Annotated in this window: 55 protein-coding genes (2 of these 55 cut by a window edge); 13 read left to right on the top strand and 42 right to left on the bottom strand. The window is 66.1% G+C overall.

Annotated elements, in window-relative coordinates:
- On the top strand, positions 1-440 hold the final stretch of the coding sequence (locus AC10V3_RS21995) for an NAD(P)/FAD-dependent oxidoreductase (protein WP_490924017.1). Its footprint begins 769 nt before the window's first position; the window shows 440 of its 1,209 coding nt (coding positions 770-1,209); the start codon falls outside the window, past its left edge; it ends in the stop codon at positions 438-440.
- Between the two features lie 534 nt (positions 441-974).
- Positions 975-1,892 (top strand): Bug family tripartite tricarboxylate transporter substrate binding protein, encoded by a 918-nt coding sequence (locus tag AC10V3_RS21990; RefSeq protein ID WP_051369993.1) that lies wholly within the window; start codon positions 975-977, stop codon positions 1,890-1,892.
- Between the two features lie 218 nt (positions 1,893-2,110).
- Here the strand turns inward: AC10V3_RS21990 and AC10V3_RS21985 are convergent, their stop codons facing one another.
- On the bottom strand, positions 2,111-2,491 hold the full coding sequence (locus tag AC10V3_RS21985; RefSeq protein ID WP_041681665.1) for a hypothetical protein: 381 nt from the start codon (positions 2,489-2,491) through the stop codon (positions 2,111-2,113).
- Positions 2,492-3,179: 688 nt separating this feature from the next.
- On the opposite strand from AC10V3_RS21985, the gene AC10V3_RS21980 reads away from it, so the two are divergent.
- Positions 3,180-3,746 carry a YbhB/YbcL family Raf kinase inhibitor-like protein gene (locus AC10V3_RS21980; RefSeq protein ID WP_022537494.1) on the top strand — a complete coding sequence of 189 codons (567 nt, stop codon included), beginning with the start codon at positions 3,180-3,182 and terminating at the stop codon, positions 3,744-3,746.
- Between the two features lie 237 nt (positions 3,747-3,983).
- Here AC10V3_RS21980 and AC10V3_RS21975 read toward each other — a convergent pair whose 3' ends face one another.
- The 3 genes from AC10V3_RS21975 to AC10V3_RS21965 form a co-directional block, all read right to left on the bottom strand.
- Positions 3,984-4,361 (bottom strand): hypothetical protein, encoded by a 378-nt coding sequence (locus tag AC10V3_RS21975; protein WP_022537493.1) that lies wholly within the window; start codon positions 4,359-4,361, stop codon positions 3,984-3,986.
- Between the two features lie 324 nt (positions 4,362-4,685).
- Positions 4,686-5,693 (bottom strand): bestrophin family protein, encoded by a 1,008-nt coding sequence (locus tag AC10V3_RS21970; RefSeq protein ID WP_490924016.1) that lies wholly within the window; start codon positions 5,691-5,693, stop codon positions 4,686-4,688.
- A gap of 71 nt (positions 5,694-5,764) precedes the next feature.
- On the bottom strand, positions 5,765-6,205 hold the full coding sequence (locus AC10V3_RS21965) for a MerR family transcriptional regulator (protein ID WP_022537491.1): 441 nt from the start codon (positions 6,203-6,205) through the stop codon (positions 5,765-5,767).
- A gap of 152 nt (positions 6,206-6,357) precedes the next feature.
- Here AC10V3_RS21965 and AC10V3_RS21960 point away from each other — a divergent pair, with 152 nt between their 5' ends.
- The 4 genes from AC10V3_RS21960 to AC10V3_RS21945 all read left to right on the top strand — a co-directional run bounded on the left by AC10V3_RS21960 (position 6,358) and on the right by AC10V3_RS21945 (position 8,736).
- Positions 6,358-6,594 carry a GDCCVxC domain-containing (seleno)protein gene (locus AC10V3_RS21960; protein WP_349607052.1) on the top strand — a complete coding sequence of 79 codons (237 nt, stop codon included), beginning with the start codon at positions 6,358-6,360 and terminating at the stop codon, positions 6,592-6,594.
- Positions 6,595-6,847: 253 nt separating this feature from the next.
- Complete coding sequence (locus AC10V3_RS21955; RefSeq protein ID WP_022537490.1) at positions 6,848-7,072, top strand: DUF2188 domain-containing protein; 225 nt, start codon at positions 6,848-6,850, stop codon at positions 7,070-7,072.
- 345 nt (positions 7,073-7,417) lie between these two features.
- Positions 7,418-7,945 (top strand): DUF3455 domain-containing protein, encoded by a 528-nt coding sequence (locus AC10V3_RS21950; RefSeq protein WP_022537489.1) that lies wholly within the window; start codon positions 7,418-7,420, stop codon positions 7,943-7,945.
- Between the two features lie 305 nt (positions 7,946-8,250).
- Positions 8,251-8,736 carry a hypothetical protein gene (locus AC10V3_RS21945; RefSeq protein ID WP_022537488.1) on the top strand — a complete coding sequence of 162 codons (486 nt, stop codon included), beginning with the start codon at positions 8,251-8,253 and terminating at the stop codon, positions 8,734-8,736.
- A gap of 308 nt (positions 8,737-9,044) precedes the next feature.
- Here AC10V3_RS21945 and flgL read toward each other — a convergent pair whose 3' ends face one another.
- From flgL to flgB, 12 genes are all read right to left on the bottom strand, one after another.
- Positions 9,045-10,271: a flagellar hook-associated protein FlgL gene (flgL, locus tag AC10V3_RS21940; RefSeq protein ID WP_022537487.1), complete on the bottom strand. Its 1,227-nt coding sequence runs from the start codon at positions 10,269-10,271 to the stop codon at positions 9,045-9,047.
- A 37-nt stretch (positions 10,272-10,308) separates the two neighbouring features.
- Positions 10,309-12,231, bottom strand: a complete 1,923-nt coding sequence (flgK, locus tag AC10V3_RS21935) for a flagellar hook-associated protein FlgK (protein WP_022537486.1) — start codon at positions 12,229-12,231, stop codon at positions 10,309-10,311.
- A gap of 237 nt (positions 12,232-12,468) precedes the next feature.
- Entirely contained in the window at positions 12,469-13,860 is a 1,392-nt protein-coding gene (locus AC10V3_RS21930; protein WP_022535542.1) for an IS4 family transposase, read from the bottom strand.
- A gap of 154 nt (positions 13,861-14,014) precedes the next feature.
- Entirely contained in the window at positions 14,015-15,055 is a 1,041-nt protein-coding gene (flgJ, locus tag AC10V3_RS21925) for a flagellar assembly peptidoglycan hydrolase FlgJ (protein WP_022537484.1), read from the bottom strand.
- A gap of 1 nt (position 15,056) precedes the next feature.
- Positions 15,057-16,202 carry a flagellar basal body P-ring protein FlgI gene (locus tag AC10V3_RS21920; RefSeq protein WP_022537483.1) on the bottom strand — a complete coding sequence of 382 codons (1,146 nt, stop codon included), beginning with the start codon at positions 16,200-16,202 and terminating at the stop codon, positions 15,057-15,059.
- 7 nt (positions 16,203-16,209) lie between these two features.
- Positions 16,210-16,908: a flagellar basal body L-ring protein FlgH gene (flgH, locus tag AC10V3_RS21915; protein WP_022537482.1), complete on the bottom strand. Its 699-nt coding sequence runs from the start codon at positions 16,906-16,908 to the stop codon at positions 16,210-16,212.
- A gap of 11 nt (positions 16,909-16,919) precedes the next feature.
- Positions 16,920-17,705, bottom strand: coding sequence for a flagellar basal-body rod protein FlgG (gene flgG / locus AC10V3_RS21910; protein WP_022537481.1), 786 nt, complete (start codon positions 17,703-17,705; stop codon positions 16,920-16,922).
- Positions 17,706-17,772: 67 nt separating this feature from the next.
- Complete coding sequence (gene flgF, locus AC10V3_RS21905) at positions 17,773-18,516, bottom strand: flagellar basal-body rod protein FlgF (RefSeq protein WP_022537480.1); 744 nt, start codon at positions 18,514-18,516, stop codon at positions 17,773-17,775.
- A gap of 26 nt (positions 18,517-18,542) precedes the next feature.
- Positions 18,543-19,793: a flagellar hook protein FlgE gene (gene flgE / locus AC10V3_RS21900; protein WP_490924015.1), complete on the bottom strand. Its 1,251-nt coding sequence runs from the start codon at positions 19,791-19,793 to the stop codon at positions 18,543-18,545.
- Between the two features lie 68 nt (positions 19,794-19,861).
- A complete protein-coding gene (gene flgD / locus AC10V3_RS21895; RefSeq protein ID WP_022537478.1) occupies positions 19,862-20,527 on the bottom strand; it encodes a flagellar hook assembly protein FlgD in 666 nt (221 codons plus the stop codon).
- Between the two features lie 61 nt (positions 20,528-20,588).
- Positions 20,589-20,996: a flagellar basal body rod protein FlgC gene (gene flgC / locus AC10V3_RS21890; RefSeq protein WP_022537477.1), complete on the bottom strand. Its 408-nt coding sequence runs from the start codon at positions 20,994-20,996 to the stop codon at positions 20,589-20,591.
- Positions 20,997-21,019: 23 nt separating this feature from the next.
- The gene (gene flgB / locus AC10V3_RS21885) at positions 21,020-21,427 is read right to left on the bottom strand and encodes a flagellar basal body rod protein FlgB (RefSeq protein WP_022537476.1); all 408 of its coding nucleotides are present in this window, start codon (positions 21,425-21,427) and stop codon (positions 21,020-21,022) included.
- A 330-nt stretch (positions 21,428-21,757) separates the two neighbouring features.
- Here flgB and flgA point away from each other — a divergent pair, with 330 nt between their 5' ends.
- From flgA to AC10V3_RS21865, 4 genes are all read left to right on the top strand, one after another.
- The gene (flgA, locus tag AC10V3_RS21880; RefSeq protein WP_051369991.1) at positions 21,758-22,495 is read left to right on the top strand and encodes a flagellar basal body P-ring formation chaperone FlgA; all 738 of its coding nucleotides are present in this window, start codon (positions 21,758-21,760) and stop codon (positions 22,493-22,495) included.
- A 162-nt stretch (positions 22,496-22,657) separates the two neighbouring features.
- Positions 22,658-22,966 (top strand): flagellar biosynthesis anti-sigma factor FlgM, encoded by a 309-nt coding sequence (flgM, locus tag AC10V3_RS21875; protein ID WP_022537474.1) that lies wholly within the window; start codon positions 22,658-22,660, stop codon positions 22,964-22,966.
- Positions 22,967-23,134: 168 nt separating this feature from the next.
- Complete coding sequence (locus AC10V3_RS21870; RefSeq protein ID WP_490924014.1) at positions 23,135-23,596, top strand: flagella synthesis protein FlgN; 462 nt, start codon at positions 23,135-23,137, stop codon at positions 23,594-23,596.
- A 161-nt stretch (positions 23,597-23,757) separates the two neighbouring features.
- Complete coding sequence (locus AC10V3_RS21865) at positions 23,758-25,149, top strand: IS4 family transposase (RefSeq protein WP_022535542.1); 1,392 nt, start codon at positions 23,758-23,760, stop codon at positions 25,147-25,149.
- A gap of 89 nt (positions 25,150-25,238) precedes the next feature.
- Here AC10V3_RS21865 and AC10V3_RS21860 read toward each other — a convergent pair whose 3' ends face one another.
- From AC10V3_RS21860 to AC10V3_RS21745, 24 genes are all read right to left on the bottom strand, one after another.
- A complete protein-coding gene (locus tag AC10V3_RS21860) occupies positions 25,239-25,676 on the bottom strand; it encodes a flagellar protein FlhE (protein ID WP_022537471.1) in 438 nt (145 codons plus the stop codon).
- Complete coding sequence (locus AC10V3_RS21855; RefSeq protein ID WP_490924013.1) at positions 25,676-26,392, bottom strand: RNA polymerase sigma factor FliA; 717 nt, start codon at positions 26,390-26,392, stop codon at positions 25,676-25,678. The genes AC10V3_RS21860 and AC10V3_RS21855 overlap by 1 nt, the downstream gene beginning before the upstream one ends.
- Positions 26,393-26,488: 96 nt before the next feature.
- Positions 26,489-27,283 (bottom strand): MinD/ParA family ATP-binding protein, encoded by a 795-nt coding sequence (locus AC10V3_RS21850; protein WP_022537469.1) that lies wholly within the window; start codon positions 27,281-27,283, stop codon positions 26,489-26,491.
- Between the two features lie 11 nt (positions 27,284-27,294).
- Positions 27,295-29,634 (bottom strand): flagellar biosynthesis GTPase FlhF, encoded by a 2,340-nt coding sequence (gene flhF / locus AC10V3_RS21845; protein ID WP_490924012.1) that lies wholly within the window; start codon positions 29,632-29,634, stop codon positions 27,295-27,297.
- A 10-nt stretch (positions 29,635-29,644) separates the two neighbouring features.
- Positions 29,645-31,726, bottom strand: a complete 2,082-nt coding sequence (flhA, locus tag AC10V3_RS21840; protein WP_454752631.1) for a flagellar biosynthesis protein FlhA — start codon at positions 31,724-31,726, stop codon at positions 29,645-29,647.
- Positions 31,723-32,865: a flagellar biosynthesis protein FlhB gene (gene flhB / locus AC10V3_RS21835; RefSeq protein ID WP_490924011.1), complete on the bottom strand. Its 1,143-nt coding sequence runs from the start codon at positions 32,863-32,865 to the stop codon at positions 31,723-31,725. The genes flhA and flhB overlap by 4 nt, the downstream gene beginning before the upstream one ends.
- Positions 32,866-33,156: 291 nt before the next feature.
- Complete coding sequence (gene cheZ, locus AC10V3_RS21830; protein ID WP_022537465.1) at positions 33,157-33,792, bottom strand: protein phosphatase CheZ; 636 nt, start codon at positions 33,790-33,792, stop codon at positions 33,157-33,159.
- Between the two features lie 17 nt (positions 33,793-33,809).
- Entirely contained in the window at positions 33,810-34,151 is a 342-nt protein-coding gene (gene cheY / locus AC10V3_RS21825; protein ID WP_230625948.1) for a chemotaxis response regulator CheY, read from the bottom strand.
- 132 nt (positions 34,152-34,283) lie between these two features.
- On the bottom strand, positions 34,284-35,354 hold the full coding sequence (locus AC10V3_RS21820) for a protein-glutamate methylesterase/protein-glutamine glutaminase (protein ID WP_022537463.1): 1,071 nt from the start codon (positions 35,352-35,354) through the stop codon (positions 34,284-34,286).
- Positions 35,351-36,016 carry a chemoreceptor glutamine deamidase CheD gene (cheD, locus tag AC10V3_RS21815; RefSeq protein WP_022537462.1) on the bottom strand — a complete coding sequence of 222 codons (666 nt, stop codon included), beginning with the start codon at positions 36,014-36,016 and terminating at the stop codon, positions 35,351-35,353. The genes AC10V3_RS21820 and cheD overlap by 4 nt, the downstream gene beginning before the upstream one ends.
- The gene (locus tag AC10V3_RS21810) at positions 36,016-36,939 is read right to left on the bottom strand and encodes a CheR family methyltransferase (protein WP_022537461.1); all 924 of its coding nucleotides are present in this window, start codon (positions 36,937-36,939) and stop codon (positions 36,016-36,018) included. Before AC10V3_RS21810 ends, cheD begins: the two co-directional genes overlap by 1 nt.
- A 53-nt stretch (positions 36,940-36,992) precedes the next feature.
- Positions 36,993-37,487, bottom strand: a complete 495-nt coding sequence (locus AC10V3_RS21805) for a chemotaxis protein CheW (RefSeq protein WP_022537460.1) — start codon at positions 37,485-37,487, stop codon at positions 36,993-36,995.
- 42 nt (positions 37,488-37,529) lie between these two features.
- Positions 37,530-39,548 (bottom strand): chemotaxis protein CheA, encoded by a 2,019-nt coding sequence (gene cheA, locus AC10V3_RS21800; protein WP_022537459.1) that lies wholly within the window; start codon positions 39,546-39,548, stop codon positions 37,530-37,532.
- Between the two features lie 97 nt (positions 39,549-39,645).
- Positions 39,646-40,617 (bottom strand): flagellar motor protein MotB, encoded by a 972-nt coding sequence (gene motB, locus AC10V3_RS21795; protein ID WP_022537458.1) that lies wholly within the window; start codon positions 40,615-40,617, stop codon positions 39,646-39,648.
- Between the two features lie 27 nt (positions 40,618-40,644).
- Positions 40,645-41,508 (bottom strand): flagellar motor stator protein MotA, encoded by an 864-nt coding sequence (gene motA / locus AC10V3_RS21790; RefSeq protein WP_022537457.1) that lies wholly within the window; start codon positions 41,506-41,508, stop codon positions 40,645-40,647.
- Positions 41,509-41,628: 120 nt separating this feature from the next.
- Positions 41,629-42,237: a flagellar transcriptional regulator FlhC gene (gene flhC, locus AC10V3_RS21785; RefSeq protein WP_022537456.1), complete on the bottom strand. Its 609-nt coding sequence runs from the start codon at positions 42,235-42,237 to the stop codon at positions 41,629-41,631.
- On the bottom strand, positions 42,234-42,551 hold the full coding sequence (flhD, locus tag AC10V3_RS21780; protein ID WP_022537455.1) for a flagellar transcriptional regulator FlhD: 318 nt from the start codon (positions 42,549-42,551) through the stop codon (positions 42,234-42,236). The genes flhC and flhD overlap by 4 nt, the downstream gene beginning before the upstream one ends.
- A 454-nt stretch (positions 42,552-43,005) precedes the next feature.
- Positions 43,006-43,740, bottom strand: a complete 735-nt coding sequence (locus tag AC10V3_RS21775) for a DUF4088 family protein (RefSeq protein WP_022537454.1) — start codon at positions 43,738-43,740, stop codon at positions 43,006-43,008.
- A gap of 54 nt (positions 43,741-43,794) precedes the next feature.
- Complete coding sequence (locus AC10V3_RS21770; RefSeq protein WP_022537453.1) at positions 43,795-45,630, bottom strand: methyl-accepting chemotaxis protein; 1,836 nt, start codon at positions 45,628-45,630, stop codon at positions 43,795-43,797.
- 110 nt (positions 45,631-45,740) lie between these two features.
- Positions 45,741-47,390 (bottom strand): methyl-accepting chemotaxis protein, encoded by a 1,650-nt coding sequence (locus AC10V3_RS21765; protein WP_454752630.1) that lies wholly within the window; start codon positions 47,388-47,390, stop codon positions 45,741-45,743.
- Between the two features lie 131 nt (positions 47,391-47,521).
- Positions 47,522-47,998: a chemotaxis protein CheW gene (locus AC10V3_RS21760; RefSeq protein ID WP_022537451.1), complete on the bottom strand. Its 477-nt coding sequence runs from the start codon at positions 47,996-47,998 to the stop codon at positions 47,522-47,524.
- Between the two features lie 141 nt (positions 47,999-48,139).
- Positions 48,140-48,532, bottom strand: coding sequence for a response regulator (locus AC10V3_RS21755; RefSeq protein ID WP_022537450.1), 393 nt, complete (start codon positions 48,530-48,532; stop codon positions 48,140-48,142).
- A 169-nt stretch (positions 48,533-48,701) separates the two neighbouring features.
- The gene (locus tag AC10V3_RS21750; protein WP_022537449.1) at positions 48,702-50,663 is read right to left on the bottom strand and encodes a putative bifunctional diguanylate cyclase/phosphodiesterase; all 1,962 of its coding nucleotides are present in this window, start codon (positions 50,661-50,663) and stop codon (positions 48,702-48,704) included.
- Positions 50,664-50,777: 114 nt separating this feature from the next.
- A complete protein-coding gene (locus AC10V3_RS21745) occupies positions 50,778-52,547 on the bottom strand; it encodes a methyl-accepting chemotaxis protein (protein WP_022537448.1) in 1,770 nt (589 codons plus the stop codon).
- Positions 52,548-53,124: 577 nt separating this feature from the next.
- Here AC10V3_RS21745 and AC10V3_RS21740 point away from each other — a divergent pair.
- Positions 53,125-53,433 carry an H-NS histone family protein gene (locus AC10V3_RS21740; protein WP_022537447.1) on the top strand — a complete coding sequence of 103 codons (309 nt, stop codon included), beginning with the start codon at positions 53,125-53,127 and terminating at the stop codon, positions 53,431-53,433.
- Between the two features lie 148 nt (positions 53,434-53,581).
- Here AC10V3_RS21740 and galE read toward each other — a convergent pair whose 3' ends face one another.
- The gene (gene galE, locus AC10V3_RS21735) at positions 53,582-54,601 is read right to left on the bottom strand and encodes a UDP-glucose 4-epimerase GalE (RefSeq protein WP_022537446.1); all 1,020 of its coding nucleotides are present in this window, start codon (positions 54,599-54,601) and stop codon (positions 53,582-53,584) included.
- 173 nt (positions 54,602-54,774) lie between these two features.
- Complete coding sequence (locus AC10V3_RS21730) at positions 54,775-55,800, bottom strand: tyrosine-type recombinase/integrase (RefSeq protein WP_022537445.1); 1,026 nt, start codon at positions 55,798-55,800, stop codon at positions 54,775-54,777.
- A gap of 218 nt (positions 55,801-56,018) precedes the next feature.
- Here AC10V3_RS21730 and AC10V3_RS21725 point away from each other — a divergent pair, with 218 nt between their 5' ends.
- Positions 56,019-56,299: the 5' portion of a nuclear transport factor 2 family protein gene (locus AC10V3_RS21725; RefSeq protein WP_022537444.1), read on the top strand. 154 nt of this gene lie beyond the right edge of the window; only the first 281 of its 435 coding nucleotides appear in the window; its start codon is at positions 56,019-56,021; its stop codon lies beyond the right edge, outside the window.

Below are 56,299 nucleotides of genomic sequence, written 5' to 3'. Positions count from 1 at the left end.
CCAGCGGATTGACCGCGCAGGTATCGCCGAACGTTGATCGCCAGGGCCGCATGGAAGTGACTGGCGATCTTCGCGTGACCGGTGCGAAGGACATCTTTGCCGCAGGCGACGTGGTGCGGGCACTTACCGACGACGAGGAGCACTACTCGCTGATGTCGTGCCAGCACGCGCTGTTCATGGGCCGATTCGCCGGCTATAACGTTGCCGCCGACCTGCTTGGCATCCCGACCATCGAGTACCGCCAGCCTTTCTATGCCACCTGCCTGGATCTGGGCGCGTGGGGCGCGGTCTATACCGAAGGCTGGGACCGGCAGGTCAAGCTGACCCACGCGGAAGGCAAGGCGCGCAAGCAGATGATCAACACACAATGGATCTACCCGCCTGCTCCCGATCGCGAGCAGGCGCTTGCGGCAGGCAATCCGCATATCAGCTACGAATAAGACGTTCTGCTTTCTCCCTGTTGGCCGACGCCTTCCCCTCCGGGGCGTCGGTTTTTTCTTGCCCTCCGTCTGGCATCGAGGCAATCGCCGTTCGCGTGCCGCTGAAAGGGCCGTGGATCGGCAAGCCGCTTTACCGGATCGTCACAAGTCAGCAGCCCGGGCGGCGTACTCCCACCACCCGGGGCACCGGCCAGGTTACAGCAGGCAGATCCCCAACTTCCCGTATTACCTCGTTGCCACACGGGCGCAAGCCAGCCCCCCGTGAGAGCGCGTTCGTCCCTGCGTCCTGAAGTCATCTGTCAGGCGTTGGCCGCGTGCGCGCTGTTCCCGGGCCAATCAGTTTTGGCACCGTGATGGGCGCACGCAAGAAGTACTAAGGAAGCACAGCCCCTCTCATGCAGTTCGAATTGGTAATAAGCGCGGGCGTAGAATCTCACCTGAAGACGCCATCGAGAGACGTCACGTCATCGACAATCATTTGAGGAGATTCCATTGAAGCCGTCGAGGAACCACTTGGTTGCGCTGCTGCTCGCCATGTCCAGCACCGCCCACGCCAGCTATCCGGACCGCCCCATCAAGCTGATCGTGCCGTTCCCGCCCGGACAGGCCACTGACATCTTTGCACGCGCCCTGGCCGAGAAGCTTGGCAAGCAGCTCGGTCAGTCAATCGTGGTGGAAAACCGCGCCGGTGCCGGCGGCAACATCGGCATGGAAGTGGCTGCGAAAGCCCCGGCCGATGGCTACACGCTTGTCATGGGCGGCAGCGCAATGGCCATCAACCAGACGCTTTACAAGAAGGTTAACTACGATCCACGCCAGGACTTCGCGCCGATCTCGGGTGTGTTCTCGGTGCCGTTGATCTTCCTGGCCACGCCGCAATCGGGCTTCACGTCATTGCGCGACCTGATCGCCAAAGCCAAAGCCGCACCGGGCAAGTACAGCTACGCCAGCGCCGGCATCGGCGGCACCCAGCACCTCTCTGCAGAAATGCTCAAGGCACAGACCGGCGTGTTTATCGTGCATATTCCCTACAAGGGCAGCGGCCCCGCGCAGGCGGACTTCCTGGGCAACCAGATTCCGCTGATGGTCGATTCCGTCACCGCCGCGATGCCGCTGATCCAGACCAACAAGGCCGTGCCGCTGGCCGTAACAACGTCAAAGCGTGTGCCGCAGTTGCAGTCGGTGCCGACTGTGCGTGAAGAAGGCGTACCGGGTTTCGAAGCGCTTGGATGGGCGGTGATAATGGCGCCCGCGGGCACGCCGCCGGCTATCGTCAAGCAACTCAATGCGGAGACGGTGAAGGCGCTGCAATCGCCTGATCTGCACAAGTTCATTACCGACCGAGGTTCGGAGCCGATGCCGATGACGCCGGTTGAGACGGGAAAGTTTGTGGATAGCGAGATTCGGAAATGGGCGACGGTAGTGAAGCGGTCGGGAGCAACGGCCGATTGAGGGCCCATTGGTTCAGAGCGCGGCGGCGATTACGCCGAAGGCATAGACGAGCTGGTGTTCATGGCTGCCTTTCTTGAGAGCGAGAGCCTCGTGCTACCCGGCGGCGCTGGCACGCTTGCACGCATGAACCATCGCGGGCCCGGCAGGCCGCCGATCGGTTGCAGCGACTGCTTTCAGAAAGGACCCAGCGACGAGGCCGCGACCAAGGTGCTTGGCACTCAGAAGTTCGCCTCGATGGCCATCCTGGCGCCCTCGGGCACCTCGTTCGGAATGACCCGGTGCGCAAGAATCGCGTAGCTTCGAGCAGCCGCCACTGCCGTGGGATTCACCAGCCGCTTCGGGCCTCCCAACCACGCAAAATGATCTCTCCCGTCGTCACTACTGAACCAGGCAAAGTCGCCGATGCAGTCAAGGCCGCGCTTCACCATCTTCAGCAGCGCCAGTGCTTCCTCTGAAACACCTAGGTGCCGTCCTGTGTCATGAATGACCGTGGCCAGATTGCGGAGCTTGTTGGTCGAGGTGCCTTCCCCGTTCGCCTGGCCAGGTAACAGCTCGACGACCAGAATCCCCCTGTGCGCAGTGATGCGTGCATGCTGCATAGATCCTCCCAACGGATGCCTGTCGCCTTACGACCTTCTGCATTGACCTAGCAAGTTTTCGGCCAGGCCTTGCCAAATGTGCAGCTTACAGTCCCTGCATGACATTACGACGCGGCGTTGGCATGCGGACGCGGCATGGGGCGCGGCATGGGGCGCGGCATGGGGCGCGGCGATCGACGGCCGGCGGGCCCCGCCAGGCCAAGCCGATTGCTGACGCCGGTGTGGCGGGATTGGTGCGGTGTTGGTACCGGCCCGGCAGTTTCCGCTGACCGTTGGACTGCAGGCGACTCGCCCTGCTGGCCGGGAGCGAATGGATCTCGTTGTTTGCCGTCGTCGTGACGGCAAAGCAGGCACGAAATTGGTGCACTCATTCAATGCCGCTGGGAGAAGTCCCAGCATCGAATGCGCCCGCCCTCGCAGCCGACTTGGTGCACTTAAGGACGTGCGCCAAGGCGGCCCGCAAATCACACCAGCGCAACCCGTCACTCCTATGGCAAGGCACTGCCCTATCCTTGCTATTGGAGGCTGCGCGCGGCAATCCTGCCGTCGGGCATAGGAATAGGCTGTTAATCAGGATCGCGTCAAGAAAGCGAGGGAAATCGGCCCTTTGCCGATTTCCCCGAGTCTTGCCGCCAGGCCCGCAGGCGAGCCGGTTCGCTCGCCACCCGACCCTTCCTGGAGGATTCGAATGACAATCGCTAGCGCAGTTTCCGCTCCGCTAGCCGGGGCGTTGATGTGCCTGTGCATCGGCAACGCCAACGCCATCGGCATGCAGGTGTCGTCCACTTCGTACGCCGAGGGAGCCACGATCGCTTCGCTGTATGCGCATGATGGCATTGGCGGCGACCAGAAGCCCTGCGGTGGCAAGGGCGTGTCGCCGCAGGTCTCGTGGTCGAAGCTTCCCGCGGGCGCAAAGTCCGTCGCCATCCTGATGTATGACATGGACGGCGCCGCCGGTCTCGGGGTCTCGCATTGGGTCGCCTACAACATTGCCGCGAATCGCGGTCAGCTGAAGGAAGGCGAAGGCAAGGCGGACGGGCCTGGCATCGCAGTCGGCAAGAACGTGCGTGGCGAGGCGGCGTACCGCGGTCCCTGCGCGCCAACCGGCGAGACGCCCCACCATTACGTCGTTACGGTCATCGCGACGGATCTGGAGCCGAACCTGCCTCCTGGCATGACGCGCGACGAACTGATGGCTCTGCTCAAGGGGCATGCCCTGGAGGCCCAGAGCTTTGTCGGACGGTTTGGGCGGTGAAGGGCCCGGAGCTTCCGCTTCGGCCGAACTTCAGTCGCGCATGGAAGTATGTGCGAACGTCTGTAAATCGATAGCAGGCGGCAGGTGTGCTGCTGGTCAGCTAACGTCATTTTCTACCGACGAGATACTGCACCCCTTCCAGGCCAGATCGCTCTGAGTGCCGGACGGTGGCAACGGGACCACTTGCCGTCTGCTGCGCCACCATGGGGCGACATACGAGCTTTATGTTTGAAAATTCTACGGCACCGTGTTCATTGGCATGCGCCTATGGCAAACGATGCTATCGCCGCTGCCATGGCGCCATTGGGCTAGCGCCGGATCGCCTTGCACGTTGACCCCCAGGGCCACCACGGCCAGGTCGCCAGCCATTGCGCGCATCGGGGCCGGCGCAATGCCCGCCGCCAGGGCATCGCCGAGTTGATGCACCCATGGCTCCCGAACTCTCCCCCTGGCTGCCGGCGACCAGGAGCAGGCCCGTCGGTTGCGATACTGCCGCGCAGCCATCAGTTGCCACGCAGTGGGGTTCAGCATATCGTGGAAAACCGATATCTCGACGCCGGCACTATCGAAATCGACTGCGGTTCGCGCTGACAGCGCGACTGACTCGCCGTTCAAAGGAGATATCCATCACCGCCCCTTGCGTGAAGCGCTCCCGGGGATAGTGTTCAAGTGCGACACGCGTCGCACTTGAACACTAGTTGCCTTCAGGGTCGACGCTGGCATTATGTTTGCCACTGGATTTCCTCACCACCTCAGTCTTTGCGTCGTTCTGGCACGAGGCATCCTGCAACGTGACATGCCCCGTGGCGCTTCGACATTAATAGATGGCCTGGCCCGCGGCATTTGTGGCCGTGACGAACATCGCGATTATCAGATGTCTCAGAGCGCGAACCCCTCGTCAGCCATCGCGACCCGATATGGCCATCTCGCTTGAATGGTCTAGAGGACAATACCGTGCTCGGCCGTTGGCGCGGGGAAATCGCGCTTCTCGCCAAGCATGTCCATGAGTTCGTGTTCGATCTTCCGGCAGATCTGTGCCATGGGCACATCATTGGCGTTTCCTTCGAACGGGTTCTCCGTGCTTTCGCCCACTTGCTCCAGCGCGAGGTACATCCACGAGATCATCGTGCTGAATGGAATGACCAGCCAGATCATGTTGCCATGCATGATGCCTGAAACGTTGGCATTGAGCTTTTCGAACTCCGTAAGAATGCCAAAAGGCAGCAGCAGGCAAAAGGTACGGACAAAGAGCTTATTGATGACCGCATATTGCCTGGGATACGGAAAGTCCTTGATACGCTCCGCCCGTCCTTGCTGCGCGAAGAAGCCCCTGAGCGATCCTGCCAGCTCCAAATAGAAGGCATTGCTGATTTCGCCGGCGTCAAGCAACCACTTGATCCTCGCTGACTGCGTTCCGAGCAACCGGGTTGTCTTGATCTCGGCGTGCAAAACCGAGTCGAGCTCGGCCTGGGGCAGATACCGCGCAAGCGCCTGTTCCAATGGAGTCTCCCATTCTGGGACCCGGTAGTACTTCCGGTACTCCAAGTTGGATACCTTGCCCGCATTTTCCCAGATCCTTGGGGTTCTCAGTTGATAGCGGAGCGCCGTCAGCCACGCGCAATGCCGGAGAATCAGTTCCCGCCCGGCCGCCTGCCCTGCCAGAAGGTCCCGGCTCATCACACCCAGAAACCGGCTGCCATTCAGGATATCAGTCCAGATCTGCTGTGCCTCCAAGGCCCTGCTGTAGGTCTGCACGTTCCGGAAACCCACGATGAATGACGTGGCGGTGCCCAGCAGCACCACAACCGAGACCGGGATCGACAGCCATTTCAGCCCGAAGAACTGATAAAGGACAACGGGCAGCGAACCGCATGCCAGCGAAGCATAAAGTTGCCGTCTCGACCAGAACGTGAACTCGGATAATGTGTACGATTTTCCCAGGTGCATGGTGCGCATCTCGCGGCGGTGTGGCAAGTCGCAGGGAGAACGGCCGAACCGTCTCAGTCAGCGGACCTCGTTCACCGACGCCGAAATGGAGCGTCGCGAGCGTTCTCTGATCTCATGTTGGCAGACAAGGTGTCAATCAAGGGGCAAGAAGCCTCATTGCCATTGGCGTGGCATTGCCCAATGAGATTCTTCAGTTCCGCTCGCAATCGTCGCAAATCCTTCAATCTTTCCTCCACAAGACTGAGCTTTTGCTCGGCCAGTGCGCGGGCTGTGCTGCACGTGCCGCCATCGTTCTGTCGCAGCAGTACTCGGACTTCATCCAGGGTGAACCCGAGCGACTGGGCCTGGCGAATGAAATGAAGCCGCTGCAAGCTCTGTTGCGAATACTGGCGAATGGCGCCATAGGCACGCTCTGGCACCGGCAGCAGCCCGCACCGATGGTAGTAGCGTACCGTCTCCACGCCAACACCAGCCGCCTTGGCCAGCTTCCCGATTGTCAGTGTGTGCTCCATCGCTTGACTCCGTACCTTGGTACGGACCTAGGCTATTCCTAAACCGCACATAAGGGAAGGGCGAATTGCATTTCGATGGGCAACGCCGGGGATCAGGTCGCCAGGCACGGTGACCGTCTACTGCCCATCGGCAGTGATGGCAAAGGAAAATGATGAGCGCCGTCAAGCTGCAGTCAATCATCACCTGCCCCAAGTGCGCGCATGCAAAAGAAGAAACTATGCCCATTGATGCCTGCCAGTGGTGCTATGAGTGCGAGCGCTGCCACGCGGTACTAAGGCCCAAGGCCGGTGACTGCTGCGTCTTCTGCTCGTATGGCACCGAAAGGTGCCCGCCCATGCAGCAACAGTCTTGCTCGTGCTGTTCGCCGACGTCTGGGACTTCTCGCTGAATCGCATCACTCACGCAGGCCATTGCTGTTCCAGGCCAGAATTCGACGGGCGCGATCAACGAGATCAGTGGACGAAATGGTAGCTCTTCTGTTGCCGGCGCAGGCACAGCGATGCATGACGTACCCTCGATGCGGCTTCTCCCGGATGACCAGCTCTTACCCAGCCACGCTTGTCCGCGGGAACGTGTTTTTGCTCGACAGTACGCGGCGACGCCCGTTACACGTCGCGGGAAAAATTTAGAGAGGGGTCATTATGCAATCGCGGATCATTCGCGTTCTGCCCGCAGAACATGGTTGGGCATTGGAGTTCGGCGAACTCAATATAATGGCCCAGAGATTTCCGACCATGGAAGCGGCAATCGCTGCGGGTTGGGACGTGGCCAGGCGAGAGAACGCCGAATTGCACATACATCGTCACGACGGGGATGTGCACTTGCACAACGCGTGCGGCGACAAGCAACGGGAGCCGCAGCGGTGACGCCGCACTAGCCCGCCGGAAAAATTCCGCCAATCAGTCCAAAATTGGCCAATGGCCGCGTTGACCGAAGCTTCGGTCGTTCGCAGAGTGGGCGTGCGAACGTCCGTAGGGGTCGGGAAGCGCCGACCGGCGCCCTCCACTCAGTTGGCCGCAGTCGGCCCCCATCGCTCTCACCGCCGCCGCTATTCTGAAAAGCAACCCGCCGGATTTTTGCAAGTGGGTGCCGGGACTCGTTCGCCGATGGTGTCCGCCCTGCTGGCCGGCACCGTCCGGAGCCGCGCGGGCGCAACTGGCAACGTGGCTCGGGAAGTACTATCCTCCCATGGGCTCAGGTAAGGAGGCCAGATGTCGCAAAGTTCTCGGCATTTTCGCAAAGCGAATCTCACTGTTCTCTGCGTGGCAGGCTTGCTCGTTTCGTGTACCACACCGAGGCTATCGGCTCCGCCCGAACTCCAACCCGCCGACGCGCGTGGAACGATCGCGGTGCTGCACGCATCCGGTGTACAGATTTATCAGTGCAAGCGCGCGAGCGACGGCCGGTTGCTATGGACCTTTTCGGCCCCGGAAGCAACCCTGAAGGACGACACCGGACAACTCGTCGTCAAACACTACTCTGGGCCGACCTGGGAAGCGCCTGACGGCAGCAAGGTGACCGGCAAGGTGCTGCGACAGACGCCCAATGCGCAGGAGCCGGACAGCATTCCACTCTTGTTGTTGCAGGCAACGAGCACCGGCGGGGCTGGCCTGCTTGCGAGGACGCGTTACGTGCAACGGCTGAATACGCAAGGCGGACAGGCCCTCCCTCAGGCCTGCACCCAGGAGGGACAGGAGAATCGCATGCCGTATCGGTCGGACTACGTCTTCCTGGAATAGGCAAGGTGAGGCTGGCAGGTGCCGTGCCGGTTAGGTGCTGCCCGCTGGCAGTGGCCTGCTGGTTGTACAGTTTGGTGACACCGCAAGTCCCGTAGTATTGAATCAACCAGGGCACTGTCGCTACGTTCAGAATCGCATCCTTTCAATAAAGACGAGAAACCCGCGCCCGGCTAGGCGGCGCGGATATCGTCAACGCATGGGCTTGGGAGGCTCAGAAGGGCTGGTGTTCAGAGGACGAACTAGATTGGCTCATCCGACGGCTCGGCGTGCTGCTGCAGGCAAAAGCAGATGGCTAGGAGGGAAGCGTGCCGCTTCAACTGAAGGATGCCATCGACAAGCTGTACCGCCCGCCGAAGGACGGTACACGCCAGGTGTTGGCTGTGTCGAGGGATGTGGCGGAGAGGCTGCCGCGATTGGGGTCGGTTGCAGTCATCTCCGTGACTGCGCCTGGAAGGCCACCGGCTAGCCTAGGTGGTTTCGAGCGCGTCCTACGGCAAAGTTTCGCGGACGTAGACTTCATGAACCCGGACCTTTCGGCTAGGGCCAAGGAGAAGCTCGCATATGCCTTCCGGCCGGAGCATGCAGAAGCGATTCGGGAGTTCGTGCAGGAGCTACCGGCGCAGGTGACAACTATCGTCGTGCACTGTGAAGGCGGGTATTCGAGGTCGTGCGCAATCGCGCTGGCACTGAACCGGCTATATGGCTACTCCACCGAGATAGAACGCACTGCCCATGCGAATCAGTCAGTCGCGAATCTGCTCATGCAGATCCACACCCGCCGTGGCGACTGACCTCACCTTTTTGCCGCGTGGGTCCGATGGTGGTATATATTGAAAAAAGACGAATTGAGGTTTGGCTACCTCTCGACTCGTCCGACGGGAGCGCGTCCGTAATGACGGCGCAAGGGTCGAGAAGGTAAGCGGAAGCCACATTTCGAAGCCGTATCAGTCGACTTCCAAAATGTGCCTAAAGGTTGAGAAGCCCATACGCGGCGCGGGTTTCCGGGCGATTTTGGCCTCCCCTCTCAACCTTTAATAGGTTGCTTCTCAACCTTTAATACTCCGGCACAACGGTTGCCGGCTATGAGATAAGCCGCAACCTACAGAAACTTAAATAAATTCATCCCCTGAATCTGCATAAACGACTGCTGCGCCCCCTGCAGCGCCATCTGCCGCTGGTAGTACTCGGTAATCGCCGCCGCATAGTCCAGGTCCTGGATACCAGATAGCGTCTGCGAATATGTCAGGTCGCGGTTGGTCCCCACATCATCCAGCGCATCCAGCTCCTGCATGCGCGAGCCCACCGACGAACGCACCGTCAGCACATTGTCGAGCGAGTTGGAGAACTGGCGCGTGGCGGTGGCCAGCACGTTGTTGAGGTTGGCCTGGCTGCTGGCGGTGGAGTTGGGCTGGCGCAGCGTGTCGATCACGGTCTGCAGGTTGGCGAACATGTCGGTGCCGGCCTCGCTGGCGGGCTGCATGGTCAGGGTGTCGCCGTTCTTGGGATCGCCTGTGACGTTGAAGCTGACACCGCCCACTTCGATATGTGCCGGCGAGTTGTAGGCGAGAGGGCCCGCCACCACTGGCGGCGGAGCCGGCACTGACAGGTCGGTGACGCTGTATTCCATCTGGCCGGCGGCGTTGGCCTGGAAGGTGACCTGCAGCGAATGGCCGTACAGCGCATTGCTCGGATCGGTGGTGGATACCGTGCCAAAGCTGGCGCTGCCGGTATTGGCGCTGTTGCCCTTGACCACGTAGCCGGCGCCGCCAGTCACGCTCATGAAGACCTCGCGGCCGTTGTTGCCGGCCGGCATCTGGCGGGCCACGTCGACCTGCAACAGTTGCTGGCCGGTGTCGCCGATGTAGTTGCCGGCACCAGTGCTCTGCGTGAACGGCGCATTGCCGGAGCGGGTGCCGCCGAACAGGTACTGCCCGTTGCCGTCGTCGGAGTTGGCCAGGCCGAGCAGCTGGTTGTACAGGCCTTCGAGCGAGGTTGCCACCGAGGCACGGTCGCTGTCGCTCATGGTGCCGTTGCCGGCCTGCACCAGCAGCGTCTGGATATTCTGCGTGATGGTGGTGACCGACTGCAGCGCGTTCTCCTCTGCGCTCAGGGCGATATTGGCCTGGTTGCGCGAGGTGGCGTACTGGCCGTTGACGGCCTGCGCCTGGCTAACGCCCAGCGCGCGCGTGGCGCCGACCGGGTCGTCGGAGGGCGTGAGGATGCGGCGGCCGGTGCCGAGCTGCTGCTGGATATGCAGCAGCGAGCCCTGCTGGTAGTTCATCGACGCCAGGCCTTGCTGGTACAGGGTGGAGCTTGCAACGCGCATGGTGATTTACCTCTCGAATCCGTAGGGCTTGAACGATTCAGACGCCGATGCCGATGATGGTGTCGAACAGCGAGCTGGCGGTCTGGATGACCCGCGCGTTGGCCTGGTACAGCTGCTGGAAGCGCAGCATCGACACGGTTTCCTCGTCCATATTGACGCCGGACACCGACTGCTGCGCGGTCTTGATCTGGGTGGTGATGCTGTCCTGCGAGGCCGAGGCGATCTTGACCGACTTGGCCCGCGTGCCGACGTCGTTGACCAGCTGCGCATAGGCTTCGCTGAAGCTGGACACGCCGCCGATGGTCTTGGCGTTCTGCAGCTTGGCCAGCGTCAGCATGTTGCCGTTGTCCTTCACCCCGCCGGCATTGCTGCCCAGCGTGAACGAGTCGCCCGCCTTGGGCGCGCCGCCGAAGCTGAACGTCAGGCCATTGATGGTGTAGTCGGTATTGCTGCCGTTGGGCACGCCGACCGGCGCCGGCACCAGCGGCGCACCGCCGGCGTCGGTGAAGACGTAGTTGGTGCCATCGAAGGTGGCGGTGATCTTGCCGGCCGGCAGCGTAAAGCCCGGGGCGACATTGCTCAGGCTGGCGGTGCCGCTGCCCTTGTTGGTGGCCGCCGCATCGGCGCGTGCCGGCGAGGCCGCGGCGATCTTGGCCGGGTCGGTAATCGCCATGTCGAAGCCAGTGGCGGCGTTGCGCGTGGGCTGGATCGTGAACGAATCGTTGGTGCCCATCGCCGCGTTGATCTGCACGGAGAAGCCGTCGGCGGTGAACGCCAGCGGATAGGTCGCGCCGCCCCCCGGTACCGGCGTGACCACCTGCTTGTTGTCTGACAGCCGCGTCAGCGTGTAGTTGGTGCCGTCGAAGTGCAGGGAGTAGTCGCTGGTGGTCAGCGCCGAGGCGTTGTTGATCGTGGCCGTTGCGACCGTGGTAATGGCGGTGTTGTTAGCGTTGGGCAGCACGGTGGCGGTGCCCAGCTTGAACATGTCGGTGCCGACGGCGCCGTTCAGGTCCATGCCCAGCTTGTGCTGCGCGTTGAAGCTCTCGCCGATCGCCAGCGACAGGCGGCCGATCGCGCTCTGCGCAGCATCCAGGGTCTCGGTGCGGAACTGCAGCAGGCCGCCCAGCGAGCCGCCCTTGATCGCGCCCGCCTCGCTTTCATACACGCTGCCGTTGGGCAGGGTGTAGGCGACGACGGTGCGGTTTGGATCGGCTGCCGAGGGCACGGCCTTGAGGTCGTACGAGTCGCTGCCCATCACCAGCGGCTGGCCGTTGCCGACGAACACGTTGTAGGTGCCGCCGTCCTGCACCACCACCTTGGCGCCGACCAGCTTGGTCAGCTCGGCCACGGCCTGGTCGCGCTGGTCGAGCAGGTCGTTGGGCGGCTGGCCGCCGGAAGCGGCCTTCAGGCGCGTGATTTCCTGGTTCAGGTTGGCGATCTGCTTGGTGTAGGCATTGACCTGCGAGACCGCGGTGCCGACCTGGTCGTTGACACCGGACTGCAGCTGCTTGAAGTAGTTGCTGGCCGAACGAACCTGCCCCACCAGTGCCTGGCCGGCCGAGAGCATGCCCTGGCGCGCGGCCGGATCGGCCGGCGTGTCGGCCACGGCCTGCACCGCCGCGAAGAATTTCTGCATCAGCGGTGCCAGGCCGCCCTTCTGGTCGGCCAGCAAGTTGTCGATCTGCGCGATCTGGTCCGAGTACGCCGCCAGCGATGCGCTGGCCGAGGTGGCGCCGCGCAGCTGGCCGGTCAGGAACTCGTCATAGACGCGGATCACCGTGGTGGTGTTGGAGCCGTAGCCGTAGAAGCCCTGGCTGGTGTACTGGCCGCCGGCCGAGGCCACGATGGTGTTCTGGCGCGAGTAGCCCTCAGTCGCCGAGTTGGCGAAGTTGTGGCCGGTCGTCGTCAGCGCGTTCTGCGCGGTGTTCAGGCCGGAAAGACCAATACTGAAGAGAGACATTGTGCAATGACCCTGGTTTTGTTGGACTGCCGCGGCGTGGGCCGGCGGTGGTGGATGTGGGAGATATCGGCTGGTTGGGGGCGGGACTTTAGTGGGGCGAGTGGAAGATTGGGCATGTTTGCTTAGCTGCAAACGGCGGCGCGTGGCAGGCGCTCGGCCAGGACGCCATCACGTCGCGCCCTGCAAGTTTGCCCCCCTCTCCCGCAGGGCTTGCCTTTACCCACAACTTCCGGCGGCTTACTCGTTTTTCTGGAAGATCCGATACATTTCGGTGATTTCGTGCAGGGCGAGGAAGCCGCGCCACAGGACGGTGGCTCCCGGGGGATCGTCGTTTTTGCGACCCAGGTAGCCACCGAGCTTGGCGATCCAAAGGACAGCTTCGCTGAGTTTGGGCGCCTGCTCCGGTGGCTTGGTGGTGCCGTGCGTGCGGCAGTACAAAGCCCGCCATTCGAGCGATTGCAGTAGCACCGAGCAAGGGATATCGGCTTCGAGCCGGCCCAGCATGGTCGCGTACATAATGCGCCAGCCGATCACGGCGAACAGCGCCGTGGCCCGCAGGAACCGCTCCAGCGTCCCGAACTGCCGGGCCTCGATCTGGCAGCCACTTTTCAGGACACGATGCCAGGATTCAATGGTCCAGCGCCGGGCGTACCAGCTCAGCCGTTCGAGCACATCTTCCAGCGTTTGGGTGGGCATCGAACTGAGCAACATCCATTCGAGCGGCTCAACGCCTTCGGGCGGCTCGATTTCCAGCGCGTGAATGGCAAACACTTCGAGACTCGGTAGCCCCTCTGCACCGCGGCTGCGCGGCGCTCGCAGTTGGACCGGCACACAGCGCAAAGCCAGTCGGGCACTACGTGCCTGCCTGGCGCCGGACCTGGGCACGTGCAGTACGGTCTCCCCAAGTACAGGAGCCGCGGCAACCGTCTCCCACAGATACTTCTCTGGGTGGTCCACGCCCCGATTCCAGGCGGCCCGCACCAACCAGTCCACCCCCGCTGGGCGCGGCGCCAGAAACACGTCATACACATCGCCCTCGCGATCGCTGACGGCAACAAGGTGCGTGTCCGGACACTGCATCTTGAGCGGCTCAAGGCATTCCAGCCCCTCCAGCCACTTCACGCTTTCCTTCTCGCGAATGGACAGCGCCCGGCGCTGCCTGGCCTTGCCCGATGCTTGCGGCGCACGCACCCACGTCTTCATGCTCAACACGCCCAGTGGCAGGCCCTCAGGCGTCACCGCCAGCACGCTGTGCAACATGAATCCGTGCAAATTGCCGCCCGTGCCGTGACCAAGTCCCTCAGTCGCGGGCAAATTTGCCAGATTGAATTCCGTGGTGTCCTGCACCGTCAGGACGACAGGCACCTGCTGCATGCGACCCACGGTTTGAGCGACGTGGCTCGCCAGTATTCCGTCCGGGTCAACCGCCTCATTATCAAAGAAGCGATATGCCGCCTTGAGTTGGGCACCACTCAAGGCCTGCGGGAACGAAACATGGGCCTTTTGCGCCAGTCCGCGCGCCAATGCCACAAGGCGCTGCGTGCGACGTGCATCGCCCAACTGAGCGCCACCGAATTCGTCGCTGGCCCAATCTTCCAGATCTTCCGTATCAGGCAAAATTGCCACCACTGATTGTCAACTTCACCCGAAGTTAACACCGTCCAATCCGGTTTACAACCTTTCCTATCGAGATGTGGGTAAAGGCAAGCCCGCAGGGCGGGAGTGGGGTGGCCTTGTTCAGGCGGTGTCAGCAACGGCTGGCGCTGGAGCTATGGCCCAGCCCTCAGACCGCCACCTTCTTCATGATCTTCACCAGCTTGTGCCCATACGCCGGATCCGTGGCATAACCCGCGCGTTGCAGCCCATGTGCCGCTTCCTCGGCCGATGCCGCGCTCACCACCCCCGCATAGCGCGGGTTGGTGGTCAGCAGGCGCGCGTAGTCGGCACAGGCTTCGTCATACGAGCCATAGGCCCGGAACTTGGCCCGCACCTTCTGCGGCTGGCCGTCGACATATTCCGTGGTGGTGATCTCCGCCACACGCCCCTTCCAGTTCGCGCCAGCCTTGATGCCGAAGACGTTGAACGTGGTGGAGCCGTCCGCGTGCGTGATCTCGCGCTGGCCCCAGCCGGATTCCAGCGCGGCCTGGCCGACGATCAGCCGTGCCGGCACGCCGCTGGCGCGCGCGGCAGCCTCCGCCGGTGCGGCCATGCGAGCCACGAAGGCGCTGACATGCGCCGGCGCGTCGTCCGGGAGCCGGCCAAGCGAGTCTTCACCCTGGCCGCGGTCGGCATAGGACTGCGGCTGGTACTGGCGCAGGCCCGCCATGGGATTCCAGTTCTGCCCCGGCACGATGGTGCCGATGGCCGGAAGGTCGGCGAGTTCTCCGTTGTCGGAAGGCATGGCACCGGCGCCGCGGCTGTCCAGCAGGCGCGCCATCTCGGCATCCGCGGCCTTGCCCGACTCGGCCGGGCTCATCGCATTCATGCCGGCCGGCATCGGCGTGCCGGCCGCGCGCGCCAGCTGGCGCACCATCACCTCGGCCAGCCCAATCCCGCGCGACGACATCTGCTGCGCGAGCTGCTGGTCCATCATGGACATGTAGAGCTTGCTCTGCTCGTTGTCGAAGATGCCGTCCTGCGGCGTGGCGTCGCGCATGCTCTTGAGCACCATCTGCGTGAACACCGCCTCGAACTGCCTGGCCGCGGCCCGCAGCGTGCTGGCATCCGCGCCATTGCGGGCGCTGTGCTTGAGCGCCTCGAAGCCCTGCGTATCCAGCGCGAAGCGCTGCGTCAGCTCCGCCTGCGGAGGTAGTGCCGTGCTCATGTCAGATCACTTCGAGCTCTGCGCGCAGCGCACCGGCCGCGCGCATGGCTTCCAGGATGGTCTGAAGGTCGGCCGGGGTCGCGCCCAGCGCGTTCAGGCCTTTGACCACGGCGGCCAGCGACGCGCCCGCCTTGACCACCTGCAGCGAGCCACCCTGCTGCCGCATGTCGATCTGCGACACCGGCGCCACCACCGTCTGCCCGCCGCTGAATGGCGCGGGCTGGCTAATCACCGGCTGCGTGTTGATCACCACCGACAGGCTGCCGTGCGCCACCGCGCAGTCTTCCACCGTCACCGCCTGGTTCATCACGATCGAACCGGTGCGGGCGTTCAGGATGACCTTGGCGGCCGCCTTGGCGGGGGTCACGTCGAGATTCTCGATGCGGGCCAGGAAGCCCACGCGGGCCGCTGCCGAGGCCGGCGCGCGCACCTGCACCACGCGGCCGTCCAGCGCCGCGGCGACACCGCCGCCCATCGAACGGTTGATGGCTTCGACCACTCGCTCGGCGGTGCCGAAGTCGGTGTCCTTCAGTTCGAGGTTGAGCACGCCGCCGTCCGGCTGGAACGCCGCGACCGCGCGCTCGACGATGGCGCCGTTGGCGATGCGTCCCACCGCCAGCTGGTTGACCTGCACCTTGCTGCCGTTGGCCGACGCGCCCGCGCCGCCCACCAGCATATTCCCTTGCGCGATGGCATAGACCTGGCCGTCGGCGCCCTTGAGCGGCGTCATCAGCAGCGTGCCGCCGCGCAGGCTCTTGGCATTGCCCATCGACGACACCACCACGTCAAGCTGGCTGCCGGGCTGCGCAAAGGCCGGCAGCGAAGCCGTGACCATCACCGCGGCCACGTTCTTGAGCTGCATGTTCTTGCCGGCCGGCAGCGTGATCCCCAACTGCGAGAGCATGTTGGTCAGGCTCTGCGTAGTGAACGGCGTCTGCATGGTCTGGTCGCCGGTGTTGTCCAGGCCGACCACCAGGCCGTAGCCCACCAGCGGGTTCTCGCGTACGCCCTGGAAGGTGGCCAGGTTCTTCAGGCGCTCGGCCTTGGCGCCGGTGGCGAAGGCGCCGAACGCCACGCCGAGTGCCAGGCTGACCACGCTCACGCGCAGCAGGCGGGACAGGATATAGGCGAGCATGGAAGCGGACATGGCGCGGTCAGAACGGAGAAACATTGAGGAAGAAGCGCTGCAGCCAGCCCATGTTCTGCGCTTCGTCGATCACGCCCTTGGCGGTGTATTCGATGCGCGCATCGGCCACTTGCGTGGACAGCACGGCGTTGTCGCCGGTGATCGTGCGCGGGTTGACCACGCCCGAGAAGCGGATGAATTCGGCGCCCTGGTTGATGGCGAGCTGCTTCTCGCCCGAGACCACCAGGTTGCCGTTGGTCAGCACTTCCAGCACCGTCACGGTAATGGTGCCGTTGAAGGTATTGGCCGCGCTGGCGCCGCCGCTTGCCTTCATCGAATTGGCGCCGCTCATGTTGGCGTTCTGGCTCGCACCGAACAGCCCGCCGAGCGCGCGCGGCACCGCGTCGAACGCCAGCGCGCCGCTGCCGGTGCGGCTGGCGTTGGTGCCGGAATTCTTGCTGGCGTTGACGTTCTCGGTGATCAGGATCGTCAGGATATCGCCCACGTTGCGGGGACGGCGGTCCTCGAACAGCGGATTGCCAGCGTACGACGACTGGTAGATCGACCCGGAGGCCGGCCCCATCGGGCGCGGCTCGGCGCGCGCACTGGTGGGCAGTTGCACCAGCGGCTCGCGCGGCACCAGCGCGCAGCCGCCGCTGGCCAGCAATGCCACGCCGGCCAGGCAATACAGCGCACGCGCGCCCAGGCGGGAAAGCAAGGTGGCCATGTTCACTCCAATCAACCGAGCTGCGCCAGGCGCTGCAGCATCTGGTCGGACGACTGCACGGCCTTGCTGTTGATCTCGTACGCGCGCTGCGTCTGGATCATGCTGACCAGTTCTTCCACGACGTTGACGTTGGAGGACTCGACGTAGTTCTGCTGGACCGTGCCGGCGCCGTTCAGGCCGGGCACGGTGGTATTGGGCGCGCCCGAGGCGTCGGTCTGCACATACAGGTTCTCGCCCATGCTTTCCAGGCCGGCCGGGTTCATGAAGGTGGCCAGCTGCAGCTGCCCCACCTGCACGTTGGCGCTCGAGCCCGGCTGCGTCACCGACACCGTGCCGTCGCGCGCAACGGTTATCGTCTGCGTATTGGCCGGGAGGGTGATGGCGGGCTGGATCACGAAGCCGCTGGAGGTCACCAGCTGGCCGTTCTGGTCGACCTGGAACGAGCCGTCGCGGGTGTAGGCGGTGGTGCCGTCGGGCAGCGCCACCTGGAAGAAGCCCTGGCCGATGATGGCCACGTCCTTGGAATTGCCGGTCTGCTGCGGGTTGCCTTGCGTGTGGATGCGCTCGGTCGCGACCGGGCGCACGCCGGTGCCCAGCTGCATGCCCGAGGGCAGCGTGGTCTGGTCCGACGACAGCGCGCCGGGCTGGCGGATGGTCTGGTACATCAGTTCCTCGAACACCGCGCGGCCGCGCTTGAAGCCGTTGGTTGACACGTTGGCCAGGTTGTTCGAGATCACGTCCATCTGCGTCTGCTGCGCATCTAGGCCGGTCTTGGCAATCCAGAGAGAGCGGATCATGTTGGTCCTTGCTGGGGTCTTGTAAGGGCTTTGCTGGCCCGCTTGTCCGGGCCGCTGCGTCAGGCCATCAGTTGGTCGACAGCAGCTGGTTGGCGCGCTGGTCGTTGCTGTCCGCGCCCTGGATCATCTTCATCTGCATCTCGAAGCGGCGGGCATTGGCGATCATCTCGACCATTGCTTCGGTCGGATTGACGTTGCTGCCTTCCAGCGCGCCCGAGATCACGCGCACGGTGGGATCGGCTTCCAGCGCCTGCGCGCCGGCGCGCAGGCGGAACAGGCCGTCATCGCCGCGCGCGATGGCCTCGTTGGGCGGGTTGACCACGCGCAACCGGCCCACTTGCGCGAGACCTGCCGAGGCTTCGCCCGGGCCGCGCGCGGTGATGGTGCCATCGGTGCCGATGCTCACCTGCGAGCCCGGCGGCACCGCCAGCGGACCGCCATCGCCCATCACGGGCAGCCCGGTGATGGTCTGCACCTGCCCGTCCTGCGACACCTGCAGCGCGCCGGCGCGGGTGTAGGCCTCGCCGCCGTCGGGCGTCTGCACCACCAGCCAGCCGTTGCCCTGCAGCGCCACGTCGAGCGCGCGGCCGGTGTAGGTCAGCGGGCCGGCGCGCATGTCGGCGCCCGGCGTCGACGCCAGCGTGAAGGCGCGCGTGCCGGCCTCCGGCCCGACCACCGGCACCGCGCGGTACAGGTTGACCTGCGCGCGGAAGGCCGGGGTCGAGACGTTGGCCAGGTTGTTCGATACCGCCGCTTGCTGGTCGAGTATCTGCTTGGCGCCCGACAGGGCGGTGTAGATCATGCGGTCCATGGCGGCGGCTCAGCTCAGCGTGGCGATCACAGGTTGACCAGGGTCTGCATGACCGTGTCCTGCGCCTTGATGGTCTGCGCGTTGGCCTGGTAGTTGCGCTGCGCCACGATCAGGTTGACCAGCTGGCCGGACAGGTCCACGTTGGAGGCTTCCACCGCGTTCGAGCGCAGCGTGCCCATGCTGCCGCCGGCCACGCCCAGCAGGGCCTGGCCCGAGGAGCCGGTAGCGGACCAGGCGTTGTCGCCTTCCGGCTTCAGGCCTTCGACGTTGCCGAACGCGGCCATCACGATCTGGCCCAGCTTCTGGGTCTGCTCGTTGGAGTAGCTGCCGATGATGGTGCCGTCCGAATCCACGGAGTAGCCCAGCAGGCTGCCCGAGGTGTAGCCGTTCTGGACCAGCTGCTTGACGTCGTTGTCGGCGCCGAACTGCGTAGTGCCGGTCAGGTCCAGCTTCATGGCCATCGGTTGCGCGCCACCGGCGGCCGGCTGCGTCAGCGTGATGGCGCCGGCCGCGGGCGCTTGCAGTGCGCCGGCGTTGTCGAACGCCATCGTGAACGGCGCGCCACCGACCATATTGCCGTTGGCATCGGTCACGTACATGTTCCAGTCGGTGCCACCGGGAACCGTCGGGTGCGGCGGGACCGCGGGCGGGGGTGCGTCCGCGACCTTGGCGAAGTACGCCGTCAGCTGCTGCTTGTTGCCCAGCGAGTCATAGACGTTGATCGCCGTGCTGTAGTTGAACATGCTGGTGGTCGGCGGCGTGCCCGGCGCGCTGGCAAAGGGCGTGGCCGGCACCGTGCTGCGCGAATCCAGCTGGAACTTGGCCGTGATGGTGCTGGTGGCCTGCGGCGCCATCTGCGCGTTGCTGATCACCAGCGGCTGGGGCTGCACGCCGGCGCCGGCGGTCACGCCCGCCGGGTAGCCGGTGACCTGCAGGCCCTGCATGTTGGTGATGCGGCCGTCGTCCTGGCGCTGGAACTGGCCGTTGCGCGAGTAATAGATCGCGCCGTCCGGGCTGGTCATGCGGAAGAAGCCGTTGCCGTTGGTGATGGCGACGTCCAGCGAGCGGCCGGAGGCCTCGATATTGCCCTGGTTGAACGACTGCACCACCGAGTTCACGCGCACGCCCAGGCCGATCTTGCTGCCGGCGTAGACGTCGGCGAACTGCGCGGTGGACTGCTTGTAGCCAACCGTGTTCGCGTTGGCGATGTTGTTGCCAATCACATCCAGATTGGACGCGGCGGCGTTCAGGCCGCTTACCCCTTGACCGAAACCCATGGAAACCTTCCTTTGACTTAGCTGTCGTTGAAGCCGGCCCCGCGCTCGCGCGCGACCGGCGCCTGCGATTAGAGAATGCGGCGCACGTCGTCGACGTTGGCGGTCTGGCCATCGCCGAGATTGACCAGCACGCCGGTCGAGTCGCCGCTGATGCTCTGCACCTTGCCGTAGACCAGTGCCACCGGCTGCACCGAGGCGCCGTTGGCGGTGGCGGTGACCTTGAAGGTGTAGTCGCCGTCGGCCACGGCCACGCCCGCATTGTTCTTGCCGTCCCAGGGGATGTCGTGCACGCCCGCGGTCTGGCCCTTCATGTCGATGGTGCGCACCACGTTGCCATCCTTGTCCAGCACGTCGACGGTGACCGATTCGGCGGTCGACGGCAGGTCCACGCCGATCTTGCCCGGCACGCCGCCCTCGACCGAAACCTGCTTGCCCGGCACCATCACGGTGTGGCCGATCAGCGCGGCGGAGTCCATCGCGCGGCTGGCGCTGACCTGTGCCAGCAGCTGCGACAGCGTGGCGTTCATGGTCTGCATGCTGCTCACCGTGCTGATCTGCGCCAGCTGCGAGGTCAGCTGCGAGTTGTCCATCGGGTTGAGCGGATCCTGATTGTTCATCTGCGTGACGAGCATCTTCAGGAAATTTTCCTGCAGCTCGGAAGCGCTGGCGCTCCCGCTCTTGAGGGCGTCATTGATGCCCTGGGTGTTGCTGCTGACCGAGGAGGTGGTTGTCATGTGGCGGTCCGGCCCTTGCGTTCTGTACGATCTGTTGGAGGCAATCGGATGGAGAGGCTCGTCACTGGCCGATCGTCAGCGTCTTGAGCATCATGTTCTTGGCGGTGTTGAGCACTTCGACGTTAGCCTGGTAGGAGCGCGAGGCCGAGATCATGTTGACCATCTCTTCCACCGGGTTGACGTTGGGCATCACCACGTAGCCCTGGGCGTTGGCCATCGGGTGCGTAGGGTTGTGCACCATGCGGGGCGGCGACGGGTCTTCGGTGACGCCGGCTACCTGCACGCCGCCCACGTCGGTCTGGCCGGGTGTCGGCGCCATGCCGAACACGACCTGCTTGGCACGGTAGGCCTGCCCGTCTGGGCTGACCACGCTGTCGGCGTTGGCCAGGTTGGACGCGGTCACGTTCATGCGCTGCGACTGCGCGGCCATGGCCGAACCCGCGACGTCGAAGATGTTCATTGCCGGCATGCGCTCTCTCCTGACTGCTCGATTTATTGTTGGATGGCGGCCAGCATGGTCTTGATCCTGGAGTTCATCACCGTCAGGCCGGACTCGAAGTGCACGGCGTTGTCGGCGAAGGCCACGCGCTCGGTATCCATTTCCACGGTGTTGCCGTCCGCGCTGGACTGCAGCGGGATGCGGTAGGCCAGGTCGAACGCTTCGCGGCCCGGCGCCTGCGCGGGCAGGTGGCGCACCGAGGTGGTCGACAGCGACATCCCTTCGTTGCGATGACCGCGTTCGACGCTCTGCGCCAGCGTGCTCGAGAAATCGAAGTCGCGCGCCTTGTAGCCGGGCGTGTCCGCGTGCGCGATGTTGGAGGCAATCACCGACTGCCGCTGGTTGCGCAGGCTCAGCGCTTCCTGCTGGAAGCGTAGCGCTGCGTCGAGTCTGTCAATCATCCTGGCATCTCCCTGCTTACGGAACGTAAGCGAACACCAAACTAGCGAATAGCGAAGGGACGACCTTCTTCAGGGTTGCCATCTTAGGCGGGGCCTTGTCACGCCAATCGGATGAATAAGGACGGGAAATCCGTGCATTTCGGCCCGCCCTCGCGCGAGGGGCTGCCTACAATCGGAACCCGATGACTGATGTAGACGGGGTGTGCGGCCAATCACGGGGCAGCGCGCCAGGCATGCCAGCGCAGGCCGTGCCGTCCTTGCCGGGAAGTACAGATGAACCCCAACCGCCGCACTCTCCGCCGCTATCTCCGCCGCCATGGCCGCAGCAAGATGCAAGCCCTGCTGACGGCCTGCCTGCTGTGCACCGCCGCGGCCACCGGCGCCGCGCCGGCGCAGGTGACGCCTGTCGCCATGCAGGCGCCGGCCGGCCAGGCCGCCGGCGCTGCCAGCCCCTTTACCGAGGACCCGGCGCGCGTCGCCGTCGAACGCTTCCTGCTGCAGCAGACCGCCGGCCTGCCGGGCAAGGTCAGTGTGCAGGTGGCGCCGCCTTCGGGCGGCCGCGCGCCGGATTGCGTCGCGCCCGATCCCTTCCTGCCCGCCGGCGCATCGCCTTGGGGCCGGGTCTCGGTGGGCGTGCGCTGCGGCGGCGAGCGGCCGTGGGTGCGCTACATGCAGGCGCGCGTCTCGGTGCTGACCGACTATTACGTCGCCGCGCGCGCACTGGGCCCGGGCGAACCGGTCGGCCACGCCGATATCGAAGTGCGCCAGGGCGACCTGGCCACGCTGCCGCGCGCGGTGATCACCGATCCGGCGCAGCTCGCCGGCGCGATCACCACCAACCGCATCGCCGCCGGCTCGCCGCTGCGCGCCGACCTGCTGCGCAAGGCCATCGCCGTGCGCCAGGGCCAGACCGTTACCGTGGCCGTGGAGGGCGACGCCTTCCAGATCACCAGCGAAGGCAAGGTGCTGGCCGACGCTGCCACCGGCAACACCGTGCAGGTGCGCCTGCGCAACGGGCAGGTGGTCAACGGCCTGGTGCGCAGCGGCGACACGGTCGTGCTGCAGTAGCCCCTAGGAAAGTGCCTTAATCGTGGCCAACAGGCTGGAACCAGGCGGCGCCCGGCGTGCGAAAATGCCGCCGGCCCTGCCGCAGCGCGAATCCGGGGCACCAGCCCCTAAAGATTTCGCAGCCGCGGCCGTAATGCCATAGGAAACCAGCAAGGAACGCCCGTGAAGATCAACCACTCCACCTCGTCCCGGCCCGCCGACGCTCCCGCGGGCGACGCCGCCGCCCGGCCCCAGGCCGCGCCGGCCAGCGCCGCCGCGCCGTCCGCCGGCCTGAGCGTCAGCCCGCTGGCCGCCCAGGTGCGCGAGATCAGCGCCCGCCTGACGCAGGAAACCGACGACGATATCGATACCGCCAAGGTCGAAGAGATCCGCCAGGCCATTGCCGAAGGCCGGATCAAGATCGACCCGGGCAAGATTGCCGACGGCCTGCTCGCCACCCTGCGCGAGCTCGGCCAGGCCGACCCGACCTAGTCCACTGAATCATTGAAATGGTCGGTGAAGGACATGTCAGGCGGGATTCAGCGCTAAGGGCAAAGCGCAGCAATAGCACAGCTATTGCGAGCATTTGCAACGACGCGAGGTGCCCGCCTGACATGGCAGGCACCGACCAATTTCAGTGATTTAGTGGACCTACCCATCATGAGCCAGAGCCTGATCCAGTCCCTGCAGCGCGAAACCGAAGCCATCCAGGCCTTCGGCCAACTCCTCACCGAAGAACGCGACGCTCTCAAGCGCGGCGACTTCCAGTCCCTCAGCGAACTGCTGACGCGCAAGGTAGAACTGGGCCAGGCCCTCTCCCGCCAAGTCAGGGCCCGCGAAGCCCAGATGGGCGCGCACGGCCTGCGCGCCGGCCCCGAAGGCCAGTTGCTCGGCCGCCAGATCGACCCGGCAGTCGCCGCCGCCTGGCGCAAGCTCATCTTCGCCACACGCGCCACGCGCGACGGCAATGCCCTGAACGGCGCCGTCATCAGCGCGCATCTCGACTTCACCCGCGAAGCGATCCAGGCACTGCGCCAGCATGGCGGTGGTGATGCGGGGTTGTATGGGAAGGATGGGAAGGCGGCGGCGGGGGTTGGTGGGGTCAGTCTGGCGGCAGGCTAGCGTCAAAAGCAGGTTGTGGCTTTGGGTGCTCCAGCAGCACCCGAGCTAGCCTAAGCAAGGTGTTCTCCCTCTCCCCTCAGGGCTTGCCTTTACCCACATCTCGATAGGAAAGGTTGTAAACCGGATTGGACGGTGTTAACTTCGGGTGAAGTTGACAATCAGTGGTGGCAATTTTGCCTGATACGGAAGATCTGGAAGATTGGGCCAGCGACGAATTCGGTGGCGCTCAGTTGGGCGATGCACGTCGCACGCAGCGCCTTGTGGCATTGGCGCGCGGACTGGCGCAAAAGGCCCATGTTTCGTTCCCGCAGGCCTTGAGTGGTGCCCAACTCAAGGCGGCATATCGCTTCTTTGATAATGAGGCGGTTGACCCGGACGGAATACTGGCGAGCCACGTCGCTCAAACCGTGGGTCGCATGCAGCAGGTGCCTGTCGTCCTGACGGTGCAGGACACCACGGAATTCAATCTGGCAAATTTGCCCGCGACTGAGGGACTTGGTCACGGCACGGGCGGCAATTTGCACGGATTCATGTTGCACAGCGTGCTGGCGGTGACGCCTGAGGGCCTGCCACTGGGCGTGTTGAGCATGAAGACGTGGGTGCGTGCGCCGCAAGCATCGGGCAAGGCCAGGCAGCGCCGGGCGCTGTCCATTCGCGAGAAGGAAAGCGTGAAGTGGCTGGAGGGGCTGGAATGCCTTGAGCCGCTCAAGATGCAGTGTCCGGACACGCACCTTGTTGCCGTCAGCGATCGCGAGGGCGATGTGTATGACGTGTTTCTGGCGCCGCGCCCAGCGGGGGTGGACTGGTTGGTGCGGGCCGCCTGGAATCGGGGCGTGGACCACCCAGAGAAGTATCTGTGGGAGACGGTTGCCGCGGCTCCTGTACTTGGGGAGACCGTACTGCACGTGCCCAGGTCCGGCGCCAGGCAGGCACGTAGTGCCCGACTGGCTTTGCGCTGTGTGCCGGTCCAACTGCGAGCGCCGCGCAGCCGCGGTGCAGAGGGGCTACCGAGTCTCGAAGTGTTTGCCATTCACGCGCTGGAAATCGAGCCGCCCGAAGGCGTTGAGCCGCTCGAATGGATGTTGCTCAGTTCGATGCCCACCCAAACGCTGGAAGATGTGCTCGAACGGCTGAGCTGGTACGCCCGGCGCTGGACCATTGAATCCTGGCATCGTGTCCTGAAAAGTGGCTGCCAGATCGAGGCCCGGCAGTTCGGGACGCTGGAGCGGTTCCTGCGGGCCACGGCGCTGTTCGCCGTGATCGGCTGGCGCATTATGTACGCGACCATGCTGGGCCGGCTCGAAGCCGATATCCCTTGCTCGGTGCTACTGCAATCGCTCGAATGGCGGGCTTTGTACTGCCGCACGCACGGCACCACCAAGCCACCGGAGCAGGCGCCCAAACTCAGCGAAGCTGTCCTTTGGATCGCCAAGCTCGGTGGCTACCTGGGTCGCAAAAACGACGATCCCCCGGGAGCCACCGTCCTGTGGCGCGGCTTCCTCGCCCTGCACGAAATCACCGAAATGTATCGGATCTTCCAGAAAAACGAGTAAGCCGCCGGAAGTTGTGGGTAAAGGCAAGCCTCAGGGGGAGAGGGGAGTCCCACAACGGCAAAATTGACGCCGCACTTCGGTATCAAGGTCTACCGAAACCCCACCACGACCTCATTACTCTTGCCCTGCAACACCGGCACCAGGCCCCCCTGCCCCGGCACCCGGAACGCAAACACAAAACCCTTGGTCGCGTCATCCCCGGAGAACGCATCCGTCTTCCCTTCGGCCTGCGGCAGCAACACGCAGCGCTGCGCATTGCAGAGATACGCCTGCAGTTCCACAGGTGGCGTCTTGGCAAAGCTGTAGCGCCAGCGCACGGAAGTAATGACGCCTTCGGACTGGGGTAACACCCCGGTGGGTTGGATCGGCGGCGACACTACACGCTGCCCGCGGCCGTATAGCGCGGGGCCATTGACCGAACCGATCCACGCATGACGGGTTCCGCCATCCTGCGCAGCCCATGCGCAACACGACACTGCGGCAAGCATCAAGCAAGCGCCGCGCACGGCGCCGACCAACACCCGCATCACAACATCCCGCGCAACTGGTTCCGCAACCGCGTAATCGCCTGCCCGCGGATCTGGCACACGCGCGACTCGGTCACATCGAGCACCGCGCCGATCTCGCGCAGGTTCAGCTCCTGGTCGTAACACAGCGACAGCACCAGCTTCTCGCGCTCAGGCAGGCGATCGATGGCGCGGATCAGCGCTTCGCGCATGCCGCTTTCCATCAGCACGGTCAGCGGGTTGCCGTCATCGCTGCCGCCGAGATGGCGATCGAGGAAGTCTTCTTCGCCAGAGCGTTCGAAATCCTCGTAATGCAACAACTGGCAACCATAGACTTCGTTGAGCAGTTGCTGGTATTCGTTTAGCCCCATCTCCATGGCCTCGGCCACTTCGGAGTCCAGCGGCGTGCGCCCGAGCTTCTGCTCCAGCCCGCGCTGGGTGCGTTCGATGCGGCGCGTGAACTGGCGCAGGCTGCGCGACTGCCAGTCGTTGGCGCGCACCTCGTCGAGCATGGCACCGCGGATGCGCTGGCTGGCATAGGTCTCGAAGCGCGCGCCGTGCGTGTCTTCATAGCGCTTGGCAGCGTCGAGCAGGCCGATCATGCCGGCCTGGATCAGGTCGTCGATCTGCACGCTGGCGGGCAGCTTGGCGGCGAGTTGCAGGGCGATGCGCCGCACCAGCTGTGCGTGCGCCTTGACCACATCGGCCTGTTCGAGCTTTCCCTGGATCGTGTACATGGTGCAATTCTCGTGGATGCTGGATTGCTGGACCGGCACGCCATATGGCGGCCGGCTGGCTCAGGGTCCGGTTCGGTTGGTTGGCATGGGGCGGGCTCAGGCCATCGCGGGCGCCGCGGCAGGTGCGGGCGTATCGGCGCGCAGCGGCCAGCCGCCGATACTGCCGGCGGTGCGGCGCAGCGCGGTGGTGGCGGGCGCGGCCGGAAAGGCTTCGACCACGCAGCGCCCCAGTTGCAAGCCACGGGCCACCAGCGGATCGGCCGGCAGCCAGCCCGCGCAGATCGCCTCTACGCCCAGGTACTGGCCGGCGGTGCGCGCCAGGTTGCGCATGATCGCCTGCACGGCGGCTTCGGTCGCCGCCATGTTGACGATCAGGTGGAAGCGCCGCCATGCGTACAGGTGATGCAGGCGCTTGATGCAGGCGTACGCGGCGGTGATCGACGCCAGCTCCGGGCGCATCACGATCAGCACGTTGTGCGCACCGCCCGCGAATGGCGACAGCCCACCGTCGGCATCGGCTGCCGCATCGACCAGCACGCTGCGAAAGGCGGCCAGCGCCGACGCCGGCAAGTCCAGGCTGGCGCGCTGCCGGCCCGCCGGCAGCAGCGATACTGCAGCGCTGGTACCCGCGCCCGCGGCGGCTTCCAGCGGCATGCGCCCGTCCTGCACGTCGGCGAGGGTCCCTGCCGGGGCGGCGCCGGCCAAGCGCGTCGCGCGCGCCGTAGCCGGGTCTTCGTCGAGCAGCAGCACGCGTTCGCCCTGCATCGCCAGCGCATGCGACAGCCCCAGTGCCACCGTGGTGGCACCGGCGCCGCGCTCGCTGGCGACCACGGCGATGCGGCGGGTCGTGCGCGGGGCCAGCATCCGGCGCAGGCTTTCAGCCTGGTCCATGGCGAGTGCGCTCACTGCAGGACCCCCATCGCGTCGGCGTTCGTGTTGATACCAGCGGCCGACGTGGCAGCGCCGCGGCCCGGGTAGTTCTCCAGCACGTCGAGCAGCGCCAGCATGCGGCCCATGCCTTCGTTGAGCACCGTGCCGGCCACCGGCGCACCCTGGCGCGCGGTGCGGCCCGCCAGGCGTGCGAGGAAGGCGGGTGCGGTGGCGGTCGGCGCGTGTTCCAGGCGCAGCACCGACAGGCCCAGTTGCAGCGCCGCCAGCGCGGCGCCGGCGGCGTGGCCGGCTTCCGCATCCTGCGCGAAGTGGTCGGCGGCATGGCGCAGCGTGCGCAGGCGCGCATCGGCGGTATCGGTCCACGGCGCCCAGCGCGCGACCTGTGCGGCGTCTTGCGCCAGCGCCGGATCGCACAGCAGGTAGCGGGTCTCGAGCAGTTCGCCGGCCGCGCGGTCGACCAGGCGCGCTACCACCAGGCAGGCGTCGATGCCGCCTTCGGGCGCGCCCTTGCCGCGTACCGGGCTTTCCGGCAGGCGCACGTCGGCGCTGGCCAGCCAGCGCACGGCATCGCGCTCGCGCACGGTGGCATCGCCCACGGCGTGGAAGGTGAGCGTGTCGGCCAGTGCATCGAGCTTCCACGCGGCGCCGGCGCTGATTACGCGCGCGGTCTTGCGCGCATTGGCGACCCAACGCTCGCCGGCTTGCTGCCAGCGCGCCAGCGTGGCGGCGGACGGTACCGCTTCAAGCAGGTTGACGACCTTGCGCGCGGCACTCATGGCGGCGCGCAGGTTGGCGGCTTCCGCATCGGCTTCGCCGAGCGGCTGGCCGGCGCGGCCCGTGGCCGTCACCGTGGCCGCCAGCGGCGTGCCGTCGCGGTCAGCCAGCCACAGCGTGTGCTGCATCGGCTGGGGCGCGCGGCGGCCCGGAACATTCACTTGCAGCGTGGTGGCGAGCGCCAGCACGTACTGGTCGCACAGGCGGTTGACGTCGCGGCACACCGCTTCGCGCACCTGCTGCGCCATCGTGCGCAGGGCCGGTGCATCGGCGCCGCGCTGTTGCCACAGCGAGCGGGCGAGGTCGAAGCCGAGGCCCGAGCTGTTGAGTTCAGTCACGCACTGGCCGAGCGCGTCGGCGCTGTCGGTCAGCGAGCGCAGCACATCGTCGGCGCCGCCCTTCGACTGCACGGCATCATCGCCAGCGGCCTGGCGGCGGCGCGCCGCATCGGCATCGGCAAACACCGAGCCGCGGCGCGGCGTGAGGAAAGCGCGCTCCACCAGTGCGGTGCTGCTGGCGAGTTCCAGGTGCTCCGGCACGCGCTGGCCGGTAGAGGCATAGAACACCGGCAGGCGGTGGCGGATCACCACGTCCAGCACCGAGCCCAGGTGCGTGGCTTCATCGAGCTTGCTGATGATGCAGCCGTCGATGCCACCGCTTTCCGGCGCGGCGTCATGACGGTAGGCGTGCACCACTTCATTGAGGGTATCGCCGTGGCTGGCGCCATTGAGCAGCAGCACGCGCTGCACCGGCGCGGGCACGCCGGCCAGCATGGCGATCTGCTCGGACAGGCTGCGATCGCGCTGGCTCATGCCGACGGTGTCGATGATGACCAGGTGCTTGTCCTTCATCGCCGCCAGCGCAAAGCGCAGGTCGGCGGCGTCCTTCACCGCATGCACCGGCACGCCCAGGATGTCGCCGTAGATGCGCAGCTGTTCGTGCGCGCCGATGCGGAAGCTGTCGGTCGTCAGCAGCGCCAGCTTGTCGGCGCCGTGGCGCAGCACGAAGCGCGCTGCCAGCTTGGCGGTGGTGGTGGTCTTGCCCACGCCGGTGGGTCCGATCAGCGCCAGCACGCCGCCTTGCGCAAACAGGCTGTCTTCATCGCCCACCACCGGCACCTTGCTGGCCAGTTCAGTGCGGATCCACGTCATCGCTGCCGGCCGGTCGTAGCCGAGCGGCAGCCGTGCCAGCAGCATGCGCGCCAGTTGCCCGGAGAAGCCGGCGCCGACCATCCACTCGAACAGCGACTCGCGCAGCGGGTCGCTGGCGGCAACGCCGTGGGCGGCCGCGCCCGCGGCAGGGCTGATGCCGGCCAGCTGTCGCTCGAGCATCGCGCGCATCGACTGCAGTTCGCCGCGCAGGTCGCCGATGGCGACGGGCTCGACCACCGGTGCGGGCGGCACATAGACCTGCGCCGTGGCGGACACACTGCCAAGATCGGTATCGCGCATGGCGACGATCTCGACGCCGCTTTCCACGGTGCGGTTGGACAGCACCACGGCATCCGGGCCCATGGCTTCGCGCACCTTGCGCATGGCTTCACGGCCGTTGGCCGCGACGAATTTGGCTACGCTCATCTCTTGCTCCTCACGCGCCGATCATTGCGGTGATGCGGATATTGCGGTTGTCAGGCACTTCGGAATGCGACAACACCCTCAGCTGCGGCATCGTGCGGCGCAGGAAGCGCGCCATCAGCGGACGCAGTTGCGACGGCACCAGCAGCACCGGGTCCAGCCCCATCTGTTCCTGCCGCGTGACCGCGCCCTGGGTCTGCTGCAGCAGTGCGTCGGCCAGGCCCGGCTCGATGCCGCCGCCGTTGGTCAGCGCCTGCGACAGCACGCGCTCCAGGCCGGCATCCAGGCCGATCACCTGCAGGTCGGCGTTGTTCGGGAACAGCTGCTGCGTGATCGCGCGGCCCAGCGCCACGCGCACCATCGCGGTCAGCTCGTTGGGATCGCTGACCTTGGGGGCGTGCTCGGCCACCACGTCGAGGATGGTGCGCATGTCTCGGATGGGCACGCCTTCGTCCAGCAGGTTCTGCAGGATCTTCTGCAGAGCCGTCAGCGTGATGGTCTTGGGCACCAGGTCTTCGGTGAGCTTGGGCGAGTCCTTGGCGATGCGGTCCAGCAGCGCCTGCACTTCCTGGCGGCCCAGTAGTTCGGCCGCATGCATGTGGATCAGGTGGTTCAGGTGCGTGGCCACCACCGTGCTGGCATCGACCACGGTGTAGCCGTACGACTGCGCCTGTTCCTTGATGCCCGCGTCGATCCATACCGCCGGCAGGCCGAAGGCCGGGTCGCGCGTGGCCGCGCCCGGCAGCGTGCCACTGACCTGGCCGGGGTTGATCGCCATCCACTGGCCCGGCATGGCTTCGCCGCGGCCGATCTCCACGCCCTTGAGCGTAATGCGGTAGGCGTTGGGCTTGAGTTCCAGGTTGTCGCGGATATGCACTACCGGCACCAGGAAGCCGATTTCCTGCGCCACCTTCTTGCGGATGCTCTTGATGCGGCCCAGCAGCTCGCCGTCCTGCGCGCGGTCCACCAGCGTGATCAGGCGGTAGCCCACTTCCATGCCGAGCGGATCGACCAGCGTGACGTCGTCCCAGCTTGCCTCGGTCGATTCCTGCGCCACTGCCGGCGCGCGTTCCTCGCGCTGCTTGAGCTGTTCCTGCGTGGCTGCGCGGCGCGACATATAGCGGCCCATCCACACCAGCACGCCCGCCAGCAGCAGGAAGGCGAAGTGCGGCATGCCGGGGATGATGCCCATCAGGCCGATGATGCCGGCGGTCAGGTACAGCACGCGCGGGTTGGCGAAGAGCTGGCCGGTGAGCTGCTCGCCCACGTCCTGCTCGTTCGAGACGCGCGACACGATCACGCCGGCGGCGGTGGAGATCACCAGCGCCGGGATCTGCGCCACCAGGCCGTCGCCGATGGTCAGCAGCGTGTAGTTGTGCACGGCGGTGCCGAAGTCCAGGTCGTGCTGCACCATGCCCACCACCATGCCGGCGGCGACGTTGATGAACATGATCAGCAGGCCCGCCACGGCGTCGCCGCGCACAAACTTGCTGGCACCGTCCATGGCACCGTAGAAGTCGGATTCCTGCGCCACTTCCGCTCGGCGCTTCTTGGCGGCCGCTTCGTCGATCAGGCCGGCGTTCAGGTCGGCATCGATCGACATCTGCTTGCCGGGCATCGAGTCCAGCATGAAGCGCGCGCCGACTTCGGCGATACGGCCCGCGCCCTTGGTGATCACCATGAAGTTGATCACCACCAGAATCGCGAACACGACGATACCTACCGCAAAGTTGCCGCCCACCAGGAAGTGGCCGAAGGCCTCCACCACCTTGCCGGCGGCGTCCGGGCCGGTATGGCCTTCGAGCAGCACCACGCGCGTGGAGGCCACGTTCAGCGACAGGCGCAGCAGCGTGGTGAACAGCAGCACCGCCGGGAAGGCGGCAAAGTCCAGCGGCTTCTGCGTGTACATGCTGACCAGCAGCACCATGATCGCCAGCGCGATATTGAAGGTGAACAGCAGGTCCAGCACAACGGCCGGCAGCGGCAGGATCATCATCCCGAGGATCATGATGATCAGCAGCGGCCCGGTCATGGCCTTGAGCTGGCCGGCCGAGCGCAGGCCTGGCAGGTTGAACAAAGCGTTCAGAGCGTTCATGCGCGACTTTCCGGTACGGCGAGTTCATCGGGCACCGGCAGGTCCGTCGGCGCCTGCCGCTGCGGGCCTTGCGAGTGGTGCCAGTGCTTCAGTTGATAGACCCAGGCCAGCACTTCGGCCACGGCGGTATAGAGTCCGGCCGGGATTTCCTGGCCGAGTTCGACATGGCGGTGCAGCGCGCGCGCCAGCGGCGGCGCCGACATCAGCGGCACACGGTGCTCGGCAGCCACGGCGCGGATGCGCGCAGCGACCTCGCCGGTGCCCTTGGCCACCACGCGCGGCGCGCTCATGCGCCCTTCCTCATAGCGCAGCGCCACGGCAAAGTGCGTGGGGTTGGTCACCACCACGTCGGCCTTGGGCACCTCGGTCATCATGCGGCGGCGCGCCATGGCGCGCTGCTGCTGGCGGATGCGGCCCTTGATATGCGGGTCGCCCTCGCTTTCCTTGAATTCCTGCTTGACCTCTTCCTTGGTCATGCGCAGCTTCTTGAAGAACTCCCAGTACTGCCACGGCACGTCGATGGCCGCCACCACCAGCAGCGACAGCGACACCACCAGGCAGCAGTACATCACCAGGTCGACCATGTGCAGCAGCGCTTCCTGCACCGGCGCGTTCATCAGCGCGATGGCCTCCGGCAGTCGTCGCCACAAGACCCAGGCGCCGACGCTGCCGACCAGCAGCGACTTGGCCACGGCCTTGAGCAGTTCCACCAGCGAATGGGCGGAGAACATCCGGCCCAGCCCCGCTATCGGCGACATGCGCGAGAACTGCGGCGCGAACGACTTGGCCGAGAACACCCAGCCGCCCAGCAGCAGCGGCGCGGCCAGGGCGGCCACGCCGAACAGCAGCAGCAGGGGCAGGAAGGCGAGCAGGCTGTCCCACACCATGACGCCGAAGCGCGACAGCATGCGCGAGGTGTCGAACGCCGTATCGCGCTCGAAGCGCAGCGCGCCCTGCATGACCTGGTTCAGGCTGCGGCCCATATGGCCGCCCAGCGTCCACAGGCCGGTGACGCCCGCAATCAGCATGATGAACGTGGCGAGCTCGCGCGAACGCACCACCTGCCCCTCCTCGCGCGCCTTTTCCAGGCGCCGGGGTGAGGCGGGTTCGGTTTTCTCGAGATCGCTTTCTTCGGACATCCACGCTCCGTGCGAAGCGGCAAGCCGCTATTCGTCAGGAGGGATTATCGAAGCGGGGTGGGATTCCCATTCGCGCGAAAAGGCGGGGGAATTGGGTGTTGTTTGGGAAATGGGGGGGCGGTGGAGTTAACGGCGCCCCGGGGATGGACTTTAGTGGAACAGCCCCTCGGGGCAGGCTTGCGCCGCGCGAAGTCGATGGAGCCACCACAGGCCGGTCCCCTCTCCCGCAGGCGGGAGAGGGGAGCAAACCGGCAGCGGGAGAGCCGCCTGCGTCAGCAGGCCTGCCTCGCCTCAGAACCCCAAACTCGCCAACAGATCATCCACCTGCGACTGATCCGACACCACATCCGGCTTGCCCTCCGGGTTGATCTGCGGCCCGTTCATCAGCGTGCCAGCCGACTGCGTCTCCACCCGCCGCTCGGACGGAACATTGTCGATAAGCACCTGCAGCAGCTCCTGCTCCAGCGCGCGGATCATGTCCATCATCTTCTTGATGACCTGGCCGGTCAGGTCCTGGAAGTCCTGCGCCATCATGATGTCGAGCAGGTGGCTGTTGGTGGCGCGCGCCTGGCCGGGCACCCCGGACAGGAAGGCGCGGGTGTCGAGCACCAGCGTGCGGGCGTCGGCCAGCTCCTCCGGTTTCTCGAACCAGGCCTCCCAGCGCTTGTCCAGCGTTTCGGCCTGCTGCTCGATGTCGGACTGGATCGGCTGCGCGAGTTCGACCGCGTTGAGCGTGCGCTCGGCCGCCTGCTCGGTCATGGCGGCGATGTAATTCAGCCGGTCGCGCGCATCGGGGATGGCCTGCGCGGCGCGCTCGATCTCCTTGTCCAGGCCGAGCTCACGCATGTTGTCGCGCAGCATCCGCGTCAGGTTGCCGATGCGCAGGATCAGTTGCTCGGCGGAATCGTTGCTCAGGGTTGGAGTCATGGAAACGCTCCCCTGGCTCAGCCGCCGAGCTTTTCGAAGATCTTGGTGATCTTCTCGTCCAGCGTGGCCGCCGTGAACGGCTTGACCACATAGCCGTTGGCGCCCGCCTGGGCTGCTGCAATGATGTTCTCCTTCTTGGCCTCGGCCGTCACCATCAGCACCGGGGTCTTGCCGATATTGGCATCGGCGCGGATCGCCTGCAGCATGGACAGGCCGTCCATATTGGGCATGTTCCAGTCCGAGATCACGAACTGGAAGCTGCCGTCCCTGGCCTTCTCCAGGCCGGCGGCGCCGTCCTCGGCTTCCTCGACGTTGACGAAACCCAGCTCCTTGAGCAGGTTGCGGATGATCCGGCGCATGGTCGGGAAATCATCCACGACCAGGATCTTAATGCTCTTGTCCACTTTGACGGCTCCAAGTAAATACAGTTATGGCTTGTTGCCAGGGCGGGCGCCGCATGCCGGCATGCATGCGCGCCCTCCCCGATTCATTTACACCCGCTGCGCGCGCGTGCCGTAGGTGGCCAGGCGCGCCATCACGCGCTGGGTCATCGCCGGCAAGGGCACGACTTCATGCACGCCGCCGGCGGCAATCGCCTCCTTCGGCATGCCAAACACGATGCATGTGTGCTCGTCCTGGGCCAGGTTGTAGGCGCCGGCTTCGCGCATGCGCAGCATGCCGCGCGCGCCGTCCTTGCCCATCCCGGTCAGGATTACGCCGATCACGTTCTTGCCGCCATGCTCGGCGGCCGAATCGAACAGCACGTCCACGGACGGGCGGTGGCGATTCACCGGCGCTTCCTGCGACAGGTGCGCGACGTAGTTGGCGCCGCTGCGCGCCAGGCGCAGGTGCGAGTCGCCCGGCGCGATATACGCATGGCCCGGCAGCACGCGCTCGCCGTGCACCGCCTCCTTGACAGTGATGCGGCACAGCCCGTCCAGGCGCTGCGCGAACGAACGCGTGAAGCCGGCCGGCATATGCTGGACGATCATCACCGCCGGGCTGTCCGGCGGCAGCGGCATCAGGAATTCCTTGATGGCCTCGGTGCCGCCGGTGGAGGCGCCCAGGATGATCAGCTTCTCGGTCGACAGCAGCGGGCTGCGCAGCATCGGTGCGGCTTCCGCCGCGGCCGTGGGCTGCGCAGCCGCGCGCACGCGCGCACGCGCGGCGGCGCGCAGCTTGTCGGCGATGGTGTCGGTGTATTCCAGCAGCCCGTCGCGGATGCCCAGCTTGGGCTTGGTGACGAAGTCCACCGCGCCCAGCTCCAGCGCGCGCATGGTGATCTCGGAGCCGCGCTCGGTCAGCGACGACACCATCAGCACGGGCATGGGCCGCAGCCGCATCAGCCGCTCGAGAAAGTCCAGGCCGTCCATGCGCGGCATTTCGACGTCCAGCGTCAGCACGTCCGGGTTCAGGCGCTTGATCAGGTCGCGCGCCACCAGCGGGTCGGGCGCGGTGCCCACCACTTCCATGTCCGGCTGGCTGTTGATGATCTCCGTCATCAGGCTGCGGATCAGCGCGGAGTCGTCCACGCAGAGCACCTTGATCTTGGCGGCAGTCATATAAGGTCGTGCTTGGTTGGGTCCAGGGAAGCCTGCCGCGCAAACAGTTCGGGCGTGCGCGGCGGTGCCTTGGCCGAGGTGGCGATGGCGCGCGCCAGCGCGCTTTCTTCGCGCGCCACCGAGACCTGGTCGTCCTGCCGCGTCAGGCGGCGCACCAGCGCCAGCCCGCCGCTCGGGAAATAGCTGACGCGGCGCGCATGCGGGCCGCGCAGGTCCTGCGCCGCGACGCGGATCTCCTCGGCCTTCAGGTAGCGCAGCACGAAGTCCGCGTTGCGGTCGCCGATATTCAGCGTGGTCATGTTGGCCAGCACTGCGCCGCCGCCGAAGACCTTGGCCTCCAGCCGCTCCCGGCGCGCGCCCATCTTGAGCAGCTCGTTGATCAGCACTTCCAGCGCGTAGCTGCCGTAGCGCATCGACGCCGACAGCATGCGGTCGGCGCCGCCGCCGTCATCGTCGGGCAGCATGAAGTGGTTCATGCCGCCGACGCCCGCGGTCTCGTCGCGGATGCACGCGGCCACGCACGATCCGAGCACGGTGGTCAGCACCATGTCCTCGCGGGTCACGTAGTACTCGTTGGGCAGCAGCTTGACCGCCTGCTTGCCGAACTCGCGGTCGAAGTACGTGCGCGTGGCCAGCGCTTCGGGAAGTTGGGGCGTGCGCATCACGGCCTTCCCGCCCTGGCGGCATCCGACGCCAGCTCGTAGACCGTCTGCCCGCGCAGCTGGAAGGCGCGCGTGACGTAGGAAAAGTTCTCCGAGTGGCCGGCAAACAGCAGCCCGTGCGGCTTGAGCAGCGGCACGAAGCGCTCCAGGATGCGTCCCTGGGTCGGCTTGTCGAAGTAGATCATCACGTTGCGGCAGAAGATCGCATCGAACTGCTCGCGGATGCCCCAGTCTGGCGCGAGCAGGTTGAGCGGCTCGAACGCGATGGTGGCGGCCAGTTCCGGCTTGACCCTGACCGAGCCGGCGCGCGGGCCGGTGCCCTTCAGGAAGAATCGCTTCAGGCGCTCGGGCGAGAGCCGCGCGACCTGGTCGGCCGAATACACGGCGCTGCGGGCCTTGGCCAGCACCTGCGTGTCGATGTCGGTGGCCAGCACAGTGGCGGCGCGGTCGCCCAGCGCCTCGGCCAGCGTGATGGCGATCGAGTACGGTTCCTCGCCGGTCGATGCCGCGGAACACCAGACGCTGTACGGGCGGCCGATCTTCTTCGCGTGCTCAGCCAGCAGCGGGAAGTGGTGCGCCTCGCGGAAGAACGAGGTCAGGTTGGTCGTCAGCGCGTTGGTGAAGAACTCCCACTCGGGCGAGCGGTCGTCCGCGTCCAGCAGCGCCAGGTAGGAGGCGAAGTCCGACAGCTGCAGCGTGCGCAGGCGCCGCGCCAGACGGCTGTAGACCATCTCGCGCTTGTGGCTGCCCAGCGAGATGCCGGCGCGCCGGTGGATCAGCGCGCGGATCTTCTCGAAGTCGCGCTCGGTCAGCAGGAAGTCCCGCATCTCATCGCGCCGCAGGGTAGCGGCCGGCGCGGAGACGGCGCCCGGGAAGCCGGTAAGGCTGCCGGGAGCGCTGGCGGCATTGCGGAACGGCGTCATGGCTTCGCTTGGTATTGCAGGTTACGGCGGGGGCGTTGGGAGCGCGGCCGGGATCAGGCCAGTTCGGCCTCGACCAGCTCCATCTCGGCGCTGGTCATCAGCTTCTCGATATCGATCAGCACCAGCATGCGGCCGTCGACGGTGCCCAGGCCGGTCAGGTGCTCGGTCGAGACCGACACGCCGAATTCCGGCGCCGGCTTGATCGCATCGCCGGTCAGCGTCAGCACGTCCGACACGCCATCCACCACGATGCCGACCACGCGACCGGCCACGTTCAGGATGATGACCACGGTCTGGTGGTCGTAGCGCACGTTGCCCAGGCGGAACTTCAGGCGCAGGTCGACGATCGGCACGATCACGCCGCGCAGGTTGGTCACGCCCTTGATGAAATCCGGCGCGCTGGCGATGCGCGTAACGGTCTCGTAGCTGCGGATCTCCTGCACCTTGAGGATGTCGATGCCGTATTCCTCCGACCCCAGCGTGAAGACCAGGAACTCCTGGCCCGAAGCGTCGCTCCCGGGGGTATCGATGTGTCCGATGCCGGCCATGATGTCTTGTTCTCCTGTGATTGGACGATGGGTGTTGGCCGCTTATTGCGCCAGCGCCGGTTCCTGCCGGCGCACGCCGGTGCGCTGCAGCGCGCCGACATCGACGATCAGCGCCACGCTGCCGTCGCCAAGGATGGTCGCCGCGGAAATGCACGGCACCTTGCGGTAGTTGGTCTCGAGGTTCTTCAGCACCACCTGGTGCTGGCCGATCAGCTGGTCCACCAGCAGCGCAAAGCGCTTGCCCTCGGCCTGCAGGATCACGGCGATGCCCTGCGTGGGTTCCTGCAGCGCGTCGGCGACGTTGAAGACGCGGTGCATCTCCAGCAGCGGCAGGTATTCGCCGCGCACGTGCATCACGCGGTCGGAGTTGGCGGCGGTGTGCACGTCCTCGGCCTTGGGCTGCAGCGATTCCATCACGCAGTTCAGCGGCAGGATGAAGGTCTCTTCGCCGACCTTGACCGACATCCCATCCAGGATCGCCAGCGTCAGCGGCAGCACGATGCGGATGGTGGTGCCCAGGCCCGGGCGCGAGCTGATCTCGACATGGCCGCCCATCTCCTGGATGTTGCGCTTGACCACGTCCATGCCCACGCCGCGGCCGGAAACATCGGTGATGACCTCGGCGGTGGAGAAGCCTGGCGCGAAGATCAGCTGCCAGACTTCCTCGTCGCTGATGTTCTCGGACACCGGCAGGCCGTTCTGGATGGCCTTGGCCAGGATGCGCTCGCGGTTCAGGCCACCACCGTCGTCGCTCACTTCGATCACGATATTGCCGCCGTGGTGCTGCGCGGACAGGATCAGCTGGCCGGTCGCATCCTTGCCTGCGGCGATGCGCTTGTCGGGCGTCTCGATGCCGTGGTCCAGGCTGTTGCGCACCAGGTGGGTGAGCGGGTCGATGATGCGTTCGATCAGGCTCTTGTCGAGCTCGGTGGCCTTGCCGAACGTGACCAGGTCGATCTGCTTGCCGAGCTTGCTGGCGAGGTCGCGCACCAGGCGCGGGAAGCGCGAGAACACATAGTCCATCGGCATCATGCGGATCGACATCACCGCTTCCTGCAGGTCGCGCGCATTGCGCTCGAGCTGGCCCATGCCGGAGAACAGGCGGTCGAACAGCACCGGGTCCAGCGACGAGGCGGTCTGCGCCAGCATCGACTGGGTGATCACCAGTTCGCCAACCAGGTTGATGATCTGGTCGACCTTCTCGGTCGGCACGCGGATCGAGCCTTCACCGTGCGCGTGCGCGGCGGCCGGGGCCGGCTTGGCCTTCTCGCGCGCGGCAGCGGCAGGTGCCGGCGCGGGTGCAGCCGCTGCGGGAGCGGCGACCGGAGCCGGGGCCGGGGCCTGGGCCGGTGCGGCAATGGGCGCGTCGCTGGCGGCTTCGATCACGATCTGGTCCATGTCGATCACGAAGCAGCACACCGCAATGATGTCGTCGGCGCTGCATTGCGTGTTGAGCCATACCACCAGCTCGCCGTTGACCTCCTGCTGGCCGGTGATCTCGCCCAGGTTGGCGAGTTCTTCGCGCAGCAGCGCCTGGTCGGCGGCGGAGACCTTGATCAGGCGGATCTTCAGTCCGCCGCCTGCCGGGGCAGCGGCTGGTGCGGCGGCAGCGACAGGCGCCGCTGCGGGAACGGGTGCGGCAACTGCAGCGCCAGCATGCCCTGCGGCTTCCTGCGCCAGCTGCTGCAGCACGGCGCAGATGCGCACCAGCGTTTCCGGATCGGGTTCGGTGCCGTTGCGGTAGGCGTTGAGCTGATCTTGCAACACGTCCTTGGTTTCCAGAAAGGTGTCGATGATGGTCCGGGTCAACGCCAGTTCCTGCCGGCGCGTGCGGTCCAGCAGGTTCTCGAAGATGTGCGTGGTCTCGGTCAGCGCCGCGAACCCGAAGGTGGCGGCCCCGCCCTTGATCGAGTGCGCCGCCCGGAAGATCGCGTTCAGATGTTCGGGATCGGGCGACTCGATGTCCAGGCCGAGCAGCAGCTGCTCCATTTCCACGAGCAGTTCTTCCGCTTCCTCGAAGAAGGTCTGGTAAAACTGTGTGATATCGATATCGACAGACATGGCGTCCTGACTCACTAAATTACTGCGCTAGGCGCGGGCGCCGCCGGGCGGCCGCGCTTCATGGGTTGCTGCTTGGTTTCCTGCATCGATTGCCTGGTCATGGCTTGCTGCTCTTTGGCTCAGGCGTGGCCGCGGGTGAGGATGCGGCCGCCAGGCCGGCCTGCATTTCCTGCGCCGCCTTGCCGGCCTGCGCCGCCACCGAAACTTCAGCGGCGCTGGCGTTCTCGGCCTCGAAGCGCGCCTGGGCCTTCTGGTTGAGCACGACGATGCTGATGCGGCGGTTGACCGGCGCCAGCAGGTCTTCCTTGTCCAGCGGCATGGTCGCGGCCAGGCCCAGCACGCGCAGCACCTTGCCTTCCTGCATGCCGCCGGCGATCAGTTCGCGGCGCGAGGCATTGGCGCGGTCGCCGGACAGCTCCCAGTTGCTGTAGGTGCGCTCGCCGTTGGAATAGTTGGCCGCGTCGGTATGGCCCGACAGGCTGACCTTGTTCGGCAGCTCGTTCAGCACCGGGCCGATCTCGCGCAGGATGGTGCGCATATAGCTTTCGACGGTGGCGCTGCCGGTGCGGAACATCGGGCGGTTCTGTGTATCCAGGATCTGGATGCGCAGGCCCTCGCTGGTGATGTCCAGCAGCAATTGCGGACGGAACTGGCGCAGCATCGGGTTGTTCTCGATGATCTGCTCCAGCCGCTGCTTGAGCGCGCGCAGGCGCTGCGCTTCCTGCTGTTCGTTGCGGCGCTGCTCGTCGCTGGGATCGTTGTCGCGGGCGCGCATGATCTCGCCGTCCTTGCGCATTGCGTCCATGCCGCCGCCCGGTATCACGCTGGGCGACTGGCTGCTTTTCTCGCCGCCGACGATGGCCACCTTCAGCGGCATGCGGAAATACTCGGCAATGCCTTCCAGCGTCTTCTTGTTGGCGCTGGAGAGCAGCCACAGCACCAGGAACAGCGCCATCATCGCCGTCATGAAGTCGGCGTAGGCGATCTTCCAGCTATGGTTGCCGTGCGGCCTGGCGTGCGCCTTCGTCCGGCGGACGATGATCGGACGCATGTCGTGTGCGCTGCTCATGGCGGTGCCCCTTGCTGCTTGCGCGACTTAGTTCAGGCTCTTGACTTCACGCACGTGGTCGTCGAGCTCAAGGAACGACGGCCGCACCGTGGAGTACAGCACCTTGCGGCCGAATTCCACCGCCACCAGCGGCGCGTAGCCGTTCAGGGAGGCGAGCAGCACGACCTTGATGCATTCGTAGACCTTGACGTTCTCGGAGACCTGCAGCTCGATGCGCGCGGCCAGCGGCGAAACAAAACCGTAGGCCAGCAGGATGCCCAGGAAGGTACCGACCATGGCGTGCGCGATCAGCGCGCCCAGCTCGGCCGGCGGCAGGTCGGCCGAACCCAGCGCATGCACCACGCCCATCACCGCGGCGACGATGCCGAAGGCGGGCAGCGCATCGCCGACGCGCGACAGCGCATGGGCGGGGATCTCGGCTTCGTGACGGAAGGTCTCGATCTCGTGGTCCATCAGGGCCTCGATCTCGAAGGCGTTCATGTTGCCGTTGACCATCATGCGCAGGTAGTCGGTGAGGAATTCCATCACCACCGGATCCGACAGAATGCGCGGGTACTGGCTGAAGACGCTGCTGGCGGCGGGGTCCGCGATTTCCTTTTCCAGGAACAGGATGCCCTCGCGCCGTGCCTTGGACAGCAGCACGTACAGCAGCGACATGACGTCCAGGTACAGCTCTTTCTTGTACTTGGAGCTCTTGAACAGGCCCGGCAGGGCCTTGGCGGTGGCCTTGATGGCCTTGCCCGTATTGGTGGCGATGAAGGCGCCGAAGGCGGCGCCTCCGATGATCACAAATTCCGCCGGTTGATATAGCGCGCCCATGTGGCCGCCGGTCATGGCATAACCGCCAAGCACCGCCACTACCACGACGACATAGCCAAGAACTACTAGCACGATCGGATCCCCGTCAAAAAACGCGCGTCAACCACGCACAGTTGCCCGTCGCACGGGCGCACGGAGAGGCCTCCGTCCGCCAGCGCTGCAAGCTTGCCAGCCGGCGGACCTTGACCAGGATCAGGCGTTGGTCTGCTCGGCGGCGGCGTCTTTCGAGAGCTTCTTCACTTTCCCTGCGCGTGAGGGCGGACGGCACAGGCTGCACACGAAGTTCGCGTGCGGCTCATACGCGTGCGTGACGAACTGTCCGCCGCAACACGTGCAGCTGGACAGCTGCAGCATGTTGCTCTCGAAGAACCGTACTAACGTCCAGGCACGCGTGAAACTTAAGACAATTTCGCCGCCCAGCAGCGAAACATGCTCAAGGTACAGGCGGTATGCCGCCACCACCGCACGGATGCCCACGGTCTCGCCTTCCTGCACCATGAACTGGTAGGCAGAGAAGAACAGCGAAGAGTGGATATTCGGCAGCCAGGTGGTGAACCAGTCCGTCGAGAAGGGAAGCATGCCCTTGGGGGGCGAGACGCCGCGCAGTTCCTTGTACAGGCGGATGAGCCGGTCACGCGACAGCGTGGTCTCGGCTTCAAGCACCTGCAGGCGCGCACCCAGGCCGATCAGCTCGATGGCGAGCTGGGTCTGGTTGGCATCCTGGAGAACGCTCTTGCGGGGGGCGGCTGCGGAGGTGGCCGTGAAGCTCCGTGTGGGTTCGGCCTTCAGCAGCGCGGTCAATTGAGGGACTCCACAGGCTGACGTGCCAGCAGGATCGCGGCGTGGATCTGCTGCATGTCATGGCTCTTGGCCGTGTGGGTGAGAGTGGACAGAAGCGCATGGTCGTCGAAGCGGAACCTGCACAGCACCATGTTGGATGCCGCCAGCTTGACGAGTTGCGCGGACGTCAGCTTGCCAAGGATATCGGCGATTTCCTTGCTGACCCCGAGCCGGAACATGGCTTCGACTTGGTTTTCGCGCACCAGGCGTTGCGCGAGCAGCAGATAGGCGAGATTGACCTCCCTGATCTCCTGGAGAACTTCACTGCTTTCCAATTTTTCCCCGCTACCAAAAAACCTGCCATGGCCGCTTGTCCAGCGCTTACCGGAGCCCGAAGGCGCCGGCGACCGGATCGTTTGTATGCGGCTGGGCGGGTACAACGTACGACAAAAGGAACTTCGCCCGTGTCTTACTGTTATCGACTCCGTTACAACTGTTACAGAGTGTAAGTGAGACTGTTACGTTTATATCGGCAATTTGCCTGGAATGCCAATCCCTACTTACGCGGGGGGCAAGCAAATGTCGTGCGAAACAGACATGGAGCGCGTGCATTTTGTAACAAGTCACACGCCTGTCACTTGATTTCGCGCAACGCTGTTCAGCAAAGGTCATATCCGCCAACGCGCCACACCCGTTCCCGGGTGACTGCTGGATTCCTCTATTGACGAGTGGCGCGCATGATGCTCACGGCGCGTGTTTCCGAAATCGCCGTCCAAAAATCACCGCACATCACGATCCGAACATCCGGCGCAGCCACGCCGCCAGCCGGGTAAACACATCGTCAGGCGCCTCACGGAACAACGCCGGGCGCGTGCGCTCCACCTGCTCCAGCACGCGCGACGCTTCTTCGGGCTGCACCGAGCCATACTCCAGCGCCAGCCCCAGCATGCCGCGCAGCTCGCCCACGCGCGCGCGGCCGGCGGCCTCATTCTCTTCGGTCTGCAGTGCGTACATCAGGTCATAGGCGCGCTGGCGCAGGCTTTCCGCCAGCCGCCACGCGGGCGTGCGCATGCGCTCCTCCAGCACGCGAACATCTTCGGCCGAGGCCGCCACCTGGGTCGCCAGCGCTTCAGTAAAGGCGGCGTCGGCGCCGCATTCGGTCAGCACCTGCGCGGCCCATTCGCGCGCATGCGCAAGGCGCTGCTCCGCCGTCCATTCAGGCTGCACCGCCAGGCCAAAGCCGAAGCGCTGTGCATCGCGCATCAGCGCGGCCAGGGCATTGGGCAACTGCTTGTCGAACACGCGCCGCGCCCAGCCATACTCGCCGCCGGCCAACAGCCGCGTCACCGCGCGCTCGGTCAGCGGGCCGTCATGCTGCAGCAGCCGGGCGCGCAGGAAGTCGTTGAACTCGGGCGGCAGGAACTCCCGGTCCAGGCCGGTGGAAACCCCGATGAACTGGTCGAATTCCTTGCGTAGCCGGGCGGCATCGTCATGCGGCAGGGCCAGGGTGATCTCGGTCGTCATTGCATTGCCATCCCGGGCCGCCGCGCGGCCGCTGTTGCCGGTTCTCTGGGTGGATCAGAACGCGCTCCAGTCGCCGTTGTCGGCACCGGCCAGCGCGGGGCGCGGCGTGCGTGCGGCAGCGGGACGCAGGGGCTCGGCGGCGGCATCGACCACGTCGTTGGCTTCGCCCCCGGCGGCTGCGGCCGTTGCCACGGCCGGCACGGCGGCGGTGCGCTTGCGCGAGGCGACCGCACGCACGGCGCCGACCTTGCCCTGCGACGAGGACGACGACGAGGATGAGTGCGAAGACGACAGCGAGAACGAAGCCTGCGCATCCTCGGCCGCCAGGCGGAACATCGACACCGCGCCCTGCAGGCGGCTGGCCTGCTCTTCCAGCGCGCCGGCCGCTGCGGCGGCTTCTTCCACCAGTGCGGCGTTCTGCTGCGTCACCTCATCCATCTGCGCCACGGCCTGGTTGACCTGCTCGATGCCGGAACTCTGCTCGGCGGAGGCTGCGCTGATCTCGCCCATGATGTCGGTCACGCGCTTCACCGCCTGCACGATCTCGTCCATGGTCTTGCCGGCCTGGCCCACCAGTGCCGAGCCGTTGTCGACGCGCTCGACCGTATCCCCGATCAGGCCCTTGATTTCCTTGGCCGCATTGGCGCTGCGTTGCGCCAGGCTGCGCACTTCGCCTGCGACTACCGCGAAGCCACGGCCCTGTTCGCCGGCACGCGCGGCTTCCACCGCCGCGTTCAGCGCAAGGATGTTGGTCTGGAAGGCAATGCCTTCGATCACGCCGATGATGTCGACAATCTTCTTCGAGGCGTCGTTGATCTCGTCCATGGTCTGCACCACGCGCCCCACCACTTCGCCGCCGCGCAGCGCGGTTTCCGACGCATTGGCAGCCAGGCCGCTGGCCTGGCGCGCGTTGTCCGCGTTCTGGCGCACGGTGCTGGTCAGCTCTTCCATGCTGGAAGCGGTTTCCTCCAGCGACGCGGCCTGCTGCTCGGTGCGTTGCGACAGGTCGTTGTTGCCCGCTGCGATTTCACGCGAGGCCGTGCCGATCGACTCCGCCGACTCCTTGAAATCGCGCACCATGTGCGAGAGCTGCTGCTGCATCTGCTGCATTGCATAGACCAGGCTGCTCTTGTCGCCGGCGCGCGTGGCCACCGGCGACGAGAAATCACCCTCGGCGATACGCGAGGCGATCTCCGCCGCATAGCCCGGCTCGCCGCCCAGCTGGCGCGACAGCGCGCGCGCCAGGAACACGCCCAGCAGCACCGACAGCGCCAGGCCACCCAGCACCAGCCCCAGCATCCAGATGCGCGTGGCGTCATAGACGCGGCGCGCTTCTTCCATGTTGCTGCGGGCGCGGTCGTCGCGGCGCTTCACCATCTTGAACATAACCTCTTCCAGCGCATGGCTGTCCTTGAGCAGGTCGGCGCTCTCGGAGAACACCTGGCTCTCGAACTGCGAGGTGTCCAGCGGCTGCTTGCTGACCAGCTCCACGTACTTGTTCATGCGCTCGCGGAAAACCGGCGACAGCTGCTGGTACTGCTTGACCAACGCCTTGCCCTCGGCCTGCTCGAAAGCGCCCACCACCTGGCGGATGCGCTCGTCCATCAACGCGAGCGACTTGGCGATCTGTTCCTTCTCGGTCGCGCGCTCGCCCATGGTCGATGCGGACAGCAGCCCGATCTGCGAGCGGCTGGCATAGACCAGGTTGATGTTGGCGTCCTGCACCGCCTTCAGCGCCTGCAGGTCGCCGTTGTAGATCTTGCCGGTCCAGTCGGCCATGCGCCCCATGTTGATGACGCCCAGCAGCCCCATCACGGCGCCGATCACGGCAACGACCAGGAATCCGGCAACCAGCCTGGTCGTGACGCGCAATTGATTGAACCAATGCATAGCAACTCCCCCTTATTACTGAAAGCCCCGGGCACGGCATGCCGCGCCCGCTTTATGCGCATGCGGGTCATTGCCCGCACCTGCGGATCGGACTAGCCTGGTGCAACGCACTAGGCCCGTGCCAGTGATTGAACGGCGTCGGCGCGCTCGATGCTCTTCTTACGCTGCGGCCTCACCTCGGCCTGCATGCTGACGCGGAACGTGGCGATGGCATCGCGCAGGCGCAGCGATTGCTCTTCGAGCGAACCTGCGGCGGCGGCAGCCTCTTCCACCAGCGCCGCGTTCTGCTGCGTGCCCTCGTCCATCTGCGCCACGGCCTGGTTGACCTGTTCGATGCCGGAACTCTGCTCGGCCGAGGCCGCGCTGATCTCGCCCATGATGTCGGTCACGGACTTCACGGCCTGCACGATCTCGTCCATGGTCTTGCCGGCCTGGCCCACCAGCGCCGACCCGTTGTCCACGCGCTCCACGGTATCGCCGATCAGGCCCTTGATTTCCTTGGCGGCGTTGGCGCTGCGCTGCGCCAGGCCGCGCACCTCGCCCGCGACCACGGCAAAGCCACGGCCCTGCTCGCCGGCACGCGCGGCTTCCACCGCGGCGTTCAGCGCCAGGATATTGGTCTGGAAGGCGATGCCTTCGATCACGCCGATGATGTCGACGATCTTCTTCGAGGCATCGTTGATCTCGTCCATGGTGTGCACCACGCGGCCTACCACTTCGCCACCGCGCAGCGCGGTTTCCGAAGCGTTGGCAGCGAGGCCGCTGGCCTGCCGCGCGTTGTCCGCGTTCTGGCGCACCGTGCTGGTCAGCTCTTCCATGCTCGAAGCGGTCTGCTCCAGCGAAGCCGCCTGCTGCTCCGTGCGTTGCGACAAGTCGTTATTGCCCGCGGCCACCTGGCGCGTCGCCGTGGCAATGCTCGCCATGCCTTCCTGGATCTCGTGCACCACCGACAGCAGGCTGCGCTGCATGGTCTGCATGGCCTGCGCCAGCGCACCGATCTCGTCCTTGCTGCGGTGCTCGAAGCGGGTGGTCAGGTCGCCCGCGCCCATGCGCAGCGCAAAGTCCAGCATGTCGCGCACCGGCCGGTTCACGCGTGCCAGCAGCATGGTGCCGGCCGCGAACGACGTCGCCAGCGCCAGCGCAAAGCCGCTCCACAGCCACGGGCGCAGCACTGCAGCGCCTTCCTTGTCGAGGATCTCAACCGCTGCCAATGCCGCCAGGAACCACACCAGCCCGCCGGCCTGCGCCCACAGGATGCGGCGCTTCAGGTTCATGCGCAGCAGGCGCTGCACCAGCCCGGCCAGGCCGGTGCGCACCACCGCGCCGTCGCGGATCGCCAGCCCCGCCGCGCGGCCCGCGCGAAAACGCGCATACGCGGCGCCTGCGGCCTCGACCTGCTCGCGCGTCGCCATCGAGCGCACCGAGGTGTAGCCCACCACGCGGCCGTCCACGCGCGTGGGCGTGACGGTCGCGCTGACCCAGTAGAAGTCGCCGTTCTTGCGGCGGTTCTTGACCACGCCCATCCAGCTGCGGCCGGCTTCCAGGTTCTGCCACAGGTCGGCGAACGCTTCCGGCGGCATGTCGGGGTGGCGCACCAGGTTGTGCGGCGCGCCCAGCAGTTCCTCGGCCGGATAGCCGCTGGCCTCGATGAAGGCGCGGTTGGCAAAGGTGATACGGCCCTTGAGGTCCGTGCGCGAGATCAGGTAGTCCGACGGGGAGAGCTGGTGTTCGCGCTGCGTGACGGGTTGGTTGTTTCGCATCTATGACAGTACTGCTTGCCCGGGAGCAGCCATGCACGGTGGGATGGCGCGCCAGGCCCCGGGCGGTTTCGATCCGGCTGGCGTGGTTCGGCGGCCGGACGGCGGGGGCGGAGAAAGCGGTAAGACAGGAATCAGGACACGGCTTCGAGCGCCGCCAGTTCTTCGGTATTGAGCAGCTTCTCGATATCGACCAGGATCAGCATGCGTTGCTCGACCGAGCCGAGCCCGCGGATGTAATCGGTGGCCAGTTCGCCGGAGAAGTGCGGCGTGGGCTTGATCTGCGCGGCCGTGAGCGTCAGCACGTCGGACACGCCGTCCACTACGATGCCGGTGGTGCGGTCGTTGAGGTCGACGATGATGACCACGGTGTACTGGTCGTAGCTGACCTTCTGCTGGCGGAACTTGATGCGCAGGTCGATGATCGGCACGATGATGCCGCGCAGGTTGATCACGCCCTTGATGTAGTCCGGCGCATTGGCAATCTGGGTGACGGACTCGTAGCCGCGGATTTCCTGGACCTTCAGGATGTCGATGCCGTATTCCTCCCGCCCGAGCGTAAAGGCCAGGAATTCTTCCACCGCGCCGTCTGCCTTGTCGATGTGCTTCATCGTCTAGCCCCCAAATTTGGCTGATGCTGGTTTTCTGGCGCTGCGGCGGCAGTGGCCGCTGGCGGGCGCCGGGGCGTGACTTCGCCCACCAGTGTTTACGGCAGCCAGGCGGGGTGACTGAAGGGCGACGCCGCGCTTTCCTTACCCTTCCGTGGAGGGGTGCGGGGGCGCCAGCAGCGCGGCCACGGCCTGCATCAGTTCATCTGGATCGAAGGGCTTGGGCAGGAAGCCCGAGGCGCCGGCGGCGCGCGCCTGTGCGCGGATGCTGCCGTCATGCTCGGTGGTCAGCATCAGGATCGGGATGCGCGCGTAGCGTTCGGTGGCGCGCAGGCTGCGGATCAGCGTGAGGCCGTCCATCCCCGGCATGACCTGGTCGGTGACCAGCATGCCGAAGCTGGCGCCGGCAGCGAGCGCATGCGCCTGGTCGCCATCGGCGGCCTCGGTGACATCGAACCCGCCGGCGCGCAGGCACGCGCCGATCATGCGGCGAAGCGAAGGGGAATCGTCGACGACGAGGATGCTGGGCGATGACATGGGACGCCTCCGGTTTGCAGGGCTCGGTTGATCCGCCTGGAAGTTTGGCAGCGTGGACGGCGCGGACGGCGACGGACGGGCCGGCCCGAGAACCAGTCCTCAGGGCTGAGCCGCTGCCAGCGTCGTTATCGGCAGCGCGGCCGGCGTTCTTTAGCCGGCGCCGCCCGCCTCACTCCCCCTTCAGCGCGCGCAGCGCATCGGCAAACCCGGCGGTATCCAGCGGCAGCGACAGCAGGTAGCCCTGCACCTCGTCGCAACCCATCTCGTTGAGGATCTCCAGCTGCGAGGCCGACTCCACGCCCTCGGCCACCACCTTCATGCGCAGCTCGTGCGCCAGCGCCACCATCGAGCCGACGATGGCGCGGCCCTGCGCATCGGTATCGAGCCCGCCGATCAGCGTGCGGTCGATCTTGAGCGTGCCCACGCGCAGGCGCTTGAGGTAGCCCAGGCTCGAATAGCCGCTGCCGAAGTCGTCCAGCGCCACCTGGATGCCGAGCGACTGCAGCTCGGCCAGGGTCTCCAGCGACTTGCCGATGTCCTTCATCGCCGCGGTCTCAGTGATCTCCAGCGTGATCGCCGAGGGCGGGATGTCGTGCTGGTGGATCTGCTCGAGCAGGTACTGCGGGAAGTTGCGGCTGGCAAAGCGCAGCCCCGAGACGTTGATCGCCACCGGCACCGTGGGCAGGCCGGCGTCCTGCCACAGGCGCACCTGGCGGCAGACGCTGGTCAACACCCAGTCGTCGAGCTTGTCGATCTGGCCGGACTGCTCGGCCACGGTGATGAACTCGGCCGGGCTGACCTGGCCGAGCGCCGGATGGCGCCAGCGGCACAGCGCCTCGGCGCCGACCAGCGTGCGGCGGCGGGCGTCGTATTTGGGCTGGAACTGCAGCGACAGCGCATCGTCCTGGATCGCCAGCCACAGGTCGCGCCGGATCACGCGGGTGCGGCGCGCGCGCTCGCCGGCGGCGCTGTTGAACAGGCGCACCTGGTTCGAACCGCTTTCGCGCGCCTCGGCCAGGCTGACGCGGGCGGCCTGCATCAGCGCCTCGGAGGTCTGCGCGTCGCGCGGGTAGATGGCGATGCCGATATTGACGCCGATCTGCATCTGCAGGCCGCGCGCGGCAATGAACTCGGCCAGCGAGCCCAGCATGCGCGAGCCCAGCTCCTGCGCGCGGCCGTGGTGGACCAGCTCGGGCACGCCCACGGCAAACTCGTCGCGCGCCAGCCGGGCCAGGAAGTCATGCGGCTCGAGCACGGCCTGCGCCAGCGCGCCGGCGTCCTGGGCCAGGATATCGTCGGCGCGGATCTCGAAGACCTCGTCGACCTCGCGGTAGTCGGCAATATGGATCAGCAGCACCGCGCAACCGGTCTCGGCCAGCCGCGCCTGCGCGATGGCCTGGTCCAGCCAACGGCCGAAGGCGACCCGGTCAGGCATCACCGTGGCGACGCTGTACTCGCCCACCGTGCCCTGCCCGCGCGCGGCGGCCCGCACCGTGAGCCGGCCCGGGATGCGCGCGCCGCGGCGCACCTGGCGCGGCTCGGCCAGCCGGTGCACGGGGAGTTCGTCGGGGGCCTCCGCGGCCAGGTCGGCTTCACTACGCGCCGGTGCCGGCAACCAGCCGCGCGACTGGGCCCGGTGGATGACGAACATCAGCGCGCACAGCGCGGTCAGCGCGCCGGCCAGCCAGGCCGGGTGCGGCAGGCCGGCGGCGTCGATGCAGTGGCGCGCCGTGACCGTGCCGGCGCCGCAGGCACGGCCCAGGTGCGTGCCGGCCGCCGCCACCAGGCCGGCGCCGGCCACCACGGCCATGACCGCAGCGCCGCGCCACAGCCGGGTGCCCTGGCGCAGCCACTGCGCCAGCAGCTTGACGGCGGTGGTGGCCGCGGCGGCGGCGGCAAAGCTGACGGCCAGTTGCGCGGTGTCGTTGGCGACTGGCAGGCTGCCGGAAAACACCACCACCACCACGGGCAGGCTGATGGTCAGCTGCGACAGAAGCGCCGCCGACCAGCTCAGCGCGCGCAGCGACCGGCTTCCGGCTCCCTGGTCCGCCCGCCCGGCGCGGACACCGAGGGCGGCGGCCACGCCCAGCAGGGCGGCAAGCAGCAACAGGACGGAACTCAGGACAATCATTGGGCTGCGCGGTGGAGAAAAGTATGCGCGAAGACGAACCGGACGCGGGGCAAACCCCGCATCATGGCATCTTGCGGTCGTCGTGTGAACAAGACAATACTCAGGACGACGCGATCAGAACGCGCTCCAGTCGTCGGCGCCACCTGCCGTGGCGGCTGCCGGGCGGACTGCGGGTCGGGCAACGGGCGCCTGGCGGGCGCTGGCGGCGCGCGATGCGGCGGCCGCGGGAGCAGCCACCATGGCGGCCGCCGGGCCGAGCGCCGGCGCGGTGCGCGCTGCCGCGGCCGAGGTCCGGCTGCTGGCGGCAACCCGGCCGCCAACCGCGCCAGCCCCCGCACCGAGGGTGAACACCGATACCACGTTCTTCAGCTTCCGGGCTTGCTCTTCCAGCGCCCCGGCCGCCGCGGCGGCCTCTTCCACCAGCGCGGCGTTCTGCTGCGTGACCTCGTCCATCTGGTTCACCGCCTGGTTGACCTGCTCGATGCCGGTGGTCTGCTCCAGCGAAGCGGCGCCGATCTCGTTCATGATGTCAGTCACGCGGCGCACCGCCTGGACGATCTCGCCCATGGTCTGCCCGGCTTCGGCCACCAGTCTGGTGCCGCTCTCCACGCGCTGGCCCGACTCGCCGATCAGCGCCTCGATCTCCTTGGCTGCCGACGCCGAGCGCTGCGCCAGGCTGCGCACCTCGCCCGCCACCACGGCAAAGCCGCGGCCCTGCTCGCCGGCGCGGGCGGCTTCCACCGCCGCGTTCAGCGCCAGGATATTGGTCTGGAAGGCAATGCCCTCGATCACGCTGATGATCTCGACCACCTTGCGCGAGGCGCCGTTGATCTCGTTCATGGTATCGACCACGCGGCCCACCACGTCGCCGCCCTTGAGCGCGATCTGCGAGGCCTCGTTGGCCAGCACGCCGGCCTGGCGCGCGTTGTCGGCGTTCTGGCGCACCACCGTGGTCAGCTCTTCCATGCTGGCGGCGGTCTGCTCCAGCGACGAGGCCTGTTCCTCGGTGCGCTGCGACAGGTCCAGGTTGCCGGTGGAAATCTGCTGCGTGGCCGACGCCATCGAATCGGCGCCGGTGCGCACCTCGGCGACGATGCCCGACAGGCTCGCCTGCATCGCGGCCAGCGCCTGCATCATGCGGCCGACCTCGTTCTTCGAGATGCTGGTGATGCGCGAGGTCAGGTCGCCACGGGCGATGCGCTCGAATACGGCGAGCGCTTCCGCCACCGGCGTGACGATGGCACGGTTGAGCGTGAAGGTGCACAGCGCCGCCACCACCAGCCCCAGCACGATCAGCGCGACCGCGAGCATGCGGATGCGCTCGTAGCTGGCCTGTGCGGCGTCGAAATTGGCCTGGCCGGTTTCCATCAGGAATTTCTGCAGCTTCTCGTGCGCGGCCGACATGCTGCGCTGCAGGTCAGGCAGCACCTTCTTCGCCAGCCGTACCGCCTCTTCCTGGTTGCCTGCGAGCGCGGCCGCCTGCAGCGGCAGCACGCCCTGCTCCATGAAGGCCTGGCGACGCTTGTCCAGTTCGGCGGCCAGCGGCTTCTCCTGGTCGTGCTGCGGCAGGCTGGTGTAGCGCTTCCAGGCCGCTTCCGAGGCTTCCACGAATACCTTGGAGCGGTCTACGTTGACCTTGGGGTCATCCTGCTCGCCCTGCATGACGTTGCGGTCCAGCGCCAGCCGCATGCGCGTGGTAGCCAGCATGGCGTCGCTCAGCGCGGCGGTCGATGCCAGCTGGATCGAATAAGTCTCCCTGAGCGCTTCGTTGCTTTGCGATATCCCGTGCAGCCCCGCCCCCCCGACCAGCAGCAGCAGCAACGACAACATTCCCATGGCGCCCCGTAGCAGGGTCTTGATCTGGATATTGTTTTGGAAAGACATGATGAAAGGAGACTGTGAGCAATCCACAAGGCCGACCCCTGGCCCCGGTACGGCAGGACCGACACTCCGACGATCCGCCCTGCCCGGATAACGGCGAAGCCCTTCTCATCCTTGAGCAAACGCACCGGCCACCGGGCAAAATCCGCGGGAATTGCTCCCATGTCGGTTATCCGGCACAGTGTTTTTGCTGCAGTGCGGGCGGAAACGCGCTTTCTGCCGTGGGGCTGTCGATTATGGCGATTTGATTTGAGCGTGGGGCTCCGTGGCGGTCTCCGGCATGGCTCGCACTTGGCTCAGACACAAAGCACTCTTTATGTGCAGAGGTTTCGCTGCCGCACCGAAGGCATGGCAGCGCGACGGAAAAACGGCGACCCACATTGACACCGAAAGTTCACACCAATATCGGCATCAAGATTTTTCGCAAAAACGGCGCCGGATAAGCGGAGCGGGATTTGCAGGGCGTCCCTACCCCGTTATAATTGTTTTCGGCATTTCACCGACCGCATACCCTTCGCAGTACCGCTGCACCATAGCAGCATCATCACCGCATTCCACCCTACCGGAAACCGAGGACGCAATGGCGACTTATCAGGAAATCGTTCAGAAAATCAGTGAACTGCAGAAGCAAGCCGAGGAAATCAAGGCACGCGAACAATCCGCGGTGATCGCCGATATTCGCGAGAAAATCGAGCAATATGGCCTGACCGCGGAAGACCTCGGTTTTGGCACCAAGGCACCGGCCGGCAAGAAGGCCGTCAACCGCAAGGTGCCGGTGCGCTACCGCGACAGCGCCGGCAATACCTGGACCGGCCGTGGCAAGCGCCCGGGCTGGCTGACCCAGGCCCTGGCCCAGGGCAAATCGGTCGAAGACTTCCTGATCCGCTGAGCGCACGCTCCGGCAGATGGCAAAACGCCACGGAATTAATCCGTGGCGTTTTTGCTTGGGCGGCCGCAAGGCAGGTTTTGCAGGGTGCCAGGCCCCTCCGGGGGCGCCGCAGAAACGGGTACGCCCGCCTGTTGGCGGGCGCCGACCATCAGGCATCGAACCCCTGCGGGTTCATCGACTGCCAGCGCCACGAGTCCTGGCACATCCGGTCGATGTCGTGCTGCGCGCGCCAGCCCAGCAGCTGGTTGGCCAGCGCCGGATCGGCATAGCACGAGGCGATATCGCCTGGGCGCCGGGCCACGATCTCATACGGCACCGGCTTGCCGCTGGCGCGCTGGTAGGCATTGACCACCTCCAGCACGCTGTAGCCGCGGCCCGTGCCCAGGTTCACGGTCATGCCCTTGCCCTGGCCGCGCAGGTAGCCCAGCGCCGCCAGGTGGCCGTCAGCCAGGTCGCACACGTGGATATAGTCGCGCACGCCGGTACCGTCCGGCGTTGGATAGTCGCCGCCGAATACCATCAGTTTCTCGCGGCGCCCGCCGGCGACCTGCGCCACATAAGGCATCAGGTTATTCGGAATACCGCGCGGATCCTCGCCGATCAGGCCGCTTTCATGTGCGCCGACCGGATTGAAATAGCGCAGGTAGGCAATGCGCCATGACGGATCGGATTTTTCCAGGTCGCGCAGGATTTGCTCGCCCATCAGCTTGGTCTGGCCGTACGGATTGGTTGCCGACAGCGGGAAATCCTCCAGGATCGGCACCGCATGCGGATTGCCATAAACCGTGGCCGAGGAACTGAACACCAGCTCTTTCACGCCGGCAGTGCGCATCGCCGCGCATACCGTCAGCAGTCCGTCCAGGTTGTTGCTGTAATACTCCAGCGGCTGGCTTACGGATTCGCCCACTGCCTTGAGCGCGGCAAAATGAATCACCGCGCTGATGCGGTGTTCGGCAAACAGCCGGTCCAGCAGCGCGCGGTCGCGCACGTCACCCTGCACAAAATGCGGGACCTGGCCGGTAATGGTGGCCAGCCGCTCGACCACCACCGGACTGCTGTTGCACAGATTATCCAGGCCGATCACGTTGTAGCCGGCATTGAGCAGCGAGACCCAGGTATGTGAGGCGATATAGCCGGTGGCGCCGGTAAGGAGCAATGTTTCGGACATGGAAATTGGCGTGGGTGTCGATTTCAGGGCCGGAAGTCGCAGGCCGGCCGATTCAGGAAATGGCGCAGGCGCCGCTTGCCGCCACGGCGGGGCCGGACGAAGTCACATATTATCCACGATGCGCCGCGGCGGCCCGGGCGGCTGACCCATACATGCCGGCGGCAGCAGGCGCGCTAGGGTTGCGCTTCGGCCGTCGCGGACACCAGCCCGGCACGCGCCTGCCAGGCTTCATAGGCGGCGCGCAGGCGCCAGCCCGATTCCAGGTCGCGCATGCCGAGGCATTGCGCCACCTCGGCCGGCGCCGTGCCCGCCTCGAAATGCATCGCGGCGCAAGTATTGCGCAGCGTCTGCGGCGAGGCTCGTTCGCTGCGGCCCGCCAGCACGCCGGCCTCGTCCAGCAGGATCTCCACGCGCCGATAGACCGAAGCGGCATGCATCGGCCGCCCGGCTGGCAGCGCCGGAAACACCAGGCCGCCCAGCGTGCCAGAGACCTCGCGCAGCGCCAGCCATGCCCGCAGCGGCGCATGGGCCAGGGGAAACAGCGGCACCGTATAGGCCCGGCCGTTGTCCGCGCGGACCATGCGCAGCGCCATCCTGCCCGGCGCGCCATCGTCCACCGCATCCACCCGCAGCGCCCGGGCTTCTGCCACCTTCAGCCCGCCACCGAGCAGCACGGCCAGCAGCGCCGTGTCGCGGGCGCGCTTCCATTGGGTAGGCGAGGCCGCCCCGCGCTCGTCACCGGGCGGAGGCAGGCTGGCCGGGCCGAGGATGCGCGCGACCAGCAGGTCGCGCTCGCCGGGCAGCAGGAAGGCGGTGGGGTCGTTCTCACCATCGGCCAGGTGCGCGCGTACCGCCTGGCTGCCGGGGTTGTGCATGCCTTCGCGCAGCCGCGCCAGGTGGTGGAAGACCCGCTCGATCAGTCGCGTGTATCGGTAGCGGTGCGACTTGTGCAGCTGCTGCGCGTCCAGGAATTCGCCGATCTGCTCCGCCGACCAGCTCAGCGGTGGCAGGCCGCGCTCGGCCGACCAGCGCAGCAGCTTGCCCCACATGGCGCGGTACACCACGCTGGTGCCGTGCCGAAAGCCGTGCCGCGCCAGCCACCCGTCGAAGGCACGCTCCGGATGCTCGCGCCAGGCGGCCAGGTCGGCATCGAACAAGGCCGCCTGTTCAGGGTGGGCGGCGCTGGGCTTAGTGGTCACTGACTCTCCTGCTGGGGCCGGCCGGCGGCGGGTTGCGATGCGCCTATTGTAGACAACCCGTCACTGCGCTGGAGGTGGGCGGCGGCGCCTGCCGTCCGTCGCTTGCACGGTGCCACAGACCGTGCTACCTTTCGACTCACTATGCAACTGGTTGCATATAACCCAGACCCGCAGATCCGAAGAGACGCCGCGCACCGACGCCAGCCAAGGAGACCTCCGTGACCACCGCCAACCTGATTCCCGCCGCGCAGGCTTCGCTCGACGCCTGGCACCAGATGATCGCCACCAACTCGATGGCCGGGCTGGACGCCATCGTCGCCGACGAGGTCGTGTTCCGCTCGCCGGTCGCGCACACGCCGTATCCCGGCCGCGCCGCGATCGCGCTGGTGCTGACCACGGTGAACCAGGTGTTCCAGGACTTCCGCTACCACCGCGGCTTTGTCAGCGAGGATGGCCACAGCGTGGTGCTCGAGTTCAGCGCCGCGGTGGAGGGCAAGGC

Source organism: Cupriavidus sp. PB-02 (assembly GCF_058252315.1).
This window is presented reverse-complemented; position numbering and strand designations above follow the sequence as displayed.

Bases quoted from the DNA above. Each gene is read 5' to 3' on its own strand.
- AC10V3_RS21870 (WP_490924014.1), top strand. From the start codon at position 23,135: ATGAGCCAGAGCCTGATCCAGTCCCTGCAGCGCGAAACCGAAGCCATC.
- flhF (WP_490924012.1), bottom strand. From the start codon at position 29,634: ATGAGCGTAGCCAAATTCGTCGCGGCCAACGGCCGTGAAGCCATGCGC.
- AC10V3_RS21955 (WP_022537490.1), top strand. From the start codon at position 6,848: ATGCAATCGCGGATCATTCGCGTTCTGCCCGCAGAACATGGTTGGGCA.
- flgF (WP_022537480.1), bottom strand. From the start codon at position 18,516: ATGGACCGCATGATCTACACCGCCCTGTCGGGCGCCAAGCAGATACTC.
- cheA (WP_022537459.1), bottom strand. From the start codon at position 39,548: ATGTCTGTCGATATCGATATCACACAGTTTTACCAGACCTTCTTCGAG.
- flgG (WP_022537481.1), bottom strand. From the start codon at position 17,705: ATGATCCGCTCTCTCTGGATTGCCAAGACCGGCCTAGATGCGCAGCAG.
- cheY (WP_230625948.1), bottom strand. From the start codon at position 34,151: ATGCGCCGGATCATCCGCAACCTGCTCAAGGAGCTGGGTTTCGTCAAC.
- AC10V3_RS21985 (WP_041681665.1), bottom strand. From the start codon at position 2,491: ATGCAGCATGCACGCATCACTGCGCACAGGGGGATTCTGGTCGTCGAG.
- flgE (WP_490924015.1), bottom strand. From the start codon at position 19,793: ATGGGTTTCGGTCAAGGGGTAAGCGGCCTGAACGCCGCCGCGTCCAAT.
- AC10V3_RS21920 (WP_022537483.1), bottom strand. From the start codon at position 16,202: ATGTCCGCTTCCATGCTCGCCTATATCCTGTCCCGCCTGCTGCGCGTG.
- cheD (WP_022537462.1), bottom strand. From the start codon at position 36,016: ATGCGCACGCCCCAACTTCCCGAAGCGCTGGCCACGCGCACGTACTTC.
- AC10V3_RS21750 (WP_022537449.1), bottom strand. From the start codon at position 50,663: ATGATTGTCCTGAGTTCCGTCCTGTTGCTGCTTGCCGCCCTGCTGGGC.
- galE (WP_022537446.1), bottom strand. From the start codon at position 54,601: ATGTCCGAAACATTGCTCCTTACCGGCGCCACCGGCTATATCGCCTCA.
- AC10V3_RS21810 (WP_022537461.1), bottom strand. From the start codon at position 36,939: ATGACGCCGTTCCGCAATGCCGCCAGCGCTCCCGGCAGCCTTACCGGC.
- AC10V3_RS21950 (WP_022537489.1), top strand. From the start codon at position 7,418: ATGTCGCAAAGTTCTCGGCATTTTCGCAAAGCGAATCTCACTGTTCTC.
- flgH (WP_022537482.1), bottom strand. From the start codon at position 16,908: ATGGCCACCTTGCTTTCCCGCCTGGGCGCGCGTGCGCTGTATTGCCTG.
- flgB (WP_022537476.1), bottom strand. From the start codon at position 21,427: ATGATTGACAGACTCGACGCAGCGCTACGCTTCCAGCAGGAAGCGCTG.
- AC10V3_RS21965 (WP_022537491.1), bottom strand. From the start codon at position 6,205: ATGGAGCACACACTGACAATCGGGAAGCTGGCCAAGGCGGCTGGTGTT.
- AC10V3_RS21745 (WP_022537448.1), bottom strand. From the start codon at position 52,547: ATGTCTTTCCAAAACAATATCCAGATCAAGACCCTGCTACGGGGCGCC.
- AC10V3_RS21740 (WP_022537447.1), top strand. From the start codon at position 53,125: ATGGCGACTTATCAGGAAATCGTTCAGAAAATCAGTGAACTGCAGAAG.
- AC10V3_RS21755 (WP_022537450.1), bottom strand. From the start codon at position 48,532: ATGTCATCGCCCAGCATCCTCGTCGTCGACGATTCCCCTTCGCTTCGC.
- AC10V3_RS21805 (WP_022537460.1), bottom strand. From the start codon at position 37,487: ATGGCCGGCATCGGACACATCGATACCCCCGGGAGCGACGCTTCGGGC.
- flgA (WP_051369991.1), top strand. From the start codon at position 21,758: ATGCAAGCCCTGCTGACGGCCTGCCTGCTGTGCACCGCCGCGGCCACC.
- motB (WP_022537458.1), bottom strand. From the start codon at position 40,617: ATGAGCAGCGCACACGACATGCGTCCGATCATCGTCCGCCGGACGAAG.
- flgD (WP_022537478.1), bottom strand. From the start codon at position 20,527: ATGACAACCACCTCCTCGGTCAGCAGCAACACCCAGGGCATCAATGAC.
- AC10V3_RS21850 (WP_022537469.1), bottom strand. From the start codon at position 27,283: ATGGACCAGGCTGAAAGCCTGCGCCGGATGCTGGCCCCGCGCACGACC.
- cheZ (WP_022537465.1), bottom strand. From the start codon at position 33,792: ATGACTCCAACCCTGAGCAACGATTCCGCCGAGCAACTGATCCTGCGC.
- AC10V3_RS21860 (WP_022537471.1), bottom strand. From the start codon at position 25,676: ATGCGGGTGTTGGTCGGCGCCGTGCGCGGCGCTTGCTTGATGCTTGCC.
- AC10V3_RS21775 (WP_022537454.1), bottom strand. From the start codon at position 43,740: ATGACGACCGAGATCACCCTGGCCCTGCCGCATGACGATGCCGCCCGG.
- AC10V3_RS21855 (WP_490924013.1), bottom strand. From the start codon at position 26,392: ATGTACACGATCCAGGGAAAGCTCGAACAGGCCGATGTGGTCAAGGCG.
- AC10V3_RS21765 (WP_454752630.1), bottom strand. From the start codon at position 47,390: ATGCGAAACAACCAACCCGTCACGCAGCGCGAACACCAGCTCTCCCCG.
- AC10V3_RS21980 (WP_022537494.1), top strand. From the start codon at position 3,180: ATGACAATCGCTAGCGCAGTTTCCGCTCCGCTAGCCGGGGCGTTGATG.
- AC10V3_RS21820 (WP_022537463.1), bottom strand. From the start codon at position 35,354: ATGACTGCCGCCAAGATCAAGGTGCTCTGCGTGGACGACTCCGCGCTG.
- flhB (WP_490924011.1), bottom strand. From the start codon at position 32,865: ATGTCCGAAGAAAGCGATCTCGAGAAAACCGAACCCGCCTCACCCCGG.
- AC10V3_RS21960 (WP_349607052.1), top strand. From the start codon at position 6,358: ATGAGCGCCGTCAAGCTGCAGTCAATCATCACCTGCCCCAAGTGCGCG.
- AC10V3_RS21770 (WP_022537453.1), bottom strand. From the start codon at position 45,630: ATGCATTGGTTCAATCAATTGCGCGTCACGACCAGGCTGGTTGCCGGA.
- flgL (WP_022537487.1), bottom strand. From the start codon at position 10,271: ATGCGCGTTGCAAGCTCCACCCTGTACCAGCAAGGCCTGGCGTCGATG.
- AC10V3_RS21760 (WP_022537451.1), bottom strand. From the start codon at position 47,998: ATGAAGCACATCGACAAGGCAGACGGCGCGGTGGAAGAATTCCTGGCC.
- flhA (WP_454752631.1), bottom strand. From the start codon at position 31,726: ATGAACGCTCTGAACGCTTTGTTCAACCTGCCAGGCCTGCGCTCGGCC.
- AC10V3_RS21990 (WP_051369993.1), top strand. From the start codon at position 975: ATGTCCAGCACCGCCCACGCCAGCTATCCGGACCGCCCCATCAAGCTG.
- flgC (WP_022537477.1), bottom strand. From the start codon at position 20,996: ATGCCGGCAATGAACATCTTCGACGTCGCGGGTTCGGCCATGGCCGCG.
- AC10V3_RS21970 (WP_490924016.1), bottom strand. From the start codon at position 5,693: ATGCACCTGGGAAAATCGTACACATTATCCGAGTTCACGTTCTGGTCG.
- flgK (WP_022537486.1), bottom strand. From the start codon at position 12,231: ATGTCTCTCTTCAGTATTGGTCTTTCCGGCCTGAACACCGCGCAGAAC.
- flgJ (WP_022537484.1), bottom strand. From the start codon at position 15,055: ATGAGCACGGCACTACCTCCGCAGGCGGAGCTGACGCAGCGCTTCGCG.